The sequence below is a fragment of the Arthrobacter sp. Leaf141 genome, from assembly GCF_001424565.1.
Classification (GTDB): domain Bacteria; phylum Actinomycetota; class Actinomycetes; order Actinomycetales; family Micrococcaceae; genus Arthrobacter.
Genome location: NZ_LMOL01000016.1, coordinates 321,496 through 362,481, shown reverse-complemented (window position 1 = coordinate 362,481; position 40,986 = coordinate 321,496). Strand labels below are relative to the sequence as shown.

Below are 40,986 nucleotides of genomic sequence, written 5' to 3'. Positions count from 1 at the left end.
CCCCCCGTACCCGTTTACGCTGCCTGGACCAAAAAAGACCCGCCCGCAAGACTGCACGACATCATCACCCTCCTCACAGCCCTCTACCGCTGACCAGGGTAAGAATCGTGGGCAGCCCCGCGGAAGACGTGCTAGATCACGTCTCGGAGATGATCGGGTTCCCTAGCAGCTCTTCGGCTTCTGACCAGACTCTTCGGCCGAGAGCAGGACTGAGGCTCGTCGACACCGGCGTCGTTAGGGTTGGCGTGCCGGTGACTCCCGTGCGTGGTCCGAAGTAGGCGTTGGCAGGGATCTCGGGGGTAGTCATCGCGGCAATCGCCGGTTGCGCAGCCTCTTCTTTGCCGTGCACGATCCTTGCGAATGCCGGAGCCGCGATGGTGGCGAGTGTGCGTACGAGTGTGGAGCGTTGATGCATAGGGGGCCGGTCTGGCGTCAAGGCGTCGATGGCTGAGCCTGGGTGGCTGACCACCGATCTCACACTGGAACCAGTCCTGGTTAGACGTCGGTCGAGTTCGAATCCGATGATTTCTGCTGCGTGCTTTGACATTGCGTAGGCGGCGCGGGGGTGGTACGCCGAAGGAGCGAGCCACCCGTCCGCGTCAAAAGGAATCTTCTTCGTGAGAAAACTGCCGGTGCTGATTATCCTCGCTGCAGGAGCCTGCTCGAGCGCGGGAAAGCTCAGTCTCAGAAACTCAAGATGCGCGAGGACGTTCACGCCGACCGTGGACTCCACTCCGAAAGGGCCCTCAGTGAAGGTGGGGTGGGCGGCTATGACTCCGGCATTCATTACGAGACCGTGCACAGGCGGACCGTCGCCGATGCTCGATCCGGCTGAGCGAACTGATTCGAGGTCTGCGAGATTCAATATCAGGTGGCGGTGGCGCGCGGATTCCGGGAGAAGCGCGATAGCACTCTGCGCCTTTTCCGCGGACCGGGCTGCCACAATGATCTGCGCACCGAGGCGTGCGAGTCCTTCCGCAATGAAGAAACCGATGCCGCTCGCGGCGCCGGTGACGATGATGGACTGTCCATCGAGTTGTGCTCTATGCATAGCGAGCTTTCTATTCAGGTGCGTAGGCACGTGGTTGGTTGTAGCCGACGTGTGAACAGTAGTGAGCTGATAAACGGCTCAGTGCCAGGCATTGCGTTGACCGCGGCAGGGATCGGAATCCTTTGGCCACGCCCGCTCCACACCACAATCACTGCCCGAGCAGGGGCTATCACCCATAAAGGCGTGTCTTCCGCTTCAATTCGCTCACCATTCCTTCAAGTCTTGAAGTTAATCTAACAGGAACTTCGAGTGTTGTAGTAACAGGTAGAGTGAGGGTGTGGAAAACGACCGCGCAAAGAATATGTCGGACGCCCTATTCGCTGTCTATGACGTGGTCGCGCGCACCAACGATGCCCTCGAGCCGGTCCTACGCAAGTTTGGAATCACTGCAGCCACGGCCCATCTGCTCTGGGTGATCGACCCAGATTCGCCACCACCGTCAATGAGTGCAGCCGCCGAACGGACACACTGCACCCCACAGAACGTGACGTTCCTGTGTCACCAACTCGAGACAAAAGGCCTCGTCACACGCAAACCATCTCCCACCGACCTTCGACAGCGAGTCATTGAGCTCACCTCGGATGGCCGCGCAGCTCGCATGGCGATCGCTAAGCTCGCCTCCACCGGCTCGCCCCTCGCCAACCTACAGAGCTCGGATCTTAAAACGATCATTGAACTCCTGAGCGGCCAAACTCCCCCAACCCACTGAGACCCATGGTCATCAACCGGGGTCTCGGCCGACATGCCGACCAAGGCCGGTCTGACGCGCCATGCCGGAAGCAGCTGAGATGGTAGCCCGCCCCGCACATGAGGAAGGCCGGACGACATCCCTCGGCCGGGTGCCATTGAACGGCTGGCCGGCTTTCTTCGCCTAGGGCCGGCAACGCCCCCACCCACCGCGGCCAGGGAGTTTCCAGCCGCCTGGCTGGACTTGTCGTCCTAGGCTTCGCCACCTGCTGCCATGCGCGCAAGGACCCTACGGAGGGACTTGGGCGGGTGGTTCACGTCGGGGTAGTCGTTCAGGCGTGGTTGAGAACGAGGTCGTGGATGTCTCGGCTCCGGAGGATTCCTGCCTGGTATTTGGCAGTTAGCGGGCCGTTAACGGGGTGACTGAGGATCAACGGGACCAGTTGCTCATACCGTCCACCGTGGGAGCGGAGGGCGCCATGCAGTTGGGTGAGATCGTGAGCGCTGGCGGTTCGGCCAAGTGCGGTGTCGGCCGCGGCGGTAACGGCCAGGTCGCCGATCCGGTCGATGGGATGTTCGTAGATGGTGGCTGACGATTCACGGTCCCAGATCTCTTCGATGCCGGTCAATGCACCAAGGACTTCCCGGGCGCGATCCCGGTGTTCCGGGGCCAGGTAGATCCAGGCGAATGAACCCAGGGCGCCGTGGTGCTTGGTGTAGGGATCGGTGATGGGCAGGACGATTTCCTCGATCGGGATGCCCGCTTCCTGCAGGACGTCTTCGAGGTAGTGGACTTTTGCTTCGCCGTTGGCGTCGTGCTTGCTGTTCATTCCGTGGTCTGCGGTCACTGCCACGCGGCAGCCCGCGTCGAGATATTGGCCGAGCAGGGCGTCGAACTCGGTGAAGAACAAGTCCGCGAGTTCGTCTCCGGGGGCAGAGGCGTGCTGGACCCTGTCGGTCAGCGACACGTAGATGAGTTTCAGTTCGGGAGTGTGTGCGATCGCTGCCAGGCCGATCTGCATTGCGTAGTGACTGGCGAGCGGGTCATAGACACCCGGTGCGGGCGACCCGACCAAGGCCTCGACGTCATCGATGCCGTAGACGGGAATCGAAGCGCCGGCAGCGCGTTCGACGCTGACGCTCGGGACGCCGCCATTGCCCAACAGCAGTCGCAGCTTGTCCTTGGTGGTCACCATCAGGGTGGGTATGCCGGCGGCTTCGAATGCGGAGTGGATGCTGGGTGCGCGGAGGAATCGTGGGTCGTTGAGGAGTTCCAGGGTGCCGTCGGGCAGGCGGCAGTAGTTGCCAGGGATTCCATGGATGGCCGGCGATACCCCGGTGACGATGGAAATGTTATTGGGGTTGGTAAGGCTGGGCATCTCTGAAGCGCCGAGGGCGAAGGAACCACCCGAGGTGAGCATCCCGGCCAGGCGTGGCATGATCTCACGGTTGAGAGCATCGTGGAAGTACCGGGGGTCCCCTCCGTCAACGGTGATGACGACGACGGGTGTTTCCGGAACGGTGTAGGTTCGGTCGTTTACGGTGATGGTGGACATGCTGTCGCTTTCTCTTTTATGCGTTCGAAGAACAGTTCTTCGATCAAGGTGGGTGGCCTGTCAGCGCGCCGGATCAGTGATACCGGGCGCACCGGAAGGGGTTCATTGAATCTGATTTCGGCCACGGCGCCGACCTGCAGGGCATGCTCGGCTACCGCCCGGGGCAGACAGGTAAGGCCAAGTCCGTGAGCTACGGCGCTGAGGATGGCGCTGGTGCTGGCTATGGTGCTGGTCTGGACGCCGGGTATGTTCCATCGTTCCATCAGTGCAAGTTGATAGCTTCGGGTGGTGGATCCCTCTTCCCGGAGCAGGACCCTGACACCCCTGAGGCTTTTTGTTTCGGCATCTTGATTCGCCAAGGGATGGGAACGGGACACGATGACCACGTTTTCTTCGTTGGCAACGTGGAGGACTTCCAGCGACGGGTGCTCTGCGGGTCCGGCGATCATTGCCAGGGGCAATTCGCCCGAAACCACCTGCTGGACCGTCCGCAACGAACTTTGGATCGTCATCAGCAGTTCAATGCCCTGGTAGCTGCCCAGGAAGGCGCCAAGTGCCGCCGGCAGTACTGTGTGCGCGGCGGTCCCTGTGCCCCCGATCGACAACGTTCCCGTAATGGGGGCGAGCTTCAACCGAGCTACCTGGTCGGTTGCTTCTTCGGCAAGGCTGATGATGGACCGCGCGTAGTGGAGCATCGTCCAGCCGGCTTCGGTAAGCCGCAGGCTGCGGCCGCTCCGGTCTATCAGAACGGCGCCAATTTCATTTTCGAGGTGCTGAAGACTGGAAGAGACACTCGACTGGGCCAGCCCCAAGGTGCGGGCGGCGGCAGAAATGCTGCCGTGATCCGTAATGGTTACGAGCGTCCGCAGACGTTCAAGGCTGAACCGTCCCATCAAGCATCTTGGCTGACGCGGATGGGCTTCTCCGCGGCGGCGGCGTCGCCAAGCCCTGATCCGTCCTGGGTTGCATCACTGGTGGCAAGTTCTCCGGGCCGGCCGCCGGACATGATGGCGTTTACGGCTACGGGAGTGATCTCGCCCTGCCAGCGGGCGATGACCAGGCCTGCCACTGCGTTGCCCAAGGAGTTCACCACGGCTCGGCACTCTGACATGAAGCGGTCAATGCCGAACACCAGCATGGCCCCGCCAACCGGAATCAGACCCGAGGAGGAGACGGTGGCGGACAACATTACGAAGCCGCCTCCGGTGGCGCCTGCAGTGCCCTTGGATGAGAGCAGCATTACGCCCAGCAGCAGCATTTGCTGACCAAGGCTCAGATTGATGCCCAATGACTGGGCGATGAAAACGGTAGTCAATGAAAGGTAGATCGAGGTGCCGTCAAGATTGAACGAGTAACCGGCACTGACGGTGATTCCCGCAGTTCCCTTGCTGACGCCAGCATTCTCCAGTTTCCGGACGATGCCCGGGATGGCTACTTCGGAGGATGACGCGCCCAGAGCGAGGAGAACCTCTTCACGGAAGTAACGAAGCGTCCGCAACGGGTTCAGGCCAGTCATCAGCAGAACTCCACCCAGTATCACAACGATAAACACCGCTGACGTTGCGTAAAACGTGAGGATCAGCTTCAGGAGGGCAGTGATCATGGCTGCCCCATGCGCTCCAACGGTGTAGGCCATGGCGCCGAAGACGCCGATGGGAGCCGCGTAGGTGACAAACCGGACGATGGTAAACAGAACTTCACTGAGCCGCTCGACTCCGTATGCCACCGGTTTGGCTCGCGGTCCCAAAACAACCAGGGCGGCACCAAAGAGCACCGCGAACAGAAGGATCTGCAGGATGGCACCAGTCGCAAAGCTTTCGACTATATTTCCCGGCACGACCTGGAGGATGTAATCGGTCCATTGCATCCCCTCAGCAGCTTCAATTTTGCTGGATGCAGCGTCAGTGACTTCCAGCGCAGACTGGCCGACGGCCAGCCCGTCGCCGGGGCGCACCAAGTTGACGGCCAACAGCCCAAGGAGCATCGCGATGGTCGTGACAACTTCGAAGTAGATGAGGGAGCGCAACGCGACGCCGCCAAGTTTGCGGAGGTTGGACACCGCGGCGATTCCGGTGACCACCATGCAGAAGACGATGGGTCCCAGGAGCATCGTTATCAATGCGATAAACGCATCTCCGAGCGGCTCCAGGGAAGCACCAAAGCTCGGCGCCAGGAAGCCGACGGTAACTCCGGCAGCCATGCCCAACAGTACCCAGACGTATAACTGGCGGAACCATGACGTGCGGACCGCTGCCGGATTTCTCTTCACTAAACGCATCTCTACCCCTCTCATCGCTTGCCGGAGTTGATCTCCACTCAGAATGATCGGCGCGCTGAAACAGCAGGGGTGAACGGGTGCATGCCACCGCCACCAACGGCAGATGAACAAGAGATAACGAGCCGATGGCATCCATCGACGCAACCGATACACTCGAAAACCCTCAACTGGAGAAGAATTACAGTTCTTTGAGGGTTTCGAATAGCGCTCCTGTCTCGGTTACCCAGCGAAGGCGCCCATCTCCGAGAGCATCAGATTCACCGTCGGCGGGTGCGGACCCGGCAAAAGCGGGAAGGCGCCTGGCATGACCCAAATTAGGACTATCGCGGCCTGGCCTAAGCGCACTCATCTGAAGGGGCAGCTATGCCGTCCTCCCCCGTAAGCGAGGGCATTGCCCTGGCAAAGATCCTGGGGGTCGACCTCCCCCTGGCCGTGAGCTGCTGCACTTAAGAGAACTCATCCAGCTTCTTGGCGAGACGGCCCAAGCTATGCATCACCAGCGTGTCCACGGCTAGACGGAAGACAGTGCACACGACCGGGGTCAGGACTGGGCGGTTGCTCCGCGCTTGCGGTTTGCGTGCGCTCGGGCTTTCATCCTGTTGCCGCAGGTGGCCATCGAGCACCACTTGGCGGTACCGGGGCGACTGCGGTCGATAAGGAAAAGGTTGCAATCGTCGTTGGCGCAGGCGCGTAGACGGCCAGGAGCTTCCTCGAGCACGCGAGACCACGCGATCGCGGCCCGGGCGGAGATCATCTTGTCTGGGTGCGTCCTGAGCTCCCAGTTCAGTCCCTGCTGCGTGACTTTCGGGATGAGGACTGTCTCGTAGAGAGCTAGTGAGAGGTGCTGCGGCGCGTCATCGCGGCCGCGGATTGCATCGTGGAGACAGCCACGCATTTTCCAGATCTGCGTGCGCTCGGCCGCGGAGCCGGTGCCGCCGAATCGGGCGCTGAACTTTTCGCCCGTCGCGCCGGCCAGTGTATCCGTCGGGGTGCCCTCGATGATCGGGGCGCTGTTGAGCAGAGCCAGCAGTAGATCCTCGTCCTGGACCATCGGATACTCCTTCGACGTTAGGGGTGACTTTACCGGTTCATGCTATCGTCCTGGTAACCAGTAAAACAAACTTTAGGGGTTATCGACATGATTACAGTCCACCACCGCACCGTTTCCGTCAATGGTCTTGAGGTCTTCTATCGTGAAGCCGGCCCGGAGGCCGCTCCTGTACTGCTCCTCCTTCACGGGTACCCGACAAGCTCACACATGTTCCGTCACCTCATCCCGGCCCTGGCGGACAAGTACCGGGTGATTGCCCCCGACCATATCGGCTTCGGCCGGTCCTCGGCGCCGTCCGTCAACGACTTCAATTACACTTTCGCGGCACTCACTGAAGTGACGATCGCTTTCCTCGATGCAATCGGAGTTGAGAAGTACACCGTCTACGCGCAGGACTACGGCGCCCCGATCGCGTGGCGGCTGGCCTTGGCGAACCCGGCAGCCGTCGAGGGCGTCATCTCGCAGAATGGCAATGCCTACGAAGAAGGCTTCGTGCCAGAATTCTGGGCGCCAATCTGGGCTTACCATGCCGACCCGTCCGAGGAGAACGAGCAGGCCCTGCGTCCTGCCCTCGGCCGCGAAGCCATCGAATGGCAGTACAAGCACGGCGTACCCGATCCGACAACAATCGACCCGGACGCCTGGGAACACGACATTACGCTGCTCAACCGACCGGGCATCGATAGGGCGCAGCTGGCGCTTTTCGGCGACTACCAAACAAACCGGGACCTCTACCCGTCCGTCCACGAGTGGCTTCGCAACTCCAAAGTGCCCGTCCTTGCCCTTTGGGGCGAGAACGATGAGATCTTTGGGCCAGCCGGTGCTAAGGCATTCCTCCACGATGCTCCCCACGCACGCATTGAACTGATCGACGGCGGGCACTTCCTCCTCGAGTCCAACATCGAAGATGCTGTACGCATCATCCAGGAATGGCGGGCCAGCTTCTAGAAGTCACCTTCTGGACGGGGTGAAGCAACCGGCAACTTTGCGTCACCCCGTCCATACGATATGCACGAAGAACCCGAACCGGCGACCGGTATACCATCCTCTTGCGGACTGCGCTGCGCCTTCGTGAACCCAGCACTTAGCTCTGAATACGACCAAGATCAAGCGTTGAACCTGGAGAGAGTCCCCTATCTAGTGGCCTATGCCCATGCCCATGGCATATCTGGGCACAGACCGCCATGCCGCGGCCGAAGCGTTGCTGGTCTGCAAGAATCCTGCGGCCAGAGAACTCTCCGCCGCCTGGGAGCAAAATCATGAAGTACACGACGGCGGCGCATCCGGGGAGATCCCTTATACCGGGCAGCCCTCCCCCACCCTGAAACAGTCGTACTAATACGCGAGCTGATCCACGCTATCCTCAGCACCGACAAACGAACACTCGGAGCCTGCTAGAGCCCAAACCGGCAGCAGTTTTGGACTCCTCCAATGGAAAATTCAGCGCTGCAGTATCTTCCTGAGATCCACCTACGCACCACTCCCCCGGTCGGGCTTCAGCCTCCCGGCGGAGATCGCGGGCCTTGTCCGGTCCACGGCATGCCGGCTATGAGCACTGCGGTGGTTGCCAGGGCGGCGCGTACCGTGCTCGCCGCGGTCCACAGCGTTGTTGGTAAGCCGGCCAGAAGCTGACCCATCTTGTTCGAGCCTGCGGTTCAGGGGAAGCCCTAACTCCCAACGAGAGGATCGTGCTGGCCAAGGAACCGGCTAGGGTCAGACCCTGAGGCCCCCGCGCCAATCCCTGGCCAGGGGCGGTCGTCATGTTTTTCATGAAAACTTCTCTGGAGCCTTACGGCGCGCTCCACTCACTTAAGAGTGTTCCTGGGCCCCGGCTGTTCACCGTCGTTTGGTCAGTGCGCGCCATCGTGGTTGTTCGGTGACGACGACCACGAGACAGAGCGCGGTGACGCTGACCGCTATCCACGACGGCCAGTCAGCGAGCCGCTCTCCGTCAGCGAAAGGTAATTGGACGCCTGCCTCCGCGGCCAGTTCAACGATCATTTCCGGGCGCAGTCCTCCGTCGAGGTGGTCGTGGAGAGTGATTTGGGCAGCGACCTGAGGGTCTCATTTGATATGGGGCGGTGCGGGTGCGCGGCTGGGTAGCCGATGGCGGGGATCCTTCATTGAACGGGCGGATGGGCAGGCTCAAAAAGGCGCATCTGACATTCAACGTTTGGGCAGGCACGGTTTGTGCGGGGTTCAGATTCTGGACGATTTGCGAACAATGAGCGCGAAGTCGAAGATCTCCTTGACGAGGGGCTCCTCAGGGTTTCCGTCGACAAGGAGACCGATGGCTCTCTCGGCAATGGATTGAGTGGGTTGCCGGATTGTGGACAGCGGTGGAACTGAATAGGCGGATGCCTCTGTTCCGTCGACGCTGATCACTGCCAGCTGGTTGGGCACCTTAAGGCCGAGGGAGTAGGCAGCGAAAAGCACGCCGTGGGCTTGTTCATCAGTGGTTGCGTAGATGGCCCTCGGCGCGTCCTGGGCCTGAAGCCACTCCATGGTGACCTCGGCAGCCCCCGCCCTGGATATGGGCGAAGCACGTCGGGAAACGACGATAGGTGTTCCTGCGACGGCCCGGGAAAAACCAGAAGAATGCTGCCTTGTACCTACAGAGTCGACGGGCGCGTTGAGCAGCCCGATACTGTCGTAGCCTTCGTCGACCAGGTGGCGCGTGGCAACATAGGCGGCCTGCTCATAGTCGATCGTCAGCGACGACGCACGCTGTCCCGATGACAGCGGGTGAAGAGCCACCACAGGAAGATTCGCGGCGTGGGCCGGCGTGAGATTTGGTTCGTCCAGAAGCGAAACAAGGATGAGAGAGTCAACCTGCCGCTCGATGAAACTTTCGAGGAGGCGATGCTCTTGGTTCTGGATCGTTGCCGAGTCGCCGATTAGGAGCAGATGATCCCTGTTGGCTGCAGCCACTTCAAGTGCTCGGGCGAGTTCTGCGAAGAACGGATTGGCGATGTCCGGAACGATCAGTCCGATGGACCTGGTCTTTCCAGCGCTGAGCGCACGTGCCAATGCGTTGGGTTTATAGTCAAGTTCTTTGGCCGCCCTGAGAACGCGTTCCCGGGCGGCCGCTGAAACAGCGCGGGGTCCGTTGTTGAACACGTAACTCACAACGGCGTTGGATGTCCCGGCCAGTTTGGCAACGTCCCTGGCTGTCGGCACCGTCTTCTCCTTGTTAGCGATTACAAGCGATTCATCTAACCGCCTAGATTCGTATCATACTGTGAATTCGGCCCTCGACCCTTGAATGGGAAAACTCTTGTCAAAGCTATGCGCCACGAGTAGTCTAACCGGTTAGATGCTCAAGTTGCATCCTTCTCATCTTTAGAAAGGGCTTCCCGTGAAGCGAACAACCTTGGCAGCGACGTCGCTGCTTGCAGCCGGAGCGATATTCCTCGCCGGGTGCTCCGCCAGTGGACCCAGTTCGAATCCGTCGCAGGGGAGCGACGGTTCAGGCGCAGGTACAGTGAATTTCCTGGGTCCTGAAGACGCTGCGACGTTCGCTCCAGTGATCAAGGCGTTCGAAGCCAAGAACCCGGACATCACGGTCAAGTATTCCCAAGTACCGTTCGACCAGCTCAACTCCACGCTCCAGCAGAGGTTGGGAGCCAAGGACGACACCATTGATGTCTACACGGTGGACCAGCCCCGCTTGTCCCAGTTGGCGGCCCAGGGATTTTTGGAGGACCTGAGCAGCCTGAAGGACCAAACCGAAGCTGCCGTCCCCGAGGCTCAGTATTCCGTAAACCTGTATCAGGACAAGATGTGGGCGCTCCCTGTTTGGAATTCAACCCAGTTGCTGTTCTTTAACAAGACCGCTCTTGACGCTGCGGGGGTCACATACCCGTCGGCTGATCCTTCGGAGCGCAGGACCTGGGAACAGATTGCGACCGACGCGAAGGCTGTCCAAGCGGCTGGCACACAGTATGGGCTCTTGCTTGAGCAGGTTGAGGCCTACTATCAGCTGCAGCCCTTGGCAGAATCCGCCGGTGGCGGTTCAGGCATCACCGGGAAGGACAACCTGACCGTCGATGTCACCAACCCTGGCTGGGAAAAGGCCATGAAGTGGTACTCGGACACCTTCGCCTCCGGGCTTTCCCCCCGGGGTGTCGGAGGTTTCCAGACCAGCCCACTCTTCTCATCCGGAAAAGTGGCGTACTTCGTGGGCGGTCCCTGGGATGTTGGCGCGTTCTCCAAGGCAGACGTCAATTGGGGCGTCGCGCCCATGCCCTACTTTGAGGGCGGCAGTAAAGCCACACCAACGGGCTCGTGGTCCTGGGGCATCAACCCTGCCTCCAAGAACAAAGCCGCAGCCAAGAAATTCCTTGAGTTCGCGTCCCTGGACACAGCTGGCAACCTGGCAACAACCGAAGCCACCACCATCATCCCGGCCAACAGCGCTGCAACCGAACAGTACCTTCCCAAACTCGAAGCCCTCGGCGGAGACCATGCGAAGGGTCTGGCAAAACTCATTGCCAACGAAAACACTGAGACTGCAAAAGCCCGTCCGGTAACCGTTGGCTACATCCAGTTCGAGGAAATTATGGGCAAGGCCTTCGCGGACATCCGCAACGGCAGCCCGGTGGATGAACGGCTCAAGCAAGCCGCCCAGCAGCTTACCGACGCTTGGAAGCAGCTCTGACAATGTCCCCCTCCCAACTGAGAGATCGTCCCCCAACCGCGGAAGGGCAGGCCCCCACAGGGCGGCCTGCCCGCCGCCGGCGGCCCCCGTCAACCATCGTCGTCGCCTTCGCGTTCCTCGCCCCAGCTCTTATCAGTCTCGTGGTCCTGCGCATCGCGCCCGCGGCCGTGGCGCTCTCGGAGAGCCTCTTCCGGGAAAGCTTCCTCCGCGGGGGAACCGTGTTCGTCGGTCTTGAGAACTACGCCGATCTCTTTGGAAACGCAGACTTCAACAATGCACTGCTCGTCACCCTGGTCTTCTCAGCGATCGTCAATCCCTTGCAGATTGGCGTCTCATTCCTCCTGGCCGTCCTCTATACGCGGCGCGCTGCTGGGTCCAAGATCTGGCGCTCACTTGTCGTGCTGCCGATCGCCGTGCCGCCGGCGGTTTCAGCCGTTGTCTGGAGCGTCATCTACCGCCCCGATGGCCTGGGGAACTCCTTCCTGGCACTACTCGGTTTGCCGGAACAACCGTTCCTCTCGTCCCCGCAGCAGTCTCTTGCCTCCATCATGGTGTTGCTGAGCTGGATCGGCGTCGGTTACTGGATGCTCTTCCTCATTGCCGGCATCAATGATGTTCCCACCGAGCTGTACGAGGCTGCGTCCATCGACGGCGCCTCAGCCTGGCGGAAGCTGTGGTCTGTGACCTTCCCTCTGGTGAGGCGTCCGTTGGCCTTCGTTCTGGTAGCGGACACCGTCTCGAATTTTCTGATCTTCGCCCCCGTCCAAATCCTCACCAAAGGCGGCCCGTCAGGTTCCACGAACCTACTCATGTATGACATCTATACCCGTGCCTACACCTTGGGTGACCTCAACAAGGCCCAAGCGGAAGTGATCATTCTCGTGCTACTCACCCTCGTCGTCGTCGCCGTGCAATTCCGGCTTCTCCGGAGCTCTGATAACGCATGAGCAGCGTGACCAGAACCAGCATCTCCAAACGCCGGACACTGGGCTACATCGGGCTAAGCGCTCTTGGCGCCTGCATCGGACTCTTGTTCCTGCTGCCGCTGTGGTGGACGTTCGTGAACTCTCTACGAGCAGGAGGTGATACCTTCCGGTTTCTGGACCCGTTGCAATGGGAGACTTTCTTCACGCTGACGCCCAGCCTGGACAACTACGCCGCGCTGCTCAGTAGCGACCTTGGTCTCGCCACATGGAACTCGATTTTCGTCAGCACCGTCACCGTGATCATCGGGCTTGCGATCTGCTCCATGGCAGCCTTCGCCCTCGCCGCCATCCCCTTTAAAGGATCAGGCGTCGTGTTCATTGTTGTTGTAGTCAGTTTCCTGATCCCTTTCGACGCCATCGCCATTCCCTTGGCCGACCTCTTCCGGGACTGGAACCTCCAAAACACATACACAGGCCTGATCCTCCCCGGGCTGGGCAACGGAATGGCCATTTTCCTGCTGCGGACCTTCTTCCTGGCTATCCCCCAAGACCTCGTAGAAGCAGGACGCCTCGACGGGCTGGGCTGGTGGGGGATCTTCCGCCGGATCTACCTACCGCTCTCAGTCCCATCACTCATCGGAGCCGGACTCACTCTCTTCCTGTTCCAATGGCAGTCCTACGTATGGCCGCTCCTGAACGGCACCGACGCCCAGCACATCCTCGGCCCTATCGCCCTTTCAAACCTGCAAGGCCAGTTCAACGTTGACTACGGCGTCATGTTCGCCGGATCGATCGTGCTGACCGTCATCCCGCTGGCCATCATCATCGGATTCCAGCGTTACTTCATCCAATCCGTCACCACTACCGGACTGAAATAGACATTCGCACACCGGTGGGCGTGGCACCGCCATGCCCACAGCACTAACCAGAAGGAACAACTATGGGTGCCTTGCACCACATCATTCTCGACACCGACATCGGATCGGACGTAGACGATGCCCTCGCCTTGGCACTGATCCTCGGTTCACCCGAAGCCAACCTGCTTGGAATCACAACCGTCTACGGTGACACGCTCCTGCGAGCACGCCTAGCCAGGCGCTTCGGCAAACTGGCCGGACGCGAAATACCCGTCCACCAGGGCCGTGAGCAACCAATGTCGGGCCGCGACGTCTGGTGGCCCGGCCATGAAGGATCCCTTCACGACGGGCTGGAAAACGAAACCGTCGAGGAAGAAAGCGCGGTCCCTTACCTGACCCGGCAAGTCTCAGAACGCCCCGGAGAAATCGACGTCATCGCTATCGGACCACTCACCAACATAGCCGCCGCCCTCGAAACCGATCCCGCCTTTGCACGAAACGTGAGGCACCTGTGGGTCATGGGAGGAGGATTTGGCATGGACGAAGCCGAACACAATTTCCGCAGTGATGACCATGCGGCCAAGATCGTATTCGAGTCAGAACTAAACATCACCGTAACCGGGCTTGAAGTCACCCGAAAAGTGGAAATGCGCAAGGACCAGCTGGCGCTAATCGCAGCGGCAGGCCAACTGGGACAGGCCCTGGACGCTGACATCAGGCAATGGTGGGCATTCTGGAACGAAGAATGGAACGTACCTCACGACCCCATAACAGTGCTAACCCTCCTGCGCCCGGAACTCTTCACGTTCTCCGAAGCCGGAATCGTCGAGATTGGTGGTGAAGGCGAGTTCGCGGGCCAGTCCATTTTAGTGCCTTCGCCCACCGGCACTGCCCGCTTAGTGGCGACCATCGACGCCGAGGCGGTAGCCGACGAGATCAGCTCCAGAATCGTCAATGCCGGCAAGCTCCAGCTCCACGACGCAGACGTACAATGACGAAGCCTGGAGTGGGCACGCTAGTGGTCGTAGGATCCATGAACGTGGATCTCACGGTTCGCACGAGAAACCTGCCAAATCCTGGCGAAACCGTGATCGGAAGAGGCATCAGCCGCGGCCCTGGTGGAAAAGGTTCCAACCAAGCGGCAGCAGCAGCGCGATTGGGTGCAAACCCTATTCTGGTGGCCGCACTCGGCGCGGACGAAGATGGAGTTTTCCTCCGCGAAGCGGCCGCCAAGCAAGGCATTAATATCGACCTGATTCGCCAGGAAAAAGGTAGTGCAACAGGAACCGCGCTGATCACGGTCGATGACGCTGCCGAGAACTTCATCGTGGTCTCCCCAGGAGCGAACAATCAGCTCACCTCCGAGATGCTTCAGAGGTCCCTGTTCGAAATTGGAAAAGCAGCCGTCCTTTGCCTAAGCCTGGAGGTGCCAGTGGACACGGCCCTTGCAGCGGCCAGAGCATCGGCTGTCATGGGCGCGATAACCGTATTGAACCTCTCGCCCTACTCACCGAAGGCTATCGCGATCATGCCACTCGTTGACGTTGCCGTCTTGAACGAAGGAGAGGCTCTGGCTGCCGTAGGTCTAAGAGGCCTTCCGGCTGAGCGGCCCTGGCAGGCAGTAGGTGCGTTGCTTGGAGAGACCGGAGCGAAGAACGCCGTCATTACGTTGGGAGCCGAGGGCGCAATCGTTCTGGAAAACCTCCAGAACGGGCCCATATCACCGGTTCGCATAGAACCTACTCGGGTCCGTCCGGTAGACACGAGCGGGTGCGGTGACGCGTTTGCCGGAGCCATGGCAGGTGAGCTAGCCCATGGGGCCGACCTACTGGCGGCGGCGCGCTTTGCCAGTCAGGTCGCTGCCTACGCTGCCACAGGGCGTGGGACCCAGGCTTCATACCCAACCCGAGGGCAGCTGCAGGAGTGGCTGGAGCAGGGCGAAGCAGCGGCCGTCGATGAAGTCGAACAGAAGGCTACGGTGCGAGCGGAAATCTCGGAGGCCGACCGGTCTGCATAGATGTCAGCCTCGCCGGAAACCCTGAACCACACGTTGCCATTATCGGTCGACCACAACGGATTCGCTATGCGGTTACCCCGCGCCAAACGCTGAGGAGGCTCCGCTCTTTTCAGCATCTGGCAACCCAACAAAGATTTTCCGACCGTTCACAGGGCCTTCGGCAGAGCAAACGGCGCGATATACATCCGTCCCAGAAGACCTATGGAGGAATCATGAAACGAGCCACCAGCCTGCTTGATCAACATGACGTGGACGCCGTCGAATTCAGCAGTCAAGAGGCGGACTGGAAGGAAGTCCGGCACCGGCACGTCTGCTGCCCCGTCACCGAGCGGGCCCACCAAGAAGCCGCTGGCAGCCCGTTGCGGACATCTTAGGCAGAGATTCACAAGGACTTCCCCAGATCGTCACCAAGCAGCCCGTTCTGCTAACCCCAAGATCCAGGCACTTGTGTAGTGACCGGACAATCGAACCCATTGCACCATCCACCGCCAATTGCGAGAAGAGAAGCCATTGATCCAGCGAACCGTCGCCCCCTTCTTCCTCGACTGCGATACCGGCATCGACGACGCCCTCGCACTGGTCTACCTCCTGGCCTCCCCGCGGGCCGACCTCGTCGGCATCGGCACCGTGAGCGGCAACGTCAGTGCAGCCAACGGAGCCCGAAACACCCTGGACCTGCTGAACTTGGCCGGCCACCCGGACATCCCCGTGGCTGTGGGTGCGCACGATCCACAGGCGGGCACCTTCCACGGTGGCGCCCCGCACGTCCACGGCGACAACGGAATCGGCGGCGTGGACCTGGTCCCATCAGACCGCGAACCGGTGAAAGCCACGGCTGCGGAACTGTTGGTCCAGTTGGCCCACAAGTACGCGGGGGATTTGCGTTTGGTGGCCATCGGCCCGTTGACCAATATTGCCGAGGCTCTGCGCCTGGAACCCAGGCTGCCCGAGCTCATTGCCGAGGTCACCATCATGGGCGGCGCGGCACTGGTCCCGGGGAACATTTCGGCGGTGGCCGAGGCGAACATCGCCAACGATCCCGAGGCCGCTGCTGAGGTGCTGGCTGCCGACTGGAACGTCACCCTGGTACCCCTGGATGTCACCATGACCAACGTCCTGGAGGAGAACCACCGGCAAGAACTCCTCGCCTCGGAGCACCCGGCCTCGCAGGCTCTCGGTGAAATGCTGGGCCACTACTTCGGCTTCTACGTAGACATCTTCGGCCGGGAATGCTCGGCGATGCACGATCCCCTCGCCGCGGCCATCGCCGTCAGAGGAGTGGAACCCACCCTCGCCCCGACCGTTCGCGTCCAGGTGGATACCACCAACGGTCTCGGCCGCGGTCAGACGGCGTGTGACCTCCGCGGTCAGTACGCAGGGTTCCCGGAACAGCACGGCGCACATTGCCGCGTGGTGCTGGAAATCGGCGAAGACTTCGCCCCGCACTTGTTGTGCGTCTTACGGGCGGCCTGACCCCGAGCGCGACCACGGCCTGGCCGCCGCAAGGAAGGTCTTGGGCTCAGCACGGATCGCGGGGTTAGCACACGAGCAGGAAGTACGAAGGATGGGGTGGCGGAGTCGAGAATATGTGCGGCACCTGTTGCACACGAGAACTGCGCTCTGACCACGACCAACACCCGCGCAGCGGATTCACACACCACCAGAATACCCCTGAAGGTCTTCGCCGCTCTGGGCGAATTCGAGCGTGAACTCATTTCAAAAACTGGACGCGGCATCTGAGAACTGAAACTCCCCGCTGGCGAGGGCGCGGCCATGGACATCACCACCGCCTCCGCAAGCCGGTCTGCCCACTCTCCCCACAACGTCAGATAGGACCCAATTCAACCTCGTTCATGCCTCTTCCTTTCCGTCCACCAGACAATCCATACAGCCCAGCACGAGAAATCGTGCAGACGGACGGGCTGATGTCCCGAGGCTGGAAACGAGTTTTTAAAGCCGCTAAGAAGCATCGGCTAGATTGGTAACTTTTCCGGAATCAGATCCCCAAGGCACGTCCAAACCGGTTGGGTCTGATTTTCCGGGATGTGGCAACTGGATCAGAGGTTTCTGATTACCCGTACCCGGTCTGCCTTCCACCGAGCGGCAAACGAAGAGCCCAACGCCAGCGAATCGTACCCATGTGGAGCGCCGGGGTGGACGTGCAGCTCTGTTTGAACCCCGGCCCTTAGCAACCGCTGCGCGTACGAGATGCACTCGTCGCGGAAAAGGTCGAGGGTCCCGACTTCAATGTATGCCGGGGCGAGGCCCGCAAAGTCCTCAAGGCGTGAGGGAGCAAAATATGCCGAGACGTGCGGACTGCCGAGCCGGTCCCCCAGCAAGGCCCGCCAGCCGGTGTAGTTGTCCTCGTGAGTCCACGTGGCAAACCTGGCCACCTGGGGATCCATCTCCAGGGTCCGATCATCGAGCATAGGAAATACAAGGATCTGCTGCGCTATGTTGATCCCCCGATCCCGTGCGAGGATGGCGGTAGCAGCAGCGATTCCTCCGCCTGCTGAATCACCCATGATTGCCACCCGCTCCGGGTCGATCTGGAGAGTAGCGGCATGGTCCAGAACCCACTGGATGGCGGCAAGGGCCTCGTAGGCGGGCGCCTCATCGCCGGTTCCAGGAGCGAGCGTGTAGTCCACCGAAAGCATGGGGACGCCGGACCACTGCACGTGCTGTCTGACGAATGGATCGTAGATCTCAACTGAACCTGCGATCATTCCTCCACCGTGAAGGAAGATCACTGCAGAGCCTGGCGCAGAGTTGTCTTTTTTGTACCAACGCATGGGAATGGGTTTACCGTCACCGCGCCGCGTTGTTGCAGGCCGGTGTTTCACGTCAGGTGCGGGATCGGATCCGCGAAAGGCATCGACGAGCAGGGGGTCAAGGTTTGCGCGCAGTCCGATTGCGTCCCCTGATAGGACGGAGGGTACCGTGATGGGGCTTCCCGTTGGATGGGACTCTTCGAAAATCGGGTCGAGTTTCAGTGTCACTGGGCCTCCTTCAGCTGGGTAGGTCCTACTTCCGGGGCAGCATTATCGGAGTCAGGAGCGGATTTTGCTGGGTGGATAATACGGCCAGCGGAGAATGTCCACACAACGGTGTTCTCTCGCAGTCCTCCAGGTTCAAAAGGATGGCGGCTGAGGACTACGAGATCAGCCAAATATCCGCGGCGGAGGTGTCCTATTCGGTCTTCGACGGCGTAGGAGGTCGCGGAATCGACTGTTGCGTGACGGAGCGCTTGGTCGGCCGGTATGGCCGAATGTGGGGTGTTTGCGGGCAGTTCTGGGTCTATGACGGACTTTCGCGTCGTCGCGATGTATAGATTGACCAAGGCTTCGTGTGGAGCTGTTGGGGCGTCTGTTCCGAAGGCTACGAGCGCCCCGGCGTCGCTGAATGAGCGCCACGGGTATCCGTGCTCGATACGATCGTCGCCGATTTGAGCCCGCCAGTTTGGTTGGATCGCAGGATCTGCGTGCACTGGTTGGACGGACGCGGTGATTCCCAAGGCAGCCATTCGCTCAGGAGTGTTTTCAGAGACTATTTCTAAGTGCTCGAGTCTAGGGCGACGGTCCCAAATCGGATTCGTTTCGATGACAGACTCCAATACATCGAGTGCGACATCGCTCGCGTGGTCACCTATGGCATGCATTGCGATGCGGAGACCGGAGGCGTCGGCTGACAGGGATACTTCCCGGAGCCGATCAATGTCCCACATCAGGTCTCCGTTGCCTCCGGTGCTGTACGGCTGATTCATCGCCGCTGTACAGGCGTCAATTACCCCATCGAGAACCAGTTTGATTCCGATGACGCTCAGCCACTCAGTGGACTCAGCAGCCAGCTCAAGGGCGCGGCGGACCTGCGTGAGGTTGGTCGTCGTATCGCCGGTATCTGCGACGAGCCAGTGGGCGGCCACCCTCACAGGGAGCGTGCCGCCGTGCGCGGCCGTAACGCTCTGCAGTGCCCGCCACCCCGGCTCGTCCATGCCCATATCAATCACAGACGTTACGCCGGCGGCGGCGAAAGCATCGAGGGCGCGGAGCACGGATGCTCCGCGCTCCTCGTCGGAGGTTCTCGCCGTGAGGTAGGCCCAACCAATTTCATGTGCGGCCCGTTCGTAGAGCATGCCGGCAGGCTGACCGGATGGCAGCCTGGACAGTTGGCCGGATGGAGGATCTGGAGTCGCCGCGTCGATGCCCATCGCCTCGAGGGCGGCGCTGTTGACCCATATCGAATGCATGTCGTTCGAGTCGAGAAAAACGGGGATGTCGGAAACAACTGCATCGATCATCTCGGCGGTGGGCTCGCCACCGACGGCGTCGAACAGCCACCCCTTACCGAGCAGTATTTTAGCGTTGTCGCCGAGTCGTTGGCGTTCTGCGCTGAGACGGCGCTGAATCTCCGGCAAGTCCGATGCGTCGGTAAGCGCCACCTTCGCGAGGCTTTCACCGGCCCACACGAGGTGGACGTGGGAGTCAACGAACCCGGGTGTGACGACCTGGCCATTGAGGGCAATGACCTCGTCGCCGATACTTGGTTCGACGGTGGGTGCAATTTCGGAGATAAGTCCCTGGTCCAGGACGATGGTGGTTCTTTCAAGGTCCGGGGTGCCGTTGGCAACAGCGGTCGCTGGGTTGAGCAAACGTGCGTCGGTCAGCACAATTCGGTTCATCGTAGGCCTTCTTCTGAAGCGGTCGCGGCCAGGTGAAGCGCGCTTTCCTGTCTTTCCAAACGGGTAGATACTCTGGCGACTATCACCACTGGAATCACGAGCACCCAGCTCACTAGCGCGACAACCCAGCCGAAACCTGCATATCCGAAGGTTTCAGCAAGCCATCCTCCAATTACCGGGGAAAAGCTCGAGCCGAAGAGATAGACGCCGATGGCAGGGCCGGAGAAGCGCCCGTTGGTATCAAGTGCGGCTGCGGTAGCGATGAAGAGCAGAAAGACTGCCATATATGCGGTGTTCCACAGGATCAAAACGAGCATATACAAGGCCGGGTCGGTCGTGAGGGCCGCAGCCAGCTTGAGCATGCCTCCCAATATCAGCAACACGGCTAACGGGGCAGCTCGGCCAAACCGTGCTCCTACCCATGTGAGCAGCACAGCGGCCACCAGACCGCCAGCACTGGAGGTGCTCAGGACCAGGCCGATGCCCGCATCCGAGAGGCCGGACTGGGTGGCGCCCATCGTACCGGCCAGCGCCCAGACCGAATCTTCGCTGACAGCCCAGAGTGCATACATACCCAACAACGCGAAACCGGCGGTGGTGGTCAAACGACTTGGCTGCCCTCCTGTCAGACTTGGCACTGCGTCGCCTGCCGGTGCGGTAGGCGGCTTATCGGCCAAGGGTGCGCGTGGGAGCCATGCGGCAACGATAAGAAGGCTGGCTGATATCGCGGCAACCAGTCCAAAGATGCTTCCAAGGACTATCCCGAACAGGGGTACGATCCCCAGCAAGACTGTGACTACTGCCCGATTAACGATGCCGTTCGCCGCTGACATCCGGTTCGGATTACGCAAAGCAGCCAGCGCCGCGCCGCTGGCGGAAAGCGCCCCACCAAGGCCCGCACCACCCAGGATGACCGCGGTGATAGTCACAGGGGCACCCATGCCGAACGCTGCCGCTGTGAACGCGATTGTGGAGAGTGCGAGGCTGATTCTTGCCAACAGGATGCGTCGGTTACCGTCTGCGAGGCGGGTGCTCGCTATGCAACCGATGGCTGTGGCCAACAAAGAGCCTGTCATCACCCCTCCCGCCTCAGTGACAGTGAGTTCTAAAGACTGCTCCAGAGCGATCACCATGAACGGAAGGAGGTTGGCGGTAAGCAAGCCGAGCACGGAGAGCCCGAAGACGGACGTAGCGCGTCTACTGTTCAGAGGAAGCCGGGTGTCAAGTTGTGGACTTGTCATGTCATGATGTCCTTTCACGGCGCCTTTGCCGTAAATAGGTGGTTAGGTGCTCAGACAGCCGGTTGCTGTTGAGTGATGCAGTGAATGCCGCCGCCTCGGATGAATAGTTCCCGGGCATCAACAGTCACAACCTGGCGGCCCGGGTAGGCGTCGGATAGTATCTCCCGTGCTCGGGCGTCAGCGTGGGCCTCCCCGAACCCGCAGGCGATGACTCCGTCGTTGACGACGAGATGGTTGACGTAGCTCCAATCAACGAAGTTCACGCTGTCATGAAGAGTAGAGGGAGCAGGCAGGTCGGTGATTTCAACGCTGCGGCCCATCACGTCGAAGGCTTCCTGGAGCTCTCGGCGAAGCAGCCGGCTGACTTCCCAGTCTGGGTGCTCGGAGTTTTCCTGGGCGTGAAGGAGAACACGATCCGGTGCGGCGAAGGTGGCTACCATATCCACGTGTCCGTTGGTGCCGAGCTCGTCATAGTCTCTGGTCAAGCCTCGCGAGAGCCAGATAGCCTGGGTCGCTCCGATTGTCCGCTCCATTTCAGCTTCGACCCGCGATCGATCGGCGTAGGGGTTCCGACGCGGATCGAGTTGAACAGTCTCGGTCAGCAACACGGTGCCGGTGCCGTCTACATGGAGGCCGCCCCCCTCAGCGACCAGTGGCGAACTGAGGATTTCGGCTCCGAGGTGCTCGCCGATCAAACGTGCGATGTGTGCTGACTTTTGCCAGTCAGCCCAGGCCGGCGCGCCCCAGCCGTTGAAGATCCAGTCGACGGCCCCGAGGGCGCCGGGCCGGTCCCGGTCGACAACGAAGGTGGGACCTATATCCCGCATCCAGAATTCATCCAGGGGCGCCTCTATGAGTTCGATCGAAGAATCAAGCACCCTCCGCGCACGTGAAATCTCGCTTGGGTCCACGACCATGGATACCGGCTCGAACGGGACAATCGCGTGTGCTACTTCTGTCCAGGCAGCGTAGCCGGCCTCCTTCGCCGTCGCGGTCGATCCGAGTGTGTAACCTTCTCGGGGGAAGGCCATCCAAGTACGCGTGTGCTTGGCGGTCTCTGAAGGCATCTGCCACATGAGCGTCACCACCCCGTTTCAAGAACGTGGGCAAGGCTGTCGACGAAGTAGTCGGCTGACTCCTTTGAAACGCACAGCGGCGGCTTAATCTTCAGGACATTCAGGTAGTCGCCGGTGGGCTGCATGAAGACTCCTAGTTCGAGCAGCCGGTTGCAGATGGCCGCTGTTTCTTCCGTCGCGGGTTCAAGGGTTACCCGGTTTTTGACGAACTCAAGGCCGAGGTAGAGTCCCGACCCGTGGATGGCCCCGACCAGGCCATATGCCTTGCCAAGCACCTCAAGGCGGTTCTTAAGGTGAGTACCGACGATGCGAGCGTTTTCCTGTAAGCCTTCATCTTGGATGATGTCAAGCACCGCCATGCCTATGACCGACGAAACCGGCGATCCTCCAGTCGACGAGAAAAAGTAGCCCTGCGTGCGATAGCGATTGGCGATCTCGCGACGGGTGACGACAGCCCCGATGGGTTGGCCAGCTCCAATGGACTTGGCGACAGCGACGACGTCCGGAACTGCTCCCTGCTGCTGGAAACCCCAAAACCAGTCCCCAAGACGTCCAAAGCCAACCTGCACCTCATCGGCGATTGCGATTCCACCATGTTTGCGGATCGCTGCGTATACCTCCTTCAGGTAACCGTCCGGCAGCGCGACGCCCCCCGCGTTGCCGAAGTACGACTCGCAAATAAAACCCGCTGGCACAGTGCCCGCGGCAGCAAGATTGTCGATCATCTGCACTGCCTTCGACGCATATCCTGCGGCGTCGGGGCCGCGTAACTCTCCCCGATATGAGTTCGCCGCCGCCACGGTATGCACCCACTCCGGTCTGGACCCGAGCGCCGCAGGATTGTCTGCGATCGAGGTGGAAACGGCGTCACTTGCAAAAGTCCACCCGTGATAGGACTCACGCATTGCGACAATGTCCCGCCGCCCTGTACTTGCCATCGCGAGCCGGATGGCCAAATCAGTCGCCTCGGAGCCGGAATTGACAAAAAATACAGTGTCGAGCTCATCCGGTAATGTAGCGACAATCCGCTCGGCATAGTCCGCGATCGCGCGGTAATGGAAACGCGAGTTTGTGTTGAGGAGCCGCATTTGCCGGGTCGCTGCTTCGGTCACCCGTGGGTGGGCATGCCCAACTGATGCGACGTTGTTGACCATGTCGAGATAGACCCGGCCGTCGATTCCGATGAGATACTCCCGCCATCCACGTTCAATTTGGGGTGGCACCGCATAGTAGTGTTCCTGGACCTCTGCGAGAACAGCGTCCCGGCGTGCGAGGACGTCATCATGCAGCGACGTCTCAGTGCATGCGAGTCCAAGAGCAGGTGCAGGATCGTCCAGAACCGCTGCCCATCCCGCCGCGAGATCGGCTGTTACTAGAGTGGGGGCATCGGATACGCCGCGCCGGTCGCGCTGCACAAAGAGCCGAGTGCGCGCCGGAAGCGCATGATTGGCTTGATCGCCCAGACCTGGTGCCGATATCGTGATGACCTCGTCGGCGATTGAGACGGCGATACTGTCGAAATTGACTCTCGAAACATGAGCCTCCTTTGCAAGCGGCCTTGGCGCGGAGAGCCAGAGTGTCAGACCCGTCGGAATCGTCTCAGGCGCTGACGGCGTCCGTATTGGAGCAGCGGTTAGAACCGGTCGCCAGGCGGGCAGAACAGCTGCGTCAGCTCCGGCGTTGAGCGCCTCGGCCGCAGCCTCATCAAGGGTCCTCTCTTTCATCCATGCGCCATCGTCATTTAACGCCGAGGCCGTTCCACCGTCGAGTGTTGTAACGACACCAAGGGGCGCCAGCACTGAAGTGTGGTTCCAGGGGCGACGTGCACGGGGGGGCATCCTGAGAGCTTGCCGGATGGCACCGGTCATCACCTCGGGGGGGACGGACGCCGCAACAGAGAGAACGCGGAATTCGCGCTCCAGGGCGGCATCCGCGTAGGAATTTGCCTCATCCAGTCTGACCTGATGACGGCCACTCAGAACCAGGACAGCGCCACGCAGAACCACCAGCGCCCACAGCGCAGTAACTTCGTTCTCCCCGAGGGGCCGCAACGAGTGGAAGGCCCGGATCGCGGGCAACGTCGTTGCGGGGGTCGCTGCGTCGTGGTGCAGTAATGAGGAGACGGTGATCGCTAGTTCCCCTACCCGCCACGAGGCACACACATCACCGAAGTCGATGACAGCATCGGGCAACCGCCCTCCGTCAGGCCGAAGAACGTTGTCATCGGTGATGTCGAAGTGTCCGGCTTGCACCGGAAGTAAGTCTTCTACGGCTTCAAGGACACGGGACGCGCGCAGGGTGGATTCCTCAACAAAATCCCGGATTGCTCTGTCCGGTTCGAGCGGAAGAAGCCTCTCGATCACCCTCCTGGCGTGGCGGAGATCCCACTGCAGGACCCGACTCGTTCCGACGTGCTCAAAATCCGCGAGAGCCAGGCTCGTCCTGGCCGCGATCTCTCCCATACGCGCGACCACATCAGGAGCCAGGTATCCGGATCCCGTCAACGTGAGGCCCGCGATGTTCTCAATCACCCGGGCATGGATGCGGCCCTGCGAAGTCTCCCACCAAGCTGACATTGGGCCCCGTGGGCCCGTCACGATGCGAGGGATACGAAGCGTGCTCTGGCTTTTCGACAAGATGATCGCGGCCTGGTCCTGCATGTGAATCTCGGCGGCGCTGAAGACCGGATTACTGAGCTTGAGCACTCCCAAAGGGTGGGGTGATCCGTGGTTGAACAGCCTGAAGTTTTGATCCTGCTGGCTGCCCAGAGCCTGGACCGAGACCTGCAAACCGAAGGTGCTGGCGACAAGCTCCAAGACCTCGGTGGTCTCGAGTGTCGGCGTGGGTAGCTCGACTTGTTCGAAGTAGTCGAAAACTTTTGATGACATGGTGTTCCTCTAGGGGGAAGTGGGCCGGTGTTTAGATGGACCGTTGGCTTAGAGCGGTGAGTTCTTGGATGTTCCCAGTGCTCCGGCAACAGATCCACTGGAGCTGCGGACGGCCAGGGTCACCAGAGGGTCGTATGCCGGCCGCCACTCGCTGTGCAGGTGGTTGTAGGAGCCGGGCTCGGTTATTCGGACTCCAACGATCCGAGATCCCTGCACTACCGTCGGCACGGGTTGGCCGTCGATGAATGCTGCACACTCGGCTGCTTCACCTGCCGTGACCGTGGCGATGAAACGGACGGTGATGTTGGTGGGGGTCCTTTCAAGCTCGACAGCATCAAGACGCACTTCGATAGAATCCGCAGCAGGAACCATGGGGCGGGTAAACAGAGCCTCTTCCGCAAGCTGTGGTGTTCGCGGTGGCATAGCGCGTCGTGGTCGTAACTTCTCCATTGCCGAAGCCAGCTGCAGCAGGCGCGCATCGTCGTATGCGGGACCGGCGACGGTGACGCCGACCGGCATCCGAGTATCGGACATCGTTCCCAAAGGAAGCGTCCAGGTGGGGACGCCGAGGTGCCGCGGTACGAGGTTTCCGTTCGACACCCAGACTCCGTTGCGCCAAGCGATGTCGGCAGACGACGGGTTGGTATCAGAGTCGGAAGGTCCGACGTCCGCCGCGGTTGGGAAAATCACCGCATCGAATCTGTTCTCGGACATCCAGTCCTCAAAGTCCTCTTTACGCGTTCGTTCAAGACCACGCAGACCGTCTTCGAGGGTCGAGATCTGCCTCCAGTCAGTCACGCCCTCTTCGGCCATGGAGACAAATTCGGAAATGTCGTATGCGATGTCAAAGTCAAAGAATCCGTACCGATCGGAAAGGGCCCCGCTCGGTTGCGGGAAGATGAGTTCAGCATTCGCTTTCGAAAGGCGATCCATGGCAGGGTCTCCTATTTGCCGCAGGAAATTGTCCAGCGCCCAAGCCGACAACATTCCAACTTCATCGGTGAGGAAGTCTTTGCGCACCCAGCCTCGATCGACAAAATCACGATCGCCGTCATGCAGCCGCTCGTAGTTATCGACTACAGGGAAAGGGGTTTCGATGACCTCGGCACCGGCTGCCCGCAGATCTTGGCACAGCTCCGCCCACAGATCCATAATCGATGCCCGCGTCTCGATGGGATATCTGCTCGTGAGGTCACCGTTGACGTAGTTCCGGGGAACTGCCAAACGCAGCCCGTCCAATGGAAGATCGGGCAGGGCTGAAAAAGAGGCAGGCCGTATTTCGGAGGGCTTCGGCAAGGGGATCCATGGCTGCATTCGCCATAGATCACCATCCTTGATCGGGTCGTCAACGACGATTGCCTCGAGGATGTGCTTCATGTCCGAAATAGAACGGGCATGCGGGACAATGACGTCCATCGTGGGCACGAGGGGCCAGTTGCCACGCACGGATATGAGGCCGCGTGAAGGGGTATAAGCGACCAGTGAGTTGTTTGAGGCTGGGGCTCTCCCCGAGGACCATGTCTCCTCACCAAGACCGAACGCCGCAAAACTGGCCGCCGTCGCGGTTCCGGAACCGTTTGACGATCCCGAACCGAATGCTGATGTCAGGAATTCGGCGTTGTAGGGGGATTCTGCGCGTCCGTAGACCCCGCGTTGCATACCGCCAGCGGCCATGGGGGGCATGTTCGTGAGACCAAGGAATACGGCGCCGGCGTCGCGGAGACGTGAAACTGCAAATGCGTCTGTGCGCGCGATCAAGTTGGCGAAAGCCGGCGACCCCGCGGCCACAGGGAGGCCTTGTACGCAATAACTGTCTTTCGCCGTGAAGGGGATGCCATCCAAAGGGCCTCGAACCGTGCCCCGTGAGCGCCGGAGGTCCGACTGGCGGGCCTCATCCAGGACGCTGGGGTTGATTGTCGAGACAGAATTCAGCCGAAGGCCTGAGCGGTCATAGAAGGCGATGCGGTTGAGGTAGCGGATAACCAGTTCGACGCTGGTCACGAGTCCGGCCTTGAGTGCGCCGGACAGGTCGTCTATGTCTGCCTCGACGACTGTGAAGCTTCGAAAATCCATGGTTCCCGCTCTCGAGTGGAAGTCCCTAAAAAATTGCCAAAACGGCACCTGGATTTAAAACATACACCGTTTGTTTACTCTAGGCTAGACCCAACTTTCATGGTTGACAGAGGTAATTCCGCAGCCTAATGTCAGTCCATCAACGACCTGGGATCAGCAAGCAGGACATCGAAAAGGGCCCAAGGGGGTCAAGCATTATCCTGGCTCCCCGGCGCCTGCCGGGACTAGGAACGGCTCGATATCCGCGGCTTTGTAGACAGCGTGGCTGTTTTGCACTGGCCAGGTAAACTCCCGTCCATTTCCCAGAAAAAACCGGAATAGACCCGTCCCAAAGCCTGCCTGGCAACCATCAATTACCTGCCCACCACGCAGGCCGCCGTCGGCAAAAATCTGGAACATCATCAACATTCCTGGCGCCGCCGCTTTCAAGGACGACGAGATGACGTTGATTACAGCTACGCCAACCACATCGTTGTCACGAGGAGGTGTCATGGCGTGCATATTCAATGATCCGATGGACGAAATAACCCTCCTCGTCCCTGTCGACGCCTACCCGGGGTCCGAGTCGCAGGCATCGCCACCGGCAAAATCTTCGCCCTGCGCGGCACAATCCACTGCATCACGCAGCATCAGCCTGCGGTCAGAGAAAGGTCCTGACATGAGCCAGACAATTCGCCAAAACGGCGCCGGGAAGACACCCCCCGACGCCCCTGGAACAACGCACGGCATCACCAGCAAGGGACTGAAAAGGGGGCAACTGGGACTCCTTGCCGTCGTCGTCATGGGTATTTCGTCCGTGGCGCCGGCTGTCAGCCTGACCAGTTCGCTGGGACCGGCGGTGAACGCGGTGGGCCTGCAGTTGCCGGCGATCTTCATTGTCGCCTTCATCCCGATGATCCTCGTCGCTTTCGCCTACCGGGAGCTCAATGCTGACTCCCCCGACAGCGGCACCACTTTCACCTGGGCCACCAAGGCCTTCGGCCCCTTTGTGGGCTGGCTGGGCGGATGGGGCCTGCTGGCGGCAAACATTATCGTCTTGTCCAACCTGGCCGGCGTCGCCGTCGACTTCTTTTACCTCTTCCTCGCCCAACTATTCGGCAATCCCGACCTGGCCAGCCTGACCTCCAACAAACTCCTGAACATCTCAACATGCCTGCTCTTTGTGGCACTTGCCGTATGGATCAGCTACCGGGGTCTGCACGCCACCAAGCTCGTGCAGTACACCATGGTGGGGTTCCAGGTCGTGGTCCTGGGAGTCTTCGTCGTCATGGCGCTGACTCAAGCCTTGTCCGGTGGCACACCCACGGCACTTGCCTTCAACTGGGACTGGTTCAACCCAGCCGAAATCGCCACTTTTCAGCAGTTCGCCGGGGGCATGTCTTTGGCCGTCTTCGTCTACTGGGGATGGGATGTCTGCCTGGCCGTCAATGAAGAGACAAAGGGCGGCAAAGGCACCGCCGGTAAAGCCGGTACCACAACGGCGGCGGCCGTGCTGGGGCTCTACATTTTGGTCATCGTGGCAACCATGATGGTTGCAGGGATCGGCAGTGAAGGCATTGGGCTCAACAACCCGGACAATCAGTCGAACATCTTTACCGCACTGGCCTCCCCCGTAATGGGGCCGCTGGCGATCCTGATGTCCCTGGCAGTACTCGCAGGCACCGCGTCATCCCTGCAGTCCACCATGGCTTCGCCAGCCCGCAGCTTGCTAGCCATGGCGCACTACGGCGCACTGCCGCACCGCTTCGCCAATGTCAGCAAACGCTTTGGCTCCCCGGGCTTCGCCACCATCGTGGCCGGCCTGATCTCCGGCGGGTTCTACGCCGTCATGAAAGTGGTCAGCGAAAACGTTCTCAACGACACCATCCTGGCACTGGGTTTGATGATCTGCTTCTACTACGCCCTGACCGCGTTCGCCTGCACTTGGTACTTCCGGTACAGCGTGTTCAGCAGCGTCCGCAACTTCTTCATGCGCCTGCTCTTTCCGGTAATGGGCGGCTTGGTCCTAACCCTGGTATTCCTTCAGACGGCAGTCGACAGTTGGTCACCGGACTTTGGCAGTGGCTCAGAAGTGTTCGGAGTGGGGCTGGTCTTCATACTCGGCGTTGGAATCCTAGCCCTCGGCGCAGTGTTCATGGTCATTATGGCAAAGGTCCGGCCCGGGTTTTTCCACGGCGAAACGCTCCGTAAAGACACTCCCGCTTTAGTGGTTCCCGACTAAGCGCTCAACGAAATGCCCCTGTCCACATTCGCCGGGCGAGGGCATTTCTTGTTCAGGCTTCCACGTTGCCTAGTGGCGCTAGCCCGTCATCTAGACCCTCACCTGAAGTCTCTATGTCTACCCACGAGCGCCGGCCCGGTCCCTCCGCGCGAAGAACCCGAACGGGCGGCATGTTCGATGCCTAGCCGAAGCTGGTGCAGCCTGCGATGGCGCCGTTGATCAGAGAACCGGGTGTCGTCCTGGTCTCGAAGAAGCTATCAACATACCCAAACCCATCTCGAACGCCCGGGATGCAATCGGATCGCGCGGGTCCTCGGCGGACAGAGATGCGATTGCTACCGAAAACCGCGGAAATCGCTCTTCCTGGCCGGTGGGATCGAACACGACGCTGGGCCCGGACATGTCGAGAACGCTCCCAAGAATAAAGGACTCATAAGCGGTCAACAGCGGTAGGACATCTCTGCTTGTCCACCCAACGGCTTCTGCCGCGACCACGAAATCCTCGTACTCGGACAACAGGACTGGTGACGAGGCACGCGTAGTCATCAACAGCGGAACCGCTCGAGAGTGCCGAGCAAACGCCACTCTATACGAATGGGCCCAGGCACGGAGTCCTTCTTCCCAAGGGCATTCCCTGAGGGGGCGCGAATCGATGTTCGCAGAAACGATTGCTCGTAAGTCCTCGATCATTGCGGCGCGATCCGGCACATGATTATAGAGGGATGTCGGGTTCACACCGATGGCCGCCGCGACACGGCGAATACTGGCACCGGAGGCGCCCTCACGATCCACCAGGGCGAGGGCAGTGCGAGCAATCAACTCCCGGCTAAGCAGAGGGTGGGATGGACGGGCGATGACGTACCTCCTTGCGGATCTGGTTCCCAGCCTACCCACCCTTCGCGAAGACCCTCGAACCCGGAAACTTCTCCCTGTCGCCCCGAATTCGCAGAGCGGGGATGGGTTGCAACGATTATTCCTGCGCCCAGTGACCAATTACACGGGAGCAGAAGTAGCTCCCGGCACCGCTGTCTTCTAAGGACATGTCTCTTCTGCCCGGAGTGTCTCGTACCGATGGTGCAGCGACGTGATGCACATGAACTGCGCAAGATTCACACAGAACAGCCGGTCGTGGTCTGCAACTAGGCCGGCAGTGCCCGCACGTCGGGGAACCAACCCGGCGGGGCTTTCTTTGGTTCGAGGTGTTCGGGGGCGCGGTGTTTTTGCATGTCGCATTTGTAGAACGGGCCGCGTGGGTCGAGGAGGACGTTCATGTGGTGGTCTGCGTGGTCTTTGAACCAGACGCTGATGCCGGTTGCCCCGTCGAGTCGAAGGTGTTCCCAGGCCCGCCACAGCGCTTCCACCCGGGAGACGGCTTCGGGGTGGAAGTACCATTCGGTGCACCATTTGAAGGAGCGGCCGTCGACGTCGCGGACGTAGGTGGGCAGCAGCTGCTCGTGCAGGAACTCTTCGGCTGAGCCGTAGACCAGTTCAGGCGGTTTATCTTCACCCTGCTTTCCTGCCGGTGCGGGAGGCTCAGGAGCTGCGGCGAGGGTTTCGCTAAAGAGTCCAATGTCATTGGTCATATCGCCGCTTCCCTACTTCGAGACCCAGGGATTAGGCGCCGGCTCACTGTGGACAGCGACCGATGGTTCCTCGGGCCGTGGGCTGTATTTCTTGATGGATGCTTCCACTGCGTTTTTGTGGGTCCCTGTATACCAGGGCATGGTGCGGACCAGCGTGGCCGGTGCGCCGGAGGCGAAGACGACGGCGCGGCCGCGGTCCAGTTCGGCGAGGTTGGAGACGTCGAGTATCCGTTCCTTGCCTTCCTGGCGGGATCGGGAGGATCCGGATTTCCCGGAGGAGACGGAGACGTTGGTGTAGCTGTAGTCCCCGACGAGGTCTGAGAGGGCGCGGAGGAAGCCTTCTTCGGCGCCGCCGCCGCCGTAGACCTTCACGTTCGCGGCAGACCAGATTTTCCGCATGTTCGCCTCCCCCCAGAGTTCGACGCCCTGGGACCAGGACTGCAGGATGCCCATGACGATCAGGCCTTTGGAGCCGTAGCGGCTGAACTGGTCCGGCAGGCCGGCCCAGCGGACCACATTTGCCAACTCGTCCAGGGCGAACAAAGCAGGTTGGGGGAGTCGGCCGCCGCTGCGTTCGGCACGTTCCTCCATCGCCTCAGCGATGGCTACCATCAGGGCGGTGGTGAGCGGGGCGGCTGAGCCGGCCCCTTCCTTCGAAAGGATGTAGATCGTCTCCTGGGAGGCGGCGAACTCGTGCGGGTTGAACTGCCGGCGGGCATCACTGGCCACGCTCGCGCCGCCGGTGGGTGCGACCCAGCGCAGCGTGTTCCGGCTCTTGAGGCACTGGATCATCTTCTCGGCGGTGCCGAAGATACCGTCCCGCTGCTTATCAGCCAATTCCAGCGTGGACTCCAGGCCCTTGTACTGCAGCTCATAGTCGTGGGCTTTGAGGATGTTGATCGGTTCGCGGTTAACCTGCTCGGTCACCCACAGGTACACCTGCGTGATCGGCAGCCCGCCTAGCGCGGCCGCGAGGAAGTACGAGGAGAGAATATCCTCGGCTTTCGGATCGAAGTACGCGTCCGGTTTGGATCCGGGGGTCCGGGATCCGGTGGAGAAGTGCTGGGTGAGTTTGTAGGCCTTCTCTTCGTCGGTGACATAGGACAGGGGGTTCCACCACCAGTCGGGTTCTTCCTGGGCGATCTTCTGCGGATCGAACACCCACACCAGGGCCACATCCTCACGAACGCCGCGGGTGCCGTCCACGACGTCGCGCTTGTTCGAGGTCGAGACAACCGCACCTGGTGCATCAAGGATCGCCGGTATCACCCTCGAGGTGGACTTACCGGTCCTGGGTCCCCAGATGTCCAGGGACAGGTCTTCCCAGGACTGGATGAACTTCTGCCCCGTGGCCACGACCCGGCCCACGACAATGCCCGGCGTGCCGGTGACGGCGAGCCGGTCAGCGGTGGCCTGTGCACCCTTTTCCGAGAATGCGCTCAGAGCCTTGCCCCTACCCAGGGAGCGGGCGGCTTTATCGACTCGGGCGCGCTTGGACGCGCCCTTCCGCCAGGCCAGCAGCACCACGCCAGCCAGGGCGAGGACCAGCCCGGCCATGACGGCTGCGACGATGGTGGCCTGGAGGGGCCAGGTGACTTTGCCCTTGATGAGGCCGGCGACCAGGTCCACCGGGTGCGCTGGCGGCGCCTCCGCACCGGCCAGCCAGGACCCCAGGTGCAGGGAAGCGTAAGTCCCGCCGCCGAAGACGACGATCGCACCGACGGCCAGCCAGACGAGGATCGCGTCCCCAAGGTCCATGCCTTTGCGGTTCGGTGCGCTCATGAGATGCCTCCTTGGGTGGGTTCTGCCGGGGCAACCGGGTCAAGGACAGGTTCAGGTTTTTCGTGCCATTTGCCGTCGGTGTCGTTAACACCGTCCGGTCCCTTTTCCAAGGTGGTCAGTCCGACCTGGACGGGGATCCCGGGACGGCCGCCGACCTTGATGAGGAACTTCCCCGGCCCGGGGATTCGACGTCCACGCCGCGGGAGTCCCACGCGGGCGGGTCCTGCCAGGAAATGAGCTTCTGCTGCTCCTGCCGTGACAAAGGGATCGCGGAGGTCAGCAGCGGCATTTCCGAGGCGGGAAGTCCGCCGTAGATGACCATACCGGAACGTTCAACGAAGCCACGCGCTTTCATCCGGTCCTCTTCGACCTGGCGGAGTTCGTCCGGGGCGGAGACGATCACCTCCAGGAGGTCTTTGAGGACAGGGACGCCGGTGAAGCGGCACCGATCGTGTCACTACCACGGGATTGGCGTGGAGCAGAATGCCGGTCGCCCCGATCCGGGCTGCTCCTGTGCCGCTTCCCGCGAACAGTGCGGCCGCACTCCGGCCCGGCCGGGAGCGTACCCGCGCATTCCGCTGATGCCACGGTTCCAACCCACGCGGTTCAAGACGGCGTTGAAGAGGCGAACACCCGCCGGCCGGTAGAACCCGGGCCGACCCGGCACCGCCGCGCCCGCCAATTTGTCCGGGCCCAACCGCTGGACTCCCGGCTCTGGACAACCCCTGCCGCCCGTAGCACCATCGAAAGGTGAGCACAGCACCCAGCCCCTACCTGCGTGAACTTGCCCTGCTCCGCCGCGTCAAGGACAGGATCGACAGGGAGTACGCCCAGCCGCTGGATGTGGAGTCGCTGGCCCGCGGAATCCACGTCTCGGCCGGCCATCTGAGCCGCCGCTTCAAACTGGCCTACGGCGAATCGCCCTACAGCTACCTCATGACCCGGCGCATTGAGCGGGCCATGGCGCTGCTGACGCGCGGTGACCTCAGCGTCACCGAGGTGTGCTTCGCCGTCGGCTGCTCCTCCCTGGGCACGTTCAGCACCCGGTTCAGCGAACTCGTGGGGATGCCGCCCAGCGCCTACAAAGCGGAGGCAGCAGGCACGACGGCGGGACTTCCGTCGTGCGTATCGAAACAGGTCACCAGACCGGTCAGGAATCGAGAAGCGCCCGCCCCGGAGCCGCAGTTAGCATGACTGGCATGGACATCACCATCAGCTCAAGTTTCCTCCCCCACACCGATCCTGACGCCTCGCTGGCGTTCTACCGCGACTGCCTGGGCTTCGAGATCCGCAACGACGTCGGCTACGGCGGAATGCGCTGGATAACGGTGGGCCCCGCGGGCCAGCCCGCCGTCTCAATCGTCCTTTACCCACCGGCGGCCGGCCCCGGCATCACCGAAGTCGAGCACCGCACCATCGCCGAGATGATGGCTAAGGGCACCTATGCCACCGTCATCCTGTCCGCACCGGACGTGGATGCGGCCTTCGCCGCCGTGGAGGCGACCGGTGCCGACGTCGTCCAGGAACCCATCGACCAGCCCTACGGCATCCGTGACTGCGCCTTCCGGGACCCCGCCGGCAACACCGTCCGTATCAACCAGCACCCCTGACCTGACAGTATTGGATCCAGCGGCGCCGGGAACAAAAGCCGCAACGGCTTTGCCCCGGAAATCGACGGCCCACAGATGGAGACGCAATGAGCACGGACACCACAACCGCCGCCGGCCAGGGCCGCCGCAACGACGGACTGCATGTCGCTGACAGCCACGACCTGATCACCGTGCAGGGCGCCCGGGAGAACAACCTTAAGGACGTCAGCGTCGAACTGCCCAAACGGCGGCTCACCGTGTTCACGGGCGTGTCCGGTTCCGGCAAAAGCTCATTGGTATTCGCCACCATCGCCGCCGAATCGCAACGGATGATCAACGAGACGTACAGCGCCTTTGTGCAGGGGTTCATGCCCAGCCTGGCCCGCCCCGAGGTGGACCGGCTGGAAGGCCTGACCACCGCGATCATCGTGGACCAGGAGCGGATGGGCGCCAACCCGCGCTCCACCGTGGGCACCGCCACGGACGCCAACGCCATGCTGCGGATCCTGTTCAGCAGGCTGGGGAAACCCTATGTTGGGCCGCCCACCGCGTTCTCCTTCAACGTGCCCACCCGCAAGGCCAGCGGCGTGATGAGCACCGAGAAGGGCGGCCGCGTCGAAAAGAACGTGGTCCGCGAGGTCACGTACCTGGGCGGCATGTGCCCCCGCTGCGAGGGCATGGGCAACGTCAGCGATATCGACCGGACGGCGCTGTACGACGACACCAAAACGCTGGCGGAGGGTGCGCTGACGGTCCCCGGCTACTCGATGGACGGCTGGTACGGCAGGCTGTTCGAAGGTGTGGGCCTGCCCATGGACAAACCGGTGGCCGGCTTCACCCCGAAACAGCTGGACACGATGCTTTACGCCGAACCCACCAAGATCAAGGTGGAGGGCGTCAACCTCACATTCGAAGGCATCATCCCCAGGATCCAGAAGTCCATGCTGTCCAAGGACGTGGAGGCCATGCAGCCGCACATCCGGCGCTTTGTGGAGCGGGCCGTCACGTTCGCGTCCTGCCCTGACTGCGGCGGCACTCGGCTGGCGCCGGAAGCCCTCAGCGCCAGGATCAACGGCAAGAACATCGCCGAGCTGTGCAGTATGCAGATCAGCGACCTGGCCCAGTGGATCCGGGAACTCAAGGAGCCGTCGGTGAAACCCCTGCTCGCGGGGCTGCAGCACCTGCTGGACTCCTTCGCCGAAATCGGCCTGGGCTACCTCTCGCTGGACCGCCCGGCCGGCACCCTCTCCGGCGGCGAGGCCCAGCGCACCAAGATGATCCGGCACCTCGGCTCGTCCCTGACCGACGTCACGTACGTGTTTGATGAGCCCACCATCGGCCTGCACCCGCACGACATCGAACGCATGAACAACCTTCTGCTGCAGCTGCGCGACAAAGGAAACACCGTCCTGGTGGTGGAGCACAAGCCGGAAACCATCGCGATTGCGGACCATGTGGTTGACCTCGGCCCGGCGGCTGGCTCCGGCGGCGGCGAAATCGTTTATGAAGGCGACGTGGCGGGGCTGCGGAAGAGCGACACCGTCACCGGCCGCCACCTGGATGACCGCACCACGCTGAAGGATTCCTTCCGCGAACGCGCCGGCGCGCTGGAAGTGCGCGGCGCCGCGAAGCACAACCTCCGCGACGTGGACGTGGACGTGCCCCTGGGGATGCTGTGCGTGGTCACCGGTGTGGCCGGGTCCGGCAAAAGCTCGCTGATCCACGGTTCGCTGGCCAACCGGGAAGGCATCATCACCATCGACCAGGGCGCCATCAAGGGCTCGCGCCGCAGCAACCCCGCCACGTACACCGGGCTGCTGGAGCCCATCCGCAAGGCCTTCGCGAAGGCCAACGGCGTGAAGCCGGCCTTGTTCAGTTCCAATTCCGAGGGCGCCTGCCCCACCTGCAATGGCGCCGGCGTGATCTTCACCGAACTCGGCGTGATGGCCACGGTGGAGTCCACGTGCGAGGACTGCGAGGGCCGCCGCTTCCAGGCCGCCGTCCTGGAGTACACGCTGGGCGGCAGCAACATCGCGGACGTACTGGCGATGTCCGTGGACCAGGCGCTGACGTACTTCGCCGACGGCGAGGCCAAGACGCCCGCCGCGCATAAGGTCCTGGAGCGCCTTGCGGACGTTGGCCTGGGGTACATCACGCTGGGCCAGCCCCTCACCACCCTGTCCGGCGGCGAGCGCCAGCGGCTCAAGCTGGCAACCCAGATGGCCGAAAAGGGCGACGTTTACATCCTCGACGAGCCCACCACGGGCCTGCACTTGGCGGATGTCCAGCAGCTGCTGGGCCTGCTGGACCGGCTGGTCAAGGCTGGCAAGTCGGTGATTGTCATTGAGCACCACCAGGCGGTCATGGCGCACGCGGACTGGATCATCGACATTGGTCCGGGGGCAGGGCACGACGGCGGCAGGGTGGTTTTCGAGGGGACCCCGGCGGAGCTGGTGGCAGCCAAGTCCACGCTGACAGGCAAGCACCTCGCCGCGTACGTTGGTGCCTAGCGCCGCCGCTCCGGCTGCGGCGCGCCGGGCGCGGACCGCCGTCGGAATCCTGTTTTTCACCAACGGCGCCCTGTTCGCCAACCTCCTGCCGCGCTACCCGGAGATCAAGGCGGACCTTGACCTGGGGAACGCCGCGTTCGGCGCCGCGGTAGCCGCATTTCCGCTGGGTGCCCTGATTGTTGGGCTCAGCGCCGGCCACCTCATCCGCCGTTTCCGCTCCTCCCGGGTGGCCGTCGCCGGAACCCTGCTGACCGCCGTCGGGATCCTGGCGGCCGGCACCGCGTCCAGCTGGGCGGTGCTCGCCGCGGCGTTTTTCCTGGCCGGAGCCATGGATTCGCTGACCGACGTGGCGCAGAACTCGCACGGGCTCCGGGTGCAGCGGCTGTACGGCCGGTCCATCATCAATTCGTTCCACGCTGTCTGGTCCCTGGGTGCGGTCACGGGCGGCGTGGTGGGCGCGGCGGCGGCGGAAGCCGGGGTCCCGCTCCTGCTCCATTTGGCGGTCTCGGCAGTGGTGTTCGGGGCGGCGGCGCTGGCCGCGGCCCGCTGGCTCCTGGCAGGGCCGGAGCCGGATGGGGCCGGGGGGACTGACAGCGCCGACGGTCCGGCGGCTACGGCTTCCGCTTCCGCGAAAACGGCCAATTCGCTGCAAATCCCAGGAGCCGCGGCCCGGTACGGGATCCTGCTGGCGCTTGTGGCTATTGCCGCGTCCGGTGCCATCGTGGAGGATGCCGGCAGTTCGTGGCTGGCCATTTACCTGGCCGGCAGCCTGGGCGCGTCCGCTTTTATGGCGGGCCTGGGCTTCATTTCCCTGCAGGGCATGCAGTTTGTGGGCCGGCTCCTCGGTGACCGGATGGTGGACCGCTTCGGCCAGCGAGCCGTTGCCAGGGCCGGCGGCATGCTGGTGCTGGTGGGCACCGGTGCCGCGCTGGCGTTCCCGAGCGTCCTGGGGACGGTGGCCGGTTTTGGCCTGGCCGGCTTTGGGGTGGCCACCCTCATTCCCGCTGCGATGCACGCAGCTGACGAACTTCCCGGGTTCCGGCCCGGTGCCGGGCTGACGATTGTGGGCTGGCTGCTGCGGGTGGGCTTCCTGGCCTCGCCGCCGGTGGTGGGGGCCATCGCCGACGCGTCATCCCTGCGGGTTGGCCTGCTGTTTGTGCCCGCGGCCGGGTTGTTGGTGCTGGTGTTTGCCCGCGTCCTGGCCACCCGGGCAGCCCGGAACGAGCCGGGGAACGTTGAGGTGGCGGTGTCCGGCCGGTGAGGCCCGGTGTCCTGCCTACTGCGTGACGCGCTGCAGGAACGTGACCGTGGCGGCGGAGATTTGGTCCCTGGCGGCGTCGGCACTGATGCCGGGTTCGCCGTCGCCCGGTTGCGGGCCGTAGCTGCCGAAGAAGGCGTGCACACCCCCTTGGACCACCACAAACTCCGAGTCTGCAGGCAGCAGACCGCGGGATGCGTCGATCTTGTCCGGGGTGCTGAGTCCGTCGGCGGTGCCCGAGACGGACAGCACGGCCAGGTCCGGCTTGTCGCGCAGCGTGGCCAAAGGGTAGGAGGCGTAAAGCAGCAGGCCGCTGACGTCGGCGTTGTCCCCGGCGAAGGTGGACGCGCTGACGCCGCCCAGTGAGTGTCCGCCCACCGCCCAGGTGGTGATGTCCGGGTTATCGGCGATGGCGGCGCGCGCCTGGTTGCCGTCCAGCAGGCTCAGCCCCAGGGGCTCCTTGAGGATCACCACCAGGAACCCGGCGTCCACCGCGGGCGCCAGGATCTCCTGGTACGCCGCCGCATCCACGCGGGCTCCCGGATAGAAGACGAGCCCCGTGGTGGCGGGGACGCCGTCAGGTGCCATGGTGATCGCCGTCGGCGTTTCGGTGACGGTCAGGTCGGACATCGGCCCGGCCTCCGCGGCACTGCCCGGCTGGTAGGCGAACGGGTTAAGCCACGCCAAAGCGGCCACCAGCCCCAAGATGGCGATCCGACCGGCCCAGGCCCCGACGGACCGGAGCTTCCCGCGCTGCCGGGCCTTGCGCCGCCGTCGTAATTCCAGCACTCCCCAGGCAAGGCCCACGACGGCGGCAACCACCAGCAGCGCCGGCAGGAGCGGGTGCCCGCCCAGTACCGCCGGATTCCCGGTCAGCATCGCCACCGGGACCAGCACCAGCGCGGCGGCGCAGGCCAGCGACACCCAGTGCAGGACCGGGCGGCGCGTCGAGGGGGTTGTTGGCGCGTGCTGAAGAGAGCTCATGGGAAAGATCCTTCCATCATGGAGATACTTTTGCACCACAGGCCCTCCGGTGCTGCCTGCCCTACGCTTGGGAGCATGGCTGACATGTACCGCTACGACGTCGAAATCCTGCACGTCCTGGTGTCCCCCGCACATGCCTATTTCGGCCGGGCACGGGACGGTGCCGCCGCTGTTCCCACCATCGATGCCGGGCAGGCGGACGTGGTGGCGGGCAAGGGGATCGTCGGGGACCGGTTTTTTGGCAAAGCCGCCCACATGGATGCAGCGGTGACCCTGCTGGCGGTGGAGGCGCTGGAGGCGATGGCCGCGGAACTTGGCGCGGGGCCCTTCGATCCACTGCTGGCGCGCCGGAACGTGGTGCTCCGCGGCGCTGAGCTCGCGCCGCTGCTGGGCCGGGACTTTGCCGTGGAATCCGGTGGCTCCGCGGTGGAATTCCATGGCGGCCGGCCGGCGCATCCGTGCGCGTGGATGGACCGGATGCTGGCCAACGGAGCGCATGCGGCCATGCGGGGCCGGGGCGGGATCAGGTGCCGGGCCCTTTCGGACGGAACGCTGCACCGCGGGCCCGCCACGCTGGTCAGCCCGGTACCGCTGGACCCCGGCCAGGCCGGCGTCGCGCACGTTTTACGGCCCAGCCGGCTGCCCTGAGCCGCGGACCGCTGAGGTGCCGGTTGGTCCGTTCAGCCCGCGGCCAGCTGCCTGGCCACGGCAGCGACCAGCAGTTCCGGCGGAAGCGTGATGTCCGCCAGGACGTGTGCCTCATCCGGCCCGAGCCGCTCCAGCGTAGCCAGCTGCGAGGCGAGCAGTGAGCCGGGCATAAACTCGTGCGCCCGTGCGCTCAGCCGCCCGGTGATGGTGGCCTCGCTGCCATCCAAATGCACAAACACCGCATTGGGGGCGTAGCTGCGCAGCAGGTCCCGGTAACTGCGCTTGAGCGCCGAGCACGCCAGCACTGGCGGTGCGTGCCGGGTATCGGCGCCGGCCAGCAGCTGCCCCAGCCGGGAAAGCCAGGGCGTCCGGTCCTCATCGGCCAGGGGAATGCCGGCCGCCATTTTGGCCTTGTTGGCGGCCGGGTGGAAATCGTCCCCGTCAAGGAACGGCCGCCCCAGCCGGGCAGCGAGCAGGGCACCGGCAGTTGATTTCCCGCAACCGGAAACCCCCATCACCACCAGCGGCGCCGCTTCCCCGCTCATGCTGGGACGGACCCGTCGAACCGCAGCAGCACCTTGCCCGAGCTGGTGGAATCCCTGGCCATCTCGAAGGCCGGCAGCGCCTCGGAGAGCGGGAATTCATGGGTGATCACCGGGTCGATCCGGAGTGAACCGTCGGCCAGGGCGGCGATAACGTCGTCGATTTCGTTGTTGAAGCGGAAGGAGCCCAGGAGCCGCAATTCACGGGTGATGGCCAGTGAAATGGGAACCGGCTGGGCGCCGGTAGGCAGCAGGCCCACCATCACCACGGTGCCGCCGCGGACTGCGCCGTTGATCGCGGACGCCAGGCCGTGGTGGTTGCCGGAGGATTCGATCACCACATCGGCTTCGACGGCGGCGATGGCAGCGGTGTCGGTGGCCGCGATGACCTCGTCGGCGCCCACTGCCGTGGCGATGGCCAGCGGCCGGGGATGCAGGTCCACGGCCACGATCCGGGCGGCACCCTTCCGTTTCAGGACGGCCACGGCGAGCGCACCGATGGGACCGGAGCCGATCACCAGCGCGGTTTTTCCGCGCACGTCGCCGGCCCGGGAGACCGCGTGCCATGCAACGCTGGCGGGTTCGATCAGGGCCGCCGTGCGGAGGTCGATGGTGTCCGGCAGGGGCCGGAGCATCCGGACCGGAAGGGTGACGTAGCGGCTGAACGCGCCGTCGGTGTGCGGGTACCGGGCCGCGCTGCCCAGGTAAGTGCATCCCGGGGACAGGTTGGGCCGGTCCTGGGGATACCTCGCGGCCCCTGGTCCGGGCGTGGCCGGATGGACCGCAACGGGTGTTCCGGCCTGGGGGCCGGAACCATCGGCGGCGCCGCG

General features: G+C 62.4%; 35 protein-coding genes and 1 pseudogene (1 of these 36 only partly in view). 15 read left to right on the top strand and 21 right to left on the bottom strand.

Features of this window, described 5'->3' with window-relative positions:
- Positions 1–136 precede the first annotated feature (136 nt).
- Positions 137–1,051, bottom strand: a complete 915-nt coding sequence (locus ASF72_RS13395) for an SDR family NAD(P)-dependent oxidoreductase (RefSeq protein WP_056599640.1) — start codon at positions 1,049–1,051, stop codon at positions 137–139.
- A 277-nt stretch (positions 1,052–1,328) separates the two neighbouring features.
- On the opposite strand from ASF72_RS13395, the gene ASF72_RS13390 reads away from it, so the two are divergent.
- Positions 1,329–1,760: a MarR family winged helix-turn-helix transcriptional regulator gene (locus ASF72_RS13390; RefSeq protein ID WP_056599637.1), complete on the top strand. Its 432-nt coding sequence runs from the start codon at positions 1,329–1,331 to the stop codon at positions 1,758–1,760.
- Between the two features lie 310 nt (positions 1,761–2,070).
- Here the strand turns inward: ASF72_RS13390 and ASF72_RS13385 are convergent, their stop codons facing one another.
- The 4 genes from ASF72_RS13385 to ASF72_RS13370 form a co-directional block, all read right to left on the bottom strand.
- The gene (locus tag ASF72_RS13385; protein WP_056599635.1) at positions 2,071–3,294 is read right to left on the bottom strand and encodes an alkaline phosphatase family protein; all 1,224 of its coding nucleotides are present in this window, start codon (positions 3,292–3,294) and stop codon (positions 2,071–2,073) included.
- Complete coding sequence (locus tag ASF72_RS13380) at positions 3,276–4,187, bottom strand: LysR family transcriptional regulator (protein WP_056599632.1); 912 nt, start codon at positions 4,185–4,187, stop codon at positions 3,276–3,278. The genes ASF72_RS13385 and ASF72_RS13380 overlap by 19 nt, the downstream gene beginning before the upstream one ends.
- Complete coding sequence (locus ASF72_RS13375) at positions 4,187–5,704, bottom strand: cation:dicarboxylate symporter family transporter (protein WP_082484260.1); 1,518 nt, start codon at positions 5,702–5,704, stop codon at positions 4,187–4,189. Before ASF72_RS13375 ends, ASF72_RS13380 begins: the two co-directional genes overlap by 1 nt.
- 409 nt (positions 5,705–6,113) lie before the next feature.
- Positions 6,114–6,623, bottom strand: coding sequence for a CGNR zinc finger domain-containing protein (locus ASF72_RS13370; RefSeq protein ID WP_056599626.1), 510 nt, complete (start codon positions 6,621–6,623; stop codon positions 6,114–6,116).
- Between the two features lie 87 nt (positions 6,624–6,710).
- Between ASF72_RS13370 and ASF72_RS13365 the strand changes: the two genes are divergently transcribed.
- On the top strand, positions 6,711–7,571 hold the full coding sequence (locus ASF72_RS13365) for an alpha/beta fold hydrolase (protein ID WP_056599623.1): 861 nt from the start codon (positions 6,711–6,713) through the stop codon (positions 7,569–7,571).
- A gap of 888 nt (positions 7,572–8,459) precedes the next feature.
- Here the strand turns inward: ASF72_RS13365 and ASF72_RS20085 are convergent.
- On the bottom strand, positions 8,460–8,666 hold the full coding sequence (locus tag ASF72_RS20085; protein ID WP_082484258.1) for a hypothetical protein: 207 nt from the start codon (positions 8,664–8,666) through the stop codon (positions 8,460–8,462).
- Positions 8,667–8,822: 156 nt separating this feature from the next.
- Positions 8,823–9,803, bottom strand: coding sequence for a LacI family DNA-binding transcriptional regulator (locus tag ASF72_RS13355; protein WP_056599618.1), 981 nt, complete (start codon positions 9,801–9,803; stop codon positions 8,823–8,825).
- 304 nt (positions 9,804–10,107) lie between these two features.
- Here ASF72_RS13355 and ASF72_RS13350 point away from each other — a divergent pair, with 304 nt between their 5' ends.
- From ASF72_RS13350 to ASF72_RS13325, 7 genes are all read left to right on the top strand, one after another.
- Positions 10,108–11,283 (top strand): sugar ABC transporter substrate-binding protein, encoded by a 1,176-nt coding sequence (locus ASF72_RS13350; protein WP_056599615.1) that lies wholly within the window; start codon positions 10,108–10,110, stop codon positions 11,281–11,283.
- Between the two features lie 140 nt (positions 11,284–11,423).
- The gene (locus tag ASF72_RS13345) at positions 11,424–12,230 is read left to right on the top strand and encodes a carbohydrate ABC transporter permease (protein ID WP_200933653.1); all 807 of its coding nucleotides are present in this window, start codon (positions 11,424–11,426) and stop codon (positions 12,228–12,230) included.
- Positions 12,227–13,087, top strand: coding sequence for a carbohydrate ABC transporter permease (locus ASF72_RS13340; protein WP_082484255.1), 861 nt, complete (start codon positions 12,227–12,229; stop codon positions 13,085–13,087). The genes ASF72_RS13345 and ASF72_RS13340 overlap by 4 nt, the downstream gene beginning before the upstream one ends.
- Positions 13,088–13,149: 62 nt before the next feature.
- A complete protein-coding gene (locus ASF72_RS13335; protein ID WP_056599605.1) occupies positions 13,150–14,061 on the top strand; it encodes a nucleoside hydrolase in 912 nt (303 codons plus the stop codon).
- On the top strand, positions 14,058–15,083 hold the full coding sequence (locus tag ASF72_RS13330; RefSeq protein ID WP_082484254.1) for a ribokinase: 1,026 nt from the start codon (positions 14,058–14,060) through the stop codon (positions 15,081–15,083). Before ASF72_RS13335 ends, ASF72_RS13330 begins: the two co-directional genes overlap by 4 nt.
- 212 nt (positions 15,084–15,295) lie before the next feature.
- Positions 15,296–15,457: a hypothetical protein gene (locus ASF72_RS20375; RefSeq protein ID WP_157370982.1), complete on the top strand. Its 162-nt coding sequence runs from the start codon at positions 15,296–15,298 to the stop codon at positions 15,455–15,457.
- Positions 15,458–15,593: 136 nt separating this feature from the next.
- Positions 15,594–16,556: a nucleoside hydrolase gene (locus tag ASF72_RS13325; RefSeq protein WP_235504729.1), complete on the top strand. Its 963-nt coding sequence runs from the start codon at positions 15,594–15,596 to the stop codon at positions 16,554–16,556.
- A gap of 584 nt (positions 16,557–17,140) precedes the next feature.
- Here ASF72_RS13325 and ASF72_RS13320 read toward each other — a convergent pair.
- The 7 genes and pseudogenes from ASF72_RS13320 to ASF72_RS13290 form a co-directional block, all read right to left on the bottom strand.
- Entirely contained in the window at positions 17,141–17,875 is a 735-nt protein-coding gene (locus tag ASF72_RS13320; RefSeq protein ID WP_056599599.1) for an alpha/beta hydrolase, read from the bottom strand.
- Between the two features lie 203 nt (positions 17,876–18,078).
- Positions 18,079–19,761 (bottom strand): amidohydrolase, encoded by a 1,683-nt coding sequence (locus tag ASF72_RS13315; RefSeq protein WP_056599596.1) that lies wholly within the window; start codon positions 19,759–19,761, stop codon positions 18,079–18,081.
- The gene (locus tag ASF72_RS13310) at positions 19,758–21,002 is read right to left on the bottom strand and encodes an MFS transporter (RefSeq protein ID WP_056599593.1); all 1,245 of its coding nucleotides are present in this window, start codon (positions 21,000–21,002) and stop codon (positions 19,758–19,760) included. The genes ASF72_RS13315 and ASF72_RS13310 overlap by 4 nt, the downstream gene beginning before the upstream one ends.
- 50 nt (positions 21,003–21,052) lie before the next feature.
- On the bottom strand, positions 21,053–22,069 hold the full coding sequence (locus ASF72_RS13305; protein ID WP_082484268.1) for an agmatine deiminase family protein: 1,017 nt from the start codon (positions 22,067–22,069) through the stop codon (positions 21,053–21,055).
- A gap of 14 nt (positions 22,070–22,083) precedes the next feature.
- Positions 22,084–24,966 carry an aminotransferase gene (locus ASF72_RS13300; protein WP_056599590.1) on the bottom strand — a complete coding sequence of 961 codons (2,883 nt, stop codon included), beginning with the start codon at positions 24,964–24,966 and terminating at the stop codon, positions 22,084–22,086.
- 399 nt (positions 24,967–25,365) lie between these two features.
- Positions 25,366–27,039, bottom strand: a pseudogene (locus ASF72_RS13295) (amidase); the annotation flags it as partial.
- A gap of 195 nt (positions 27,040–27,234) precedes the next feature.
- Positions 27,235–27,441, bottom strand: coding sequence for a hypothetical protein (locus ASF72_RS13290; protein ID WP_056599587.1), 207 nt, complete (start codon positions 27,439–27,441; stop codon positions 27,235–27,237).
- 256 nt (positions 27,442–27,697) lie between these two features.
- Here ASF72_RS13290 and ASF72_RS13285 point away from each other — a divergent pair, with 256 nt between their 5' ends.
- On the top strand, positions 27,698–29,260 hold the full coding sequence (locus ASF72_RS13285; protein ID WP_056599584.1) for an APC family permease: 1,563 nt from the start codon (positions 27,698–27,700) through the stop codon (positions 29,258–29,260).
- A gap of 219 nt (positions 29,261–29,479) precedes the next feature.
- Here the strand turns inward: ASF72_RS13285 and ASF72_RS21265 are convergent, their stop codons facing one another.
- From ASF72_RS21265 to ASF72_RS13270, 4 genes are all read right to left on the bottom strand, one after another.
- Positions 29,480–29,950, bottom strand: a complete 471-nt coding sequence (locus ASF72_RS21265) for a TetR/AcrR family transcriptional regulator C-terminal domain-containing protein (protein WP_442854167.1) — start codon at positions 29,948–29,950, stop codon at positions 29,480–29,482.
- A gap of 449 nt (positions 29,951–30,399) precedes the next feature.
- Positions 30,400–30,843: a DUF4913 domain-containing protein gene (locus tag ASF72_RS13280; RefSeq protein ID WP_056599582.1), complete on the bottom strand. Its 444-nt coding sequence runs from the start codon at positions 30,841–30,843 to the stop codon at positions 30,400–30,402.
- 12 nt (positions 30,844–30,855) lie between these two features.
- On the bottom strand, positions 30,856–32,625 hold the full coding sequence (locus ASF72_RS13275; RefSeq protein ID WP_056599580.1) for a TraM recognition domain-containing protein: 1,770 nt from the start codon (positions 32,623–32,625) through the stop codon (positions 30,856–30,858).
- 115 nt (positions 32,626–32,740) lie between these two features.
- On the bottom strand, positions 32,741–33,028 hold the full coding sequence (locus ASF72_RS13270) for a hypothetical protein (RefSeq protein ID WP_056599576.1): 288 nt from the start codon (positions 33,026–33,028) through the stop codon (positions 32,741–32,743).
- Between the two features lie 347 nt (positions 33,029–33,375).
- On the opposite strand from ASF72_RS13270, the gene ASF72_RS13265 reads away from it, so the two are divergent.
- The 4 genes from ASF72_RS13265 to ASF72_RS13250 all read left to right on the top strand — a co-directional run bounded on the left by ASF72_RS13265 (position 33,376) and on the right by ASF72_RS13250 (position 37,985).
- Complete coding sequence (locus ASF72_RS13265; RefSeq protein ID WP_056599573.1) at positions 33,376–33,819, top strand: helix-turn-helix transcriptional regulator; 444 nt, start codon at positions 33,376–33,378, stop codon at positions 33,817–33,819.
- The gene (locus tag ASF72_RS13260) at positions 33,816–34,235 is read left to right on the top strand and encodes a VOC family protein (protein ID WP_050686848.1); all 420 of its coding nucleotides are present in this window, start codon (positions 33,816–33,818) and stop codon (positions 34,233–34,235) included. The genes ASF72_RS13265 and ASF72_RS13260 overlap by 4 nt, the downstream gene beginning before the upstream one ends.
- A gap of 86 nt (positions 34,236–34,321) precedes the next feature.
- Positions 34,322–36,724, top strand: a complete 2,403-nt coding sequence (locus ASF72_RS13255) for an ATP-binding cassette domain-containing protein (RefSeq protein ID WP_050686850.1) — start codon at positions 34,322–34,324, stop codon at positions 36,722–36,724.
- On the top strand, positions 36,717–37,985 hold the full coding sequence (locus ASF72_RS13250; protein ID WP_235504727.1) for an MFS transporter: 1,269 nt from the start codon (positions 36,717–36,719) through the stop codon (positions 37,983–37,985). The genes ASF72_RS13255 and ASF72_RS13250 overlap by 8 nt, the downstream gene beginning before the upstream one ends.
- A 15-nt stretch (positions 37,986–38,000) precedes the next feature.
- Here the strand turns inward: ASF72_RS13250 and ASF72_RS13245 are convergent, their stop codons facing one another.
- On the bottom strand, positions 38,001–38,966 hold the full coding sequence (locus ASF72_RS13245) for an alpha/beta hydrolase (protein WP_056599568.1): 966 nt from the start codon (positions 38,964–38,966) through the stop codon (positions 38,001–38,003).
- 75 nt (positions 38,967–39,041) lie between these two features.
- On the opposite strand from ASF72_RS13245, the gene ASF72_RS13240 reads away from it, so the two are divergent.
- On the top strand, positions 39,042–39,614 hold the full coding sequence (locus ASF72_RS13240; protein ID WP_056599565.1) for an MOSC domain-containing protein: 573 nt from the start codon (positions 39,042–39,044) through the stop codon (positions 39,612–39,614).
- Between the two features lie 32 nt (positions 39,615–39,646).
- Here the strand turns inward: ASF72_RS13240 and ASF72_RS13235 are convergent, their stop codons facing one another.
- Entirely contained in the window at positions 39,647–40,159 is a 513-nt protein-coding gene (locus ASF72_RS13235; protein WP_056599562.1) for a gluconokinase, read from the bottom strand.
- Positions 40,156–40,986: the 3' portion of an L-idonate 5-dehydrogenase gene (locus ASF72_RS13230; RefSeq protein WP_056599559.1), read on the bottom strand. It continues 234 nt past the right edge of the window; only the last 831 of its 1,065 coding nucleotides appear in the window; the start codon falls outside the window, past its right edge — the gene reads right to left on this strand; the stop codon is at positions 40,156–40,158. Before ASF72_RS13230 ends, ASF72_RS13235 begins: the two co-directional genes overlap by 4 nt.

Coding starts and splice junctions, on each gene's coding strand:
- ASF72_RS13395 (WP_056599640.1), bottom strand. CDS start 1,051: ATGCATAGAGCACAACTCGATGGACAGTCCATCATCGTCACCGGCGCC.
- ASF72_RS13385 (WP_056599635.1), bottom strand. CDS start 3,294: ATGTCCACCATCACCGTAAACGACCGAACCTACACCGTTCCGGAAACA.
- ASF72_RS13380 (WP_056599632.1), bottom strand. CDS start 4,187: ATGGGACGGTTCAGCCTTGAACGTCTGCGGACGCTCGTAACCATTACG.
- ASF72_RS13375 (WP_082484260.1), bottom strand. CDS start 5,704: ATGCCATCGGCTCGTTATCTCTTGTTCATCTGCCGTTGGTGGCGGTGG.
- ASF72_RS13370 (WP_056599626.1), bottom strand. CDS start 6,623: ATGGTCCAGGACGAGGATCTACTGCTGGCTCTGCTCAACAGCGCCCCG.
- ASF72_RS13365 (WP_056599623.1), top strand. CDS start 6,711: ATGATTACAGTCCACCACCGCACCGTTTCCGTCAATGGTCTTGAGGTC.
- ASF72_RS13340 (WP_082484255.1), top strand. CDS start 12,227: ATGAGCAGCGTGACCAGAACCAGCATCTCCAAACGCCGGACACTGGGC.
- ASF72_RS13335 (WP_056599605.1), top strand. CDS start 13,150: ATGGGTGCCTTGCACCACATCATTCTCGACACCGACATCGGATCGGAC.
- ASF72_RS13330 (WP_082484254.1), top strand. CDS start 14,058: ATGACGAAGCCTGGAGTGGGCACGCTAGTGGTCGTAGGATCCATGAAC.
- ASF72_RS20375 (WP_157370982.1), top strand. CDS start 15,296: ATGAAACGAGCCACCAGCCTGCTTGATCAACATGACGTGGACGCCGTC.
- ASF72_RS13320 (WP_056599599.1), bottom strand. CDS start 17,875: ATGCGTTGGTACAAAAAAGACAACTCTGCGCCAGGCTCTGCAGTGATC.
- ASF72_RS13315 (WP_056599596.1), bottom strand. CDS start 19,761: ATGAACCGAATTGTGCTGACCGACGCACGTTTGCTCAACCCAGCGACC.
- ASF72_RS13310 (WP_056599593.1), bottom strand. CDS start 21,002: ATGACAAGTCCACAACTTGACACCCGGCTTCCTCTGAACAGTAGACGC.
- ASF72_RS13305 (WP_082484268.1), bottom strand. CDS start 22,069: ATGCCTTCAGAGACCGCCAAGCACACGCGTACTTGGATGGCCTTCCCC.
- ASF72_RS13300 (WP_056599590.1), bottom strand. CDS start 24,966: ATGTCATCAAAAGTTTTCGACTACTTCGAACAAGTCGAGCTACCCACG.
- ASF72_RS13290 (WP_056599587.1), bottom strand. CDS start 27,441: ATGATGTTCCAGATTTTTGCCGACGGCGGCCTGCGTGGTGGGCAGGTA.
- ASF72_RS13285 (WP_056599584.1), top strand. CDS start 27,698: ATGAGCCAGACAATTCGCCAAAACGGCGCCGGGAAGACACCCCCCGAC.
- ASF72_RS21265 (WP_442854167.1), bottom strand. CDS start 29,950: ATGATCGAGGACTTACGAGCAATCGTTTCTGCGAACATCGATTCGCGC.
- ASF72_RS13280 (WP_056599582.1), bottom strand. CDS start 30,843: ATGACCAATGACATTGGACTCTTTAGCGAAACCCTCGCCGCAGCTCCT.
- ASF72_RS13275 (WP_056599580.1), bottom strand. CDS start 32,625: ATGAGCGCACCGAACCGCAAAGGCATGGACCTTGGGGACGCGATCCTC.
- ASF72_RS13260 (WP_050686848.1), top strand. CDS start 33,816: ATGACTGGCATGGACATCACCATCAGCTCAAGTTTCCTCCCCCACACC.
- ASF72_RS13255 (WP_050686850.1), top strand. CDS start 34,322: ATGAGCACGGACACCACAACCGCCGCCGGCCAGGGCCGCCGCAACGAC.
- ASF72_RS13245 (WP_056599568.1), bottom strand. CDS start 38,966: ATGAGCTCTCTTCAGCACGCGCCAACAACCCCCTCGACGCGCCGCCCG.
- ASF72_RS13240 (WP_056599565.1), top strand. CDS start 39,042: ATGGCTGACATGTACCGCTACGACGTCGAAATCCTGCACGTCCTGGTG.
- ASF72_RS13235 (WP_056599562.1), bottom strand. CDS start 40,159: ATGAGCGGGGAAGCGGCGCCGCTGGTGGTGATGGGGGTTTCCGGTTGC.